At 59.2% G+C, this 57671-nt stretch carries 51 protein-coding genes and 1 tRNA gene (1 of these 52 running past the window's edge); 32 read left to right on the forward strand and 20 right to left on the reverse strand.

The window, feature by feature from the left end:
- Window positions 1-310: the final stretch of a hypothetical protein gene (locus tag HER32_RS16860; RefSeq protein WP_168682716.1), read on the forward strand. 1925 nt of this gene lie to the left of the window's left edge; only the last 310 of its 2235 coding nucleotides appear in the window; the start codon falls outside the window, past its left edge; its stop codon occupies window positions 308-310.
- Between the two features lie 127 nt (window positions 311-437).
- Here the strand turns inward: HER32_RS16860 and HER32_RS16865 are convergent, their stop codons facing one another.
- Window positions 438-785: a hypothetical protein gene (locus HER32_RS16865; protein WP_168682717.1), complete on the reverse strand. Its 348-nt coding sequence runs from the start codon at window positions 783-785 to the stop codon at window positions 438-440.
- 125 nt (window positions 786-910) lie between these two features.
- Complete coding sequence (locus tag HER32_RS16870) at window positions 911-1657, reverse strand: hypothetical protein (protein WP_168682718.1); 747 nt, start codon at window positions 1655-1657, stop codon at window positions 911-913.
- Between the two features lie 162 nt (window positions 1658-1819).
- On the opposite strand from HER32_RS16870, the gene HER32_RS16875 reads away from it, so the two are divergent.
- The 3 genes from HER32_RS16875 (at window position 1820) to HER32_RS16885 (ending at window position 5329) form a co-directional block, all read left to right on the forward strand.
- On the forward strand, window positions 1820-2023 hold the full coding sequence (locus tag HER32_RS16875) for a hypothetical protein (RefSeq protein ID WP_168682719.1): 204 nt from the start codon (window positions 1820-1822) through the stop codon (window positions 2021-2023).
- A gap of 232 nt (window positions 2024-2255) precedes the next feature.
- Window positions 2256-4460, forward strand: coding sequence for a penicillin acylase family protein (locus HER32_RS16880; protein ID WP_168682720.1), 2205 nt, complete (start codon window positions 2256-2258; stop codon window positions 4458-4460).
- Between the two features lie 161 nt (window positions 4461-4621).
- Complete coding sequence (locus HER32_RS16885; RefSeq protein ID WP_168682721.1) at window positions 4622-5329, forward strand: porin family protein; 708 nt, start codon at window positions 4622-4624, stop codon at window positions 5327-5329.
- A gap of 69 nt (window positions 5330-5398) precedes the next feature.
- Here HER32_RS16885 and HER32_RS16890 read toward each other — a convergent pair whose 3' ends face one another.
- From HER32_RS16890 to HER32_RS16910, 5 genes are all read right to left on the reverse strand, one after another.
- Window positions 5399-6721, reverse strand: coding sequence for a site-specific integrase (locus HER32_RS16890; RefSeq protein ID WP_168682722.1), 1323 nt, complete (start codon window positions 6719-6721; stop codon window positions 5399-5401).
- A gap of 174 nt (window positions 6722-6895) precedes the next feature.
- Window positions 6896-6977, reverse strand: a tRNA-Leu gene (locus tag HER32_RS16895).
- Between the two features lie 24 nt (window positions 6978-7001).
- Window positions 7002-7532 (reverse strand): iron-sulfur cluster co-chaperone HscB C-terminal domain-containing protein, encoded by a 531-nt coding sequence (locus HER32_RS16900; RefSeq protein ID WP_168682723.1) that lies wholly within the window; start codon window positions 7530-7532, stop codon window positions 7002-7004.
- A gap of 53 nt (window positions 7533-7585) precedes the next feature.
- The gene (locus HER32_RS16905) at window positions 7586-7903 is read right to left on the reverse strand and encodes an antibiotic biosynthesis monooxygenase family protein (protein ID WP_317169644.1); all 318 of its coding nucleotides are present in this window, start codon (window positions 7901-7903) and stop codon (window positions 7586-7588) included.
- A 41-nt stretch (window positions 7904-7944) separates the two neighbouring features.
- Window positions 7945-8739, reverse strand: a complete 795-nt coding sequence (locus tag HER32_RS16910; RefSeq protein ID WP_168682724.1) for an S-adenosyl-l-methionine hydroxide adenosyltransferase family protein — start codon at window positions 8737-8739, stop codon at window positions 7945-7947.
- A gap of 129 nt (window positions 8740-8868) precedes the next feature.
- Here HER32_RS16910 and HER32_RS16915 point away from each other — a divergent pair, with 129 nt between their 5' ends.
- The 13 genes from HER32_RS16915 to HER32_RS16975 all read left to right on the forward strand — a co-directional run bounded on the left by HER32_RS16915 (window position 8869) and on the right by HER32_RS16975 (window position 23362).
- Window positions 8869-9975 (forward strand): PhoH family protein, encoded by a 1107-nt coding sequence (locus HER32_RS16915; protein ID WP_232066292.1) that lies wholly within the window; start codon window positions 8869-8871, stop codon window positions 9973-9975.
- Window positions 9976-10134: 159 nt separating this feature from the next.
- Entirely contained in the window at window positions 10135-10569 is a 435-nt protein-coding gene (locus tag HER32_RS16920; RefSeq protein ID WP_168682725.1) for a GNAT family N-acetyltransferase, read from the forward strand.
- A 157-nt stretch (window positions 10570-10726) separates the two neighbouring features.
- A complete protein-coding gene (locus tag HER32_RS16925) occupies window positions 10727-12955 on the forward strand; it encodes a ComEC/Rec2 family competence protein (protein ID WP_168682726.1) in 2229 nt (742 codons plus the stop codon).
- A 155-nt stretch (window positions 12956-13110) separates the two neighbouring features.
- Entirely contained in the window at window positions 13111-13923 is an 813-nt protein-coding gene (locus tag HER32_RS16930; RefSeq protein ID WP_168682727.1) for an enoyl-CoA hydratase/isomerase family protein, read from the forward strand.
- Between the two features lie 154 nt (window positions 13924-14077).
- Window positions 14078-14581 (forward strand): sterol desaturase family protein, encoded by a 504-nt coding sequence (locus tag HER32_RS16935; RefSeq protein ID WP_149071803.1) that lies wholly within the window; start codon window positions 14078-14080, stop codon window positions 14579-14581.
- Window positions 14581-15492: a MerR family transcriptional regulator gene (locus HER32_RS16940; RefSeq protein ID WP_149071804.1), complete on the forward strand. Its 912-nt coding sequence runs from the start codon at window positions 14581-14583 to the stop codon at window positions 15490-15492. Before HER32_RS16935 ends, HER32_RS16940 begins: the two co-directional genes overlap by 1 nt.
- A 253-nt stretch (window positions 15493-15745) precedes the next feature.
- The gene (locus HER32_RS16945) at window positions 15746-16261 is read left to right on the forward strand and encodes a sigma-70 family RNA polymerase sigma factor (RefSeq protein WP_149071805.1); all 516 of its coding nucleotides are present in this window, start codon (window positions 15746-15748) and stop codon (window positions 16259-16261) included.
- Between the two features lie 226 nt (window positions 16262-16487).
- Window positions 16488-17957, forward strand: a complete 1470-nt coding sequence (locus tag HER32_RS16950) for a phytoene desaturase family protein (protein ID WP_168682728.1) — start codon at window positions 16488-16490, stop codon at window positions 17955-17957.
- Window positions 17958-18056: 99 nt separating this feature from the next.
- Entirely contained in the window at window positions 18057-18899 is an 843-nt protein-coding gene (locus HER32_RS16955) for a phytoene/squalene synthase family protein (protein ID WP_149071807.1), read from the forward strand.
- A gap of 19 nt (window positions 18900-18918) precedes the next feature.
- Window positions 18919-19446, forward strand: a complete 528-nt coding sequence (locus HER32_RS16960) for a hypothetical protein (protein ID WP_168682729.1) — start codon at window positions 18919-18921, stop codon at window positions 19444-19446.
- Between the two features lie 180 nt (window positions 19447-19626).
- Window positions 19627-20475: a 4-hydroxy-3-methylbut-2-enyl diphosphate reductase gene (locus tag HER32_RS16965; protein WP_149071809.1), complete on the forward strand. Its 849-nt coding sequence runs from the start codon at window positions 19627-19629 to the stop codon at window positions 20473-20475.
- A gap of 10 nt (window positions 20476-20485) precedes the next feature.
- Complete coding sequence (locus tag HER32_RS16970; protein ID WP_168682730.1) at window positions 20486-21235, forward strand: fatty acid desaturase; 750 nt, start codon at window positions 20486-20488, stop codon at window positions 21233-21235.
- 96 nt (window positions 21236-21331) lie between these two features.
- Window positions 21332-23362: a tetratricopeptide repeat protein gene (locus tag HER32_RS16975; RefSeq protein ID WP_168682731.1), complete on the forward strand. Its 2031-nt coding sequence runs from the start codon at window positions 21332-21334 to the stop codon at window positions 23360-23362.
- Here the strand turns inward: HER32_RS16975 and HER32_RS16980 are convergent.
- The 4 genes from HER32_RS16980 to HER32_RS16995 all read right to left on the reverse strand — a co-directional run bounded on the left by HER32_RS16980 (window position 23343) and on the right by HER32_RS16995 (window position 27598).
- Window positions 23343-24077: a LytR/AlgR family response regulator transcription factor gene (locus HER32_RS16980; RefSeq protein WP_168682732.1), complete on the reverse strand. Its 735-nt coding sequence runs from the start codon at window positions 24075-24077 to the stop codon at window positions 23343-23345. The two genes, HER32_RS16975 and HER32_RS16980, sit on opposite strands and share 20 nt — an antisense overlap.
- A gap of 253 nt (window positions 24078-24330) precedes the next feature.
- The gene (locus HER32_RS16985) at window positions 24331-24711 is read right to left on the reverse strand and encodes a heavy-metal-associated domain-containing protein (RefSeq protein WP_168682733.1); all 381 of its coding nucleotides are present in this window, start codon (window positions 24709-24711) and stop codon (window positions 24331-24333) included.
- Between the two features lie 38 nt (window positions 24712-24749).
- Entirely contained in the window at window positions 24750-27053 is a 2304-nt protein-coding gene (locus tag HER32_RS16990) for a TonB-dependent receptor domain-containing protein (protein ID WP_168682734.1), read from the reverse strand.
- A 98-nt stretch (window positions 27054-27151) separates the two neighbouring features.
- A complete protein-coding gene (locus tag HER32_RS16995; RefSeq protein WP_168682735.1) occupies window positions 27152-27598 on the reverse strand; it encodes an HYC_CC_PP family protein in 447 nt (148 codons plus the stop codon).
- 283 nt (window positions 27599-27881) lie between these two features.
- Here HER32_RS16995 and mraZ point away from each other — a divergent pair, with 283 nt between their 5' ends.
- The 13 genes from mraZ (at window position 27882) to ftsZ (ending at window position 44347) form a co-directional block, all read left to right on the forward strand.
- Entirely contained in the window at window positions 27882-28352 is a 471-nt protein-coding gene (gene mraZ / locus HER32_RS17000; RefSeq protein WP_149071816.1) for a division/cell wall cluster transcriptional repressor MraZ, read from the forward strand.
- Window positions 28349-29281 carry a 16S rRNA (cytosine(1402)-N(4))-methyltransferase RsmH gene (rsmH, locus tag HER32_RS17005; protein ID WP_168682736.1) on the forward strand — a complete coding sequence of 311 codons (933 nt, stop codon included), beginning with the start codon at window positions 28349-28351 and terminating at the stop codon, window positions 29279-29281. Before mraZ ends, rsmH begins: the two co-directional genes overlap by 4 nt.
- Before the next feature lie 9 nt (window positions 29282-29290).
- Window positions 29291-30019 carry an FtsL-like putative cell division protein gene (locus HER32_RS20260; RefSeq protein WP_232066293.1) on the forward strand — a complete coding sequence of 243 codons (729 nt, stop codon included), beginning with the start codon at window positions 29291-29293 and terminating at the stop codon, window positions 30017-30019.
- On the forward strand, window positions 30003-32327 hold the full coding sequence (locus HER32_RS17015) for a penicillin-binding protein (protein ID WP_168682737.1): 2325 nt from the start codon (window positions 30003-30005) through the stop codon (window positions 32325-32327). Before HER32_RS20260 ends, HER32_RS17015 begins: the two co-directional genes overlap by 17 nt.
- A 43-nt stretch (window positions 32328-32370) precedes the next feature.
- A complete protein-coding gene (locus tag HER32_RS17020) occupies window positions 32371-33858 on the forward strand; it encodes a UDP-N-acetylmuramoyl-L-alanyl-D-glutamate--2,6-diaminopimelate ligase (protein WP_168682738.1) in 1488 nt (495 codons plus the stop codon).
- 119 nt (window positions 33859-33977) lie between these two features.
- Window positions 33978-35198: a phospho-N-acetylmuramoyl-pentapeptide-transferase gene (mraY, locus tag HER32_RS17025; RefSeq protein ID WP_149071820.1), complete on the forward strand. Its 1221-nt coding sequence runs from the start codon at window positions 33978-33980 to the stop codon at window positions 35196-35198.
- A gap of 86 nt (window positions 35199-35284) precedes the next feature.
- Window positions 35285-36676 carry a UDP-N-acetylmuramoyl-L-alanine--D-glutamate ligase gene (gene murD, locus HER32_RS17030; protein ID WP_168682739.1) on the forward strand — a complete coding sequence of 464 codons (1392 nt, stop codon included), beginning with the start codon at window positions 35285-35287 and terminating at the stop codon, window positions 36674-36676.
- Between the two features lie 65 nt (window positions 36677-36741).
- Entirely contained in the window at window positions 36742-37920 is a 1179-nt protein-coding gene (locus HER32_RS17035) for an FtsW/RodA/SpoVE family cell cycle protein (RefSeq protein ID WP_168682740.1), read from the forward strand.
- Window positions 37921-37961: 41 nt separating this feature from the next.
- Window positions 37962-39092, forward strand: coding sequence for an undecaprenyldiphospho-muramoylpentapeptide beta-N-acetylglucosaminyltransferase (gene murG / locus HER32_RS17040; protein ID WP_168682741.1), 1131 nt, complete (start codon window positions 37962-37964; stop codon window positions 39090-39092).
- The gene (murC, locus tag HER32_RS17045) at window positions 39089-40519 is read left to right on the forward strand and encodes a UDP-N-acetylmuramate--L-alanine ligase (RefSeq protein WP_168682742.1); all 1431 of its coding nucleotides are present in this window, start codon (window positions 39089-39091) and stop codon (window positions 40517-40519) included. Before murG ends, murC begins: the two co-directional genes overlap by 4 nt.
- The gene (locus tag HER32_RS17050) at window positions 40503-41267 is read left to right on the forward strand and encodes a cell division protein FtsQ/DivIB (RefSeq protein WP_168682743.1); all 765 of its coding nucleotides are present in this window, start codon (window positions 40503-40505) and stop codon (window positions 41265-41267) included. Before murC ends, HER32_RS17050 begins: the two co-directional genes overlap by 17 nt.
- An 86-nt stretch (window positions 41268-41353) precedes the next feature.
- Window positions 41354-42715 (forward strand): cell division protein FtsA, encoded by a 1362-nt coding sequence (ftsA, locus tag HER32_RS17055; protein WP_168682744.1) that lies wholly within the window; start codon window positions 41354-41356, stop codon window positions 42713-42715.
- A gap of 126 nt (window positions 42716-42841) precedes the next feature.
- Window positions 42842-44347 (forward strand): cell division protein FtsZ, encoded by a 1506-nt coding sequence (gene ftsZ, locus HER32_RS17060; RefSeq protein ID WP_168682745.1) that lies wholly within the window; start codon window positions 42842-42844, stop codon window positions 44345-44347.
- Between the two features lie 338 nt (window positions 44348-44685).
- Here ftsZ and HER32_RS17065 read toward each other — a convergent pair whose 3' ends face one another.
- The 9 genes from HER32_RS17065 to HER32_RS17105 all read right to left on the reverse strand — a co-directional run bounded on the left by HER32_RS17065 (window position 44686) and on the right by HER32_RS17105 (window position 53480).
- Window positions 44686-45801: a cytochrome-c peroxidase gene (locus HER32_RS17065; protein ID WP_168682746.1), complete on the reverse strand. Its 1116-nt coding sequence runs from the start codon at window positions 45799-45801 to the stop codon at window positions 44686-44688.
- 139 nt (window positions 45802-45940) lie between these two features.
- Window positions 45941-46927 carry a hypothetical protein gene (locus HER32_RS17070; protein WP_168682747.1) on the reverse strand — a complete coding sequence of 329 codons (987 nt, stop codon included), beginning with the start codon at window positions 46925-46927 and terminating at the stop codon, window positions 45941-45943.
- 37 nt (window positions 46928-46964) lie between these two features.
- Window positions 46965-48026 (reverse strand): cytochrome-c peroxidase, encoded by a 1062-nt coding sequence (locus HER32_RS17075; RefSeq protein ID WP_168682748.1) that lies wholly within the window; start codon window positions 48024-48026, stop codon window positions 46965-46967.
- Between the two features lie 3 nt (window positions 48027-48029).
- A complete protein-coding gene (locus tag HER32_RS17080) occupies window positions 48030-48803 on the reverse strand; it encodes an MbnP family protein (protein ID WP_168682749.1) in 774 nt (257 codons plus the stop codon).
- A 103-nt stretch (window positions 48804-48906) separates the two neighbouring features.
- A complete protein-coding gene (locus tag HER32_RS17085; RefSeq protein WP_149071831.1) occupies window positions 48907-49287 on the reverse strand; it encodes a hypothetical protein in 381 nt (126 codons plus the stop codon).
- Between the two features lie 67 nt (window positions 49288-49354).
- Window positions 49355-49882 (reverse strand): NADPH-dependent FMN reductase, encoded by a 528-nt coding sequence (locus HER32_RS17090; protein ID WP_149071832.1) that lies wholly within the window; start codon window positions 49880-49882, stop codon window positions 49355-49357.
- Between the two features lie 87 nt (window positions 49883-49969).
- Window positions 49970-50725, reverse strand: coding sequence for a succinate dehydrogenase/fumarate reductase iron-sulfur subunit (locus HER32_RS17095; protein ID WP_149071833.1), 756 nt, complete (start codon window positions 50723-50725; stop codon window positions 49970-49972).
- Window positions 50726-50857: 132 nt separating this feature from the next.
- Window positions 50858-52792: a fumarate reductase/succinate dehydrogenase flavoprotein subunit gene (locus tag HER32_RS17100; RefSeq protein WP_168682750.1), complete on the reverse strand. Its 1935-nt coding sequence runs from the start codon at window positions 52790-52792 to the stop codon at window positions 50858-50860.
- Window positions 52793-52805: 13 nt separating this feature from the next.
- Window positions 52806-53480 (reverse strand): succinate dehydrogenase cytochrome b subunit, encoded by a 675-nt coding sequence (locus HER32_RS17105; protein ID WP_168682751.1) that lies wholly within the window; start codon window positions 53478-53480, stop codon window positions 52806-52808.
- A gap of 223 nt (window positions 53481-53703) precedes the next feature.
- On the opposite strand from HER32_RS17105, the gene HER32_RS17110 reads away from it, so the two are divergent.
- Both HER32_RS17110 and fabD read left to right on the forward strand, forming a co-directional pair.
- Window positions 53704-56613, forward strand: coding sequence for a gliding motility-associated C-terminal domain-containing protein (locus tag HER32_RS17110; protein ID WP_168682752.1), 2910 nt, complete (start codon window positions 53704-53706; stop codon window positions 56611-56613).
- Between the two features lie 115 nt (window positions 56614-56728).
- On the forward strand, window positions 56729-57616 hold the full coding sequence (gene fabD, locus HER32_RS17115; RefSeq protein ID WP_149071837.1) for an ACP S-malonyltransferase: 888 nt from the start codon (window positions 56729-56731) through the stop codon (window positions 57614-57616).
- Window positions 57617-57671 lie beyond the last annotated feature (55 nt).

A 57671-nucleotide genomic window follows, 5' to 3' on the forward strand; every position in this document is an offset into this window, starting at 1 on the left:
CGTGCAGCACCAGGTGCGGGTAACCAAAAGCCTGTCCAAGGGCCTCGTTTTTGGGGTGTTGGATGTAGCCCAGCGCGAGATTGTGTGGTTAGAAATGTCGTTCCAGGGTCAGTTGGTGCAAAATCTCAACGTGCGCGGGGTGCAGACCTTGCTGCGAAAGCTGGAGAGCAAGTTGAGCATCGGCCAGCTGCTGGCAATCAAGGCCCGGGCCCAGAACCTGCAGATGGTGGAAACCGCCGAGGCGGATGAAGTGTACTCCACCACTTGGGCGATGAACACGGCGGCCGTCACCCAATTGCTGGTCGATTAAGCAGCCGGTAGCTCGTCAGCTTTCCAACTACCGGCATCAACAACTCCGGTCAGGGTAACTGACAGGCATAAAAAAACCAGCTGGACTCGCACGGAGACCAGCTGGTTTTCCAGCCCCTGCCCGGTTTCTACTCTCCAAACAGCGGATTTGCCGGCAGCGCCTGCCCACCGTTGCCATTCGGTATCGGGTTAAACAACACGACCTCTTCTCCGGGAGCACTCTGCGCCAGGTGGTCAAGCAGTACTTCCTGCCCGCTGTCCGCGTGCAGCGCCTGGGTCAGCAGCGTATAGCGACTCACATCCACGTTATAGAGCTGGTTGAGCTCATTCATCTGGGTGGCTGCGTCCTCAGCCGCCCCAATGGCGTCAGCGAGCAGCTGGGTATAGCGTCGAGCTTTTCTGTCAGCGGAGGCCCGCTGCCGGATAGCGCGCTTCATGCGGCGCCTAAACTGCGCCTGGTAAGGAGTGAGAGCCATGGTATGTAAGTGAGAAGTCAGATAGTAGAAATAAGACAGGAGGAAGCCGATAAACAGAGAGGTGAGGAGTGGAGCAAGGCCGTTGAACGGCACTTACTTCTAACTTCTCACCTCTCAGTTCTACCTTAAGCCACGTACTCAATAGCCAGCGGGTTGGTGCTGTTGTTATTGAGGGCGTAGTACTTATTGCTGACCTGCTGGTAGAAGTTAATGCCGACCACACCCACTACCAGATCAGCTGCCGCCGGAACGGCCGCGAAGGAAGCCACCATCGTCTGGTTGGTCAGCGCCGCGCTGTTCAGGGGCAAAATGCCCAGGGGAGAGGCTACCTCCGCATTCCGGAAAGTCAAGGCCTCCATATCCAGCGCCGACGCGGCAAAGACCACTTCGAAGTGGGTGGCGCCCTGCGGAGCGGCAATGTCGCTGCCCGGGTTCAGGCTGGGAATGCTCAAAGTCACGTTCGCCCCGTTGCCCGTCACCTCGAAGGGGAAGTACATGGTCTGCCCAATGCCGGCCGCGGCGTTGAAGTTGAAGCCCAGCAGCGGCGCGGCGTTGGACTGATCAAACACGCGCTGGCCCCGTTCATTCGTTTCGTCCAGGCCAATGACTTCGCGCATCACCTTGGTCAGGCGCGAGGCAACCCGACTGTCGCTGGCGGCCGAAATGGCTACCCGCAACGAGTCGCGCAGCACCTTGCTGTACTTGGCGGCCAGGCCAAACTCAGCGGCATTTTCGCGGGTACGAGCCAGGCCAGGAGCGCTGGCGAATGCGGCCTTGTTGCTGGCCGGCTTTTGCGAAACGGAGCCATCCTTGCGGAAGACGAGTCCGCCCACCGTGCCCTGCAGGCCCAAGATTCCAGTTTGTTGTGCCATAATGAAAAGTTAGTTGAATAGAACGCGCCCGTTTTGCCACTATTGGCTGACGCACAGCCTGCGTTCAAGGCTAATGCGCTGTTGCTGGGCTGAAATACTTCAACTAAATTTGACAATACTAGGCCCGTGCCCCACTAAACCCGCTTTAGCCCACCTTACTCCATGTTGCGCATTTGCCTTTACCCCAAAGACGTAGCCGCCCTCACTGGCCGCAGCTACGATGCGGCCAAGCGCCTCGTGCGGCGGGCCCGTCTCGCCGCCGGCAAGCCCGCCGGCTCCCTCGTTACCGTGCAGGACTTCTGCCGCTTCACCGGCCTCGATGCCGCCGAAGTAAGCGCCGCCATAAACGGTTCCGCTTCCCGCTAGTTCGCCCCGTACTCCAAGGCACCTCGAAGCGTACTTGAAGCCACCTTAGAGCAGGTAATGCTAGCTGAAGATAGAAACCGGTGGGCCAATAGACTAATGGTTCATCACCTTGTGGCACCATTGGCATCAGAGCCAAACCCTAATATTTGATTTTAACGATACATTTTACGCGGCGAAATGCTACGTTTGAATGGCCCGGCCCGGGCTGTTGACTTACTTTTTTCGACCCGCAATGAAGCCTTTCTACTTGTTGGCGCTGTTGCCCTGGATGGCGGCCGCACAACCCGCGCCGCCCACCGCCGAAACCGCCGCCTGGAAAAAGCAGGCCCAGGCCGTGACCATCATCCGCGACGAGTGGGGCGTGCCCCACATCTATGGGAAGACGGACGCCGACGCGGCCTTTGGCCTCCTGTACGCCCAGGCCGAGGACAACTACTGGCAACTAGAGGAAAGCACTGTGCGCAAGCTGGGCCGGCTGGCCGAGCTCTATGGGGAGAAAGAGCTGGGCAGCGACGCCGCCATGGCCCTGCACCAAACCGCCGCCCAAGCCCGGCAGGCGTATCGCCAGGGCCCAGCCAAACTGCGCCAGCTCTGCGAGGCGGCCGCCGCCGGCCTGAACTACTACCTGCTCACCCACCCCCAAGTCGAACGCCGCCTGCTCACCCACTACGAGCCCTGGCACCTGCTGCTGTTTGCCGGCCCCGATGGCGCCAGCCACGGCATCACCCTGGCCGAGCGCCGGCGGCTGGGGCTGGGCGGGATGGGTGGCGCGGGGGAAGGAGCCGAAGGCTGGGAGCTCCAGCAGGCAAGCGGCTCGAACGCCATGGCCATTGCCCCGGCCAAGTCGGCCTCGGGCCACAGTCTGCTGCTCATCAACCCGCACGTAGCCTTCTTCGGCGACAACCAGCGCTACGAGGCCCACCTGGTCAGCGAGCAGGGTCTCAACGCCTCGGGTTTTGCCATGCTGGGGCAGTTCTGGATTTGGTCGGGCTTCACCGCTACTACCGCCTGGGCCCACACCAACACGGCCTCCGACTTCGACGACGTGTACCTGGAAACCTTCGACCATCCCACCGACTCCACCCTGTACCGCTACGGCCCGGGCTACCGCGCCGCCACGCTCTGGACCGACACGCTGCGCTACCGCACGCCCGCGGGCCTGCAAAGCAAGGTCTACCGCTTTCGGCGCACCCACCACGGACCCGTGCTGGCCCGCCGCGGGCCCAACGGCTGGCTGGCCGTCCGCTTGGCCACCCAGGATTTTGGCGGCTACGCCTGGCAGGCCTGGTGCATGAGCAAAGCCCCCACCCGGGCCCGCTTCGAGGCCGCGCTGCGCCAGCGCCAGCTGCTCACCAACACCATGTATGCCGACGCGCGCGGCAACATCGCCTACTGGCACGGCAATGCTGTACCCCGCCGCAACCCGGCCTTCAACTGGATGATCCCCGTCGACGGCAGCAACCCGCAAACCGAGTGGCAAGGCCTGCACAAGCTCGACGAATTAGTTTACGCCGTAAACCCATCCAGTGGCTGGCTGCAGAACTGCAACTCGACGCCCTACCAGGCGGCCGGCGCCGCCAGCCCGTCGGCGGCACGCTACCCGGCATACCTGGCCTACGATCCGCAGACCTTCCGGGGCGTAGAGGCCGTTCAGCAGCTTTCCGCGGCGGGCCCGCTCACGCCGGCCGGCCTCTGGCAAATCGCCCGCAGCACGCACTTGCCGATGTTCGCCGCTTGGCTGCCGCCCGTGCTGGCCGCCTACGACCGCCAGGCCGCCCAGGATCCTGTCCTGCGGGCAGAACTGCAGGCCGTAGCCGACACGCTGCGCGCCTGGAACCACGCCGCCGCCGTCGGCAGCCGGGCCACCACGTTGGCTTACGCCTGGGGCCAGCAATTCAGCGCGCTGGTAAACAAGCAATTCCCGCCCAGTGTGCCCTACTATGCCCCGACCATCGCGCCCTACTTGCACGGCTTGCAGCTGCCAGTGCCCGACAGCGCGGCGGTGGCCATGCTGCGCGCCGGCACTTCCGACCTGACCCGGCGCTACGGCACGCCCTGGGTTCCCTGGGGCGAAATCAACCGCTTGCAGCGCGTGCACAGCAGCGGCACGCAGGAAAAGTTTGCCGATGCGCGGCCCAGCCTGCCGGTGGGCGCATTCTCCAGCGGGGCCGGATCCTTGTTTGCCTTCCGCACGCGCCCAGAAAACGGGCAGAAACGCCTATACGGCTTCGGGGGCAATACCTACGTGGCCATCGTGGAACTGGGCCCGCGGGTCAAGGCGCAGTCCGTCGTCAACTTCGGCCAAAGCGCCGACCCGGCTTCCCCGCACTACTTCGACCAAGCCCCGCTATACGCCTCTTCCCGCCTCAAAGACGCCTGGTTTTATCCCGAAGACGTGAAGGCCCACGCCCGGCACACCTACCACCCGGGCGAGTAACCCAAGCCCTGAATGGCAGTCAGGCGTAGCACATAATGGAAAATTGGCAATAAGTAGCCTAGCCCTTGTGTCTAGTGACATCGGAGGTTCGGTTGTGTACTTTTTATGGTGCCGGATACGTATAGATAACTTTGCCTGCACTTTCTTCTACCTTCGTTTCTATGAAATATATTCTACTACTAGGATTGGTTATTGCTAGCCTAAGTGTGTCGTATGGGCAAGTATCCGTTAGCGTGGGGCCCCGCGTGGGCCTGAATGCAGCTACTGGCAAGTATACCAATAACTGGCAGTACGCGACTGAATACCTCTTGCGAGGAGAAGCTGGAGTAACCGCCAATGTTGGGTGGCAACACTGGGCGCTGCAAGCCTCCGTGTTATATGCGCAAAAAGGTTACCGTATCAATGATGACCATACCTTCTCTGATGGCCGCCAGTGGATTACGCAACACACTTCTCAGCTCAACTACCTGACCTTACCGATGAATGTGGCCTTTTCCCTGAAACCTGATGGCCAAGGTCTACAGGTATTTGCCGGCGGATATGTCGGGAAATTAGTGAACGGTCATTCGTCCTATGATGTCCGGCTGGAATTAGATCAAGAAGTCTTTGAGGCGCACGGCGAAAAAGATATCGAGCCAGGGGATGCCTACAAGCTTGGGCCAAAAAACCAATCGAAGGGCTTGGATGCAGGCCTGCAGGCTGGTGTAGGCTACCGGTACAACAACTTGTTGGTACAGGCAGGTTATAGTGTTGGCCTGGTAGACCTGGAGCCTTCTTCCAAGCTCATTGTCCCCTACGATATAGTTAAGGCCACTTACTACAACCGCGTAGGCCAGGTGTCGATAGCGTACTTCTTAAAGCTGAAATAGCTCACCCTTTTCCTGTCCTTTGCTGCCGGTAATTGCCACCGGAATTTCGGGGTATTGATCCTAGCTGAACTAAGCCGCGGTCATCACCGAGCAGACAACCCCATCTGGTGCGGCTTCACCGGGCGGAGTAATCGGCCCATCCCAGGCAGCCCGCATTGCCTGGTGCTGCAGCTCCTCCACCACCTGCGCATAGCGCATGGTATTCTGAATCTTGGCGTGGCCCATCACCCGCTGCAATACCGTTACGGGCATTCCCCGCAACAGGCTTTGCACCGCGAAGGTGTGCCGGGCTGTGTGCATGGTCACCAGCTCATATAAGGGCACGGCCGTTTTCACTACCTGTCCGCCAGCCGTGCTTACCACTTCCACCGGGCGCGACAGCCCTGCCAGCTGCGTAATCTTCTTTAGGTACCGGTTCATCGGCTGGTTGGCCAGCACCGGAAGAAGGCGGGCCCCATCAAACTGGCGCTCCGGGGTCGCATACTTATCCAGTATCTCCGCCGCCAGCCGGCTCAGGTAGATGCTCACGGTCGCCCGCGTCTTGGTCTGGATCAGCCGCAGCACCCGGTCTCCGTTGCCATCGGCTCCTAGGGTATGCAGATTGCCGGCGTGCAAGGCCGCCACGTCGGAATAACGCAGGCCTGTGTAGCAGCAGAACAGAAATACGTCCCGCGCCGGCTCTAAATTCTTCGGCAGCTTCACTGCCACCAGCGCCGCCAGGTCGGCGCCGTTCAGGTACGTTTTGGCCTGATCGGTGTACTTTACTTCCAGCCGCTTGAGTTCCAGCCCCAGCGTGAGGCCTCGCTCATCCTGCGCATGCCGCAAAAAGGTTTTCAAGTCCTTGAGTAGGGTGTACACCCCGTTGGCCGATAAGCCGCAGCCCGTCCGCAGGTAGCTCACGTACGCATCATGCACCGCCGAAGTATAACCGGCCAGCACTAGCCCCTTGCGCCGGGTCTTTCCCAGAAAGGTCTCCAGGTGGTTGCACGCCGTTTTGTAGTGGCGCAGCGTGTGAAAGGCATACCCCCGCCCGGCCAGCACGTCCCGGAACTCCTTAAAGCGGGCCACCAGCGTAGGTTCTTCCTTCACCACCTCGGCTGCCGGGTTCACCGCTTCGCGCATCAGCGCCAGGGTCGGCGCGATATTCGCTGCCCGCAGCTCCCGGTACTTGTCTTCCAGCCGCCGCACCAGGGCGGCTAGCCCCAGGTTGGCCGAAGTGTAGCCCGGGAAGGAGCGCCGGAACTCCTGTTCCTTCTCATTCCACTGACGTGGCTCGCATCGCTCCTTGGTCGAGCAGCGCAGCCGTAGCCCGTCGAAGTAAGCCGATACGTAGACGGGCACCGTGCCCGCCTTATCCTGTTTATCATGCCGCAGCTCAAACACAACTTTCATAAGACTTAGAAAAAGAGGTGGCGTAGGAGGTGGCGTAAAGGCATCAGTAAGTCTGGGTAAACCCATAAATAAATCCTGATTGGCCTAAACGCAAAAAAGCCTCAAAAACTGCATCTGTTGCCAGATTTACAGCTTTTGAGGCTTTATTTTGGTCGTGCGATTTGCACTAGTCAGTACCCGGAGCCGGAGTCGAACCGGCACATCTTTCGATATCGGTGTTTGAGACCGACGCGTCTACCGGTTCCGCCATCCGGGCGTTAAATCCGTGCCTGTCGGTAGCTCAGGAACGGGGTGCAAACTTAGCCAGACTTTCGCGAATGCGCAACAAATAGCGCTTTTTAAGATAATAGGTGCGAACCTGCTTGAGGGCTTGCGGCTGTTTATCAACCGGAAGCGTTTCATAGCCAGCAAGTACCGGCTCAATGCCAGCGTCCAAGGCTTCAGTAAGGGTGTTTACTTCCGCTTCAACACGACGCAGAGTTGCGCCATCTGGCGCAAATTCCAGCTCCATCAGCTGCTCGTTCAACTCCATCATTTCCATGAGGAAATCGGACGGAAGGTCCTGCTTTCCCTCTTCCAGCAACCCATGACTTTGCAGGATATATGCCATGCGTGAGTCAGGGTCAGAAAGGGTACGGTAGGCATCAGTGTTAAGGGTGGCTAGCCGGAGAATCTCGGCCTGGTGTTCAGCCGGAGCATTCGCGTGGAAATCGGGGTGGTATTCCCGGCTGTAAGCGTAATACTGCCGCTTTAAAGCCGCTGTATCGGGGAGAAATGATTCGGGTAGCTTATAAAAGTCAAAATAGTTCATGGGCAGAGGAGAAGGCAGCAGGGGGCTGACAGCATAAGTTGTGGTTGTAGAGACTAGTAACCATTGGGAGTTACCTCATTTACGGAAAAAGCCTGGGCCGGAGCCGAAAATAGGCGCTTTGTAGCAGGCCATACTCGCCCAAACAACGCAGAGTGGCGGTAGTTCTCCAGCGCAGCTGGCGTTTCCCAGTGACTGTAGGTGCAGAATACGTGTGGATCATCGGCATCTTGCCAAAGCGCTAAGTGCCGACAACCAGGCTGTGCACGAATCAACGGCTCATACTCTTGAAAGAGCACAAGAAAGTCGGCAACCTGTTCGGGCCTAAAGGTCATACGAACAATCCGGATTAACATCTTAGCAGCTTGAGTCATAAAAAGTTATATGGTTAACATAATAAATAAACAAAAGATAACTAACTAATTGTAAAGACATTGAGATAGGGGAGGGGGAAGCGCACATCGACCTGGGAATCGAAGCTGAGGCCTAGTAACTCGGCGGCATTACCTTGATTGATGCCAATGCAAAGCCGGTCCTGGCTGTTGAAAATGCAGACAGCCTCGCCCGGGTCCGACGCCTGGAAATGGGGCAGGATGTCGCGCACCGTTTCCCGGCCGAAGTGAACGGTGCACGAGCGGCCATGACCTACGGCTTCAATTGCAGTGCGCGTGATATCCGTAATCAAATTACCGTAGTGGTCCACGTGAATCACGTGACCCGTAATGCGGTGGTCCTGCAGGCGTAGCTGCCGGTTGAGCAGCTGATACTGCGTAGCCGCCGGGCGGCCCAAATCAGCGAGGTTGCCTCCCCGGGCCAGGTGCACCGCGGCTGGTGCCAGCACATCGCGCGTGGGCGAAGCCGTGGGGCCCAGCGAAGAAAGCTCTACCAACTCATCGGCCTGCCCATCGGTAAGCAATGGCAGCAAGCCGTTGTCGGCCACGACGAAATAATGCCCCTGGTAGCGGGCAGCCCGCCAGCCGCCCGAGCCACGGCCCCAGTCGCTGACGCCGATAAGATGAACCGAACCGGCCGGAAAATCATTATATACTGCCCCGAGAACGTGAACGGCGTGCGCGATGTTGAAGGGTTCAACAGCATGGGTAATGTCAAACACCGCTTGTTGTGGGGCCAGTTGCAGAATCCGCGCTTTCACCGCCGCCACATAATGGTCGCGGTAGCCGAAATCTGACAGAAACGTAATCAGCCCCATGCCTAAAATGCTGCGTTCTTCGTACTATTGTTTACCCTGGTGAAGGCGGCAAAAGTAGGCGTTTTGACGCGAACCAACGCATTCTGCCGGGCTTCTTCTTTTTTTATACACTGCTAAAAACACCCTGATTTGGTCGAGAAAATCATCACGCTCGAAAACGTGTCCCTGGTTGATTTCCTGGGGGCTGATAACCAGAACATTCGGCAGTTGGCGGCTGCTTTCCCCGGGAGTAAGATTATCTCGCGGGGCAATGAAATCAAAATCCAGGGCCAGACGGCCGTCATCCAGCGCATCAACGATATTTTGTCGGCCCTGATTGAGCACTACCATGAGTACGGGCAGGTAACCGACAAGACCGTGAACCAATACATTGGCGCTTCCGACGAGGAGCGGGAAGAGGCGCGCCTGGCGGCCTCGCCTGATGTTATTCTGTTTGGGGCCAAGGGCGGCGTCATCAAAGCCCGGACGGCCAATCAGCAGCGCCTGGTGGATGCTGTCATGAAAAACGACCTGGTATTTGCGCTGGGGCCGGCCGGCACGGGCAAAACGTACATTTCCGTGGCCTTGGCGGTGCGGGCGCTCAAAAACAAGGAGGTCAAAAAAATTATCATTTCCCGCCCCGTGGTGGAAGCCGGGGAAAGCCTCGGCTTTTTGCCCGGCGACATGAAGGAAAAGGTGGACCCCTACCTACGCCCGATCTACGACGCGCTGGAAGATATGCTGCCCCCCGAGAAGTTTAAGTTCTACCTCGAGAACAAGACCATTGAAATAGCCCCGCTGGCCTACATGCGCGGCCGCACGCTCAACAATGCTTTTGTACTGCTCGACGAGGCTCAGAATACCACCCCTTCGCAGCTCAAGATGTTTTTGACGCGGATGGGCCCCTCGGCGAAGGTGATGGTGAATGGTGACCGTAGCCAGATTGACTTGCCCACCAAGCAAAAATCCGGGCTAAACCAGGCCTTGGATATTCTGCGCGGGGTGAACGGCATCGGGTTCGTGGAAATGAATTCGGAAGACGTGGTGCGTCACCGCTTGGTAAAGCAGATTGTGCAGGCCTACGACCGGTTTGATACGGAGCAGCAGAAGGAGCAGGCCAACCGGCCACCCCGCGAGCATATCCCGTATCGGCGGCCGGGCGGCCCGGCTCAACCTACCGACCCGGCTAAGCACCCGGATGCTCGCCGGGAAGACGATGGCATGCAGCAACTGCCCGTCAACCACGAGCAAGCCTAGTCTGGTCTAGCACACGCTGACGAACAAAAACAACTACCTGCTTCCGCGGGCAGTTGTTTTTGCTACCGATTACTTACGGTCCCTTAGCTGCGGGTATTTGCCGCCAGCTAGCGGAGTAGTCGCCAAATTCCTCCTTTATTCAGTACTCCTTAGTTTCCCATGCAAGCTTACCGCATCACTTTGCCTGCCGAACTCCAGGAGGCTTTTGCTATTCGCACGGCCGTTTTCGTGGACGAACAACAGGTCCCGCGCGAAGCCGAAACCGATGAACACGACCATACTGACGCCATCCACTACCTAGCCCGGACCGACGATGGCACTCCTTGCGGGGCGGCGCGCTGGCGGCCCACCAGCCAGGGCGTGAAGCTGGAACGCTTCGCCGTGCTGGCCCCCTACCGAAGCCAGGCCGCCGGAGCAGCCCTGGTAACCCAGGTACTCCAGGATGTAGCTACCGCTTACCCGAATGCTACCGTGTATCTGCACGCGCAGCTGCCAGCCGTGCGCTTCTACGAGCGGCATGGCTTTGTGAAGGACGGCCCCCAGTTTACGGAGTGCGATATTGAGCACTATAAGATGCGGTGGCAGCGCCCGTAAAGCCGGTACAGAAACTTGAATAAAAAGCCCCGGGCAAAGCTGTCCGGGGCTTTTTGTTTCCCTGGGCTTGGCGCGCCGTGACTTGACTTGCTCGGTATTTTTCTACAGATTATTCCTCAGATAGTTAGCTATGGTTACAGCATAATCTTTGAACAATATGATACAATGGGCCCCGTACGCCTTTGTGCGCCTGACGCTGGCACTGGCGGCTGGCATTCTTACCTATTTGTATTACGGGACCAGCCTGCCCCCGCTTACCGGCCTGGTTATCGGGCTGAGTATCCTATATGCTGGTTTGCAGCTGTGGGCGGGCCGCAAGGCTTCACCCGCCCTACTCGATGGGCTGGGCTTGTTGGCGCTGGGAGTGGTCTATCTGGTTGGCCTGACCCTCACGCAGCAAGCCACCGAAAGCCGGGCCCCCAATCATTTGCTACGATTCGGCAACCGCATCGAGTTTTACCGCGCGGTGGTTGATGATTATACCGTAATCCGCCCGGCCACATACGCCTCCACCGTGCGGGTTTCGGCGGTGCGCGTAGCCGGGAAGTGGCAAGCGGCCGTTGGCAGTATTCGCGTGTCCATTCCCCGGGACTCAGGCAGTACGGTGCCCCAATACGGTGATGTATGGCTGGTGCGCGGGGCGCCTGCGCCCAGCAAGGCTCCGCTTAACCCCGGCGAGTTTGACTACCGCCGCTACCTGCAGTATCACCAGGTCTATCACCAGCAGTTCATTCACCCCGATCAATACCTGAAGCTCGGGGTAGATGTGCCCAGCCAATGGACGGCGCTGGGAATGCGCGCTGCCCGGGTTCTGGATGGCGTATTTCGGCAGTATGTGCACGCCAAGCGGGAATACGCGCTGGCCTCGGCGCTGGTGCTGGGTATCAAAGACGACGTAGACCAGGAAACCCGGCAGGCCTATGCTAATACCGGTACTACCCACATCATGGCGGTATCGGGGCTGCAGGTGGGGCTGTTGTTTGCGGCCGTTACCTGGCTGCTGAGCTTGTTGCCCGGGCGCCGCGGCCCGCTGTTTCGGTTTGGTACCGCGGGGCTGGGTTTAGCCGTTATCTGGAGCTATGCCCTGTTGACGGGCCTCTCGGCTTCGGTGCTGCGGGCAGCCGTGATGTTTACGTTCATTATTGTGGGGCGGGCTTCCGGCAGGCAGAGCAACATCTTCAACACCCTGGCCTTGGCCGCCTTTGCGCTGCTGTGCTACAACCCGTTCCTGTTAGTAGATGTTGGGTTTCAGCTGTCCTTCCTGGCCGTGCTCAGCATTGTGTACCTGCAGCCGCGCATTGTGGCCAGGCTGAGGGTAAGAGAGTTCTTCCTGGACCAGCAGCGCCCTTGGCAGCCAAAGGCCGTGCAAAAATTCTGGAAAGCCAGCAGCTGGTTTTGGGATATGGTCTGGCAGGCTACGGCCCTCTCACTCGCGGCGCAGGTAGCTACGTTGCCATTGAGCCTGCACTACTTTCACCAGTTTCCCCTGAGCTTTCTGGCCTCCAACCTGATTGCGGTGCCTATTTCCAGCGCGGCCGTGTATGTGGGGCTGGCTTTGCTGGTTGTGAAGGGCTTGGTAGCCGTTGTGGCCCTGGCGTTGCCAGCGGTGGGGGCGTGGTTGAACTGGCTGCCGCAAGCCATAGGCTTCGTGTTTGAGTGGATGATCTGGTTCTTCAACGAGTATATCTTCTGGGTGGGGCAGGCCTTGCCCGGGGCCCTACTCAAGGAAATTCACCTGTCGGCGTCGCAAACCTGGCTGCTGTTTGCCGGCATCATGGCCCTGCTGATTTTCTTCGAGGTCCGGCACTTGGCTTGGCTGGGGGTAGTGTGCGCCCTGGCCGGCGTACTGGCCGGCAGCAAAGTGTGGGCTGCCCGCCAGCTGGCCGACGACCGAAAGCTGGTAGTATACAGCATTCCGCGCCGCTCGGTGCTGGGTTTCTGGCAGGGTCCCGCTGGGGATATCGTCATGGCCGATTCGCTGCCTCTCTCCGAGACGGAACGCACCTACCGCATTGTGCCCGGCAGTATTCAGCGGGAAGCACGACGGGTGCTGTACTTCCAGGGCTGGCCCCAGGCTCCTGTTCCCGCCCGGCGCCTGGGGCAGACGACTTTGCTGGTGTGGCATGGCCTGCGCGTTCTGCTCATCGACGGTAGACTAGCGGCGGCCCGCCAGCCTAGCCGGGCAGATGTCATTATTTTGCGGCGCAACGCGCGGGTGTGGCCCGAGCAGCTGGCGGCGGCTTTTGGTACGGCTGCGCCCGTCGTGTTCGACTCTTCCTGTAAATCCTGGTACGTAGCGCGGCAGGACTCAATCCTGCGGGCGGCTGGTTTCCGTACGTATGACGTCACGATGCGCGGGGCGTTCATCGTGGCGCCCCGGCGGTAGAGCGGCTCCTCAAACCTCTTAACCGAAAACTAGCGTACAAAGCGCCAGCGGGGTATTCAGACATAGCATCATTTTTGTTACGTTTGATTTGGCTGTGGTGCCTGCACCCGGCTTCTGCGTCGCTTCCCCTTACTTGCACGCCAGCAACAACGACCATGGACAATCTGCCTACTCAAGAGCTGGAGGCCCTGCGCTTCATCCAGTACGAATGCCGGGACGCCATCGGCTACATCACCCTCAACCGCCCCGAAAAGCGTAATGCCCTGAGTGCGGAAATGGTAACTGAGCTGAAGCTCGCTTTTACAGCCGCCGAAGAAGACGAGCACTGCAAAGTGGTGGTACTACGCGCCAACGGGGCTGCTTTCTGCGCCGGCGCCGATCTGAGTTATATTCAGGAGTTGCAGGGCTTTGGCTACACCGATAACCTGGCCGACAGCACCCACCTCATGCAGCTCTTCCACCAGATCTATACCCTCAAAAAGGTGGTGATAGGGGAAGTGCAGGGGCACGCCTTGGCGGGCGGCTGCGGCCTGGCGGCTATCTGCGACTTCGCCTTCACCGTGCCCGAAGCCAAGTTTGGCTACACGGAGGTGAAAATCGGATTCCTGCCGGCTATTGTCAGCGTATTCCTGCTGCGTAAAATCGGGGAGGCCCGCACCAAGCAGTTGCTGCTGACGGGTGAAATCATCGGCGCCCAGAAAGCCGCCGATTATGGGCTGGTAAATTTTGTGGTAGGGCGCGATGAGCTGGCCGAGCAGGTATACGCCTTTGCGCGCCGGCTCTGCACCGAAAATTCCGGCCAGAGCATGGAGGCTACCAAGGAAATGCTGGCCCGTCTCCCCGAAATGGCCCTGGAAGACGGTCTGCGCTATGCGGCGCAGATGAATGCCGAGGCCCGCGGTTCCGTGGACTGCCGCCGGGGTATAGCCGCCTTTTTGAACAAAGAAAAAATCAGCTGGGACCAGTAACCGCCCCAGACCTGCCCCAGGTACCGGCCCGATTTCACTTCGTAGGAGTGGAGTCGGGCCGGTATTTTTCTAACTTGCCCTACCAAAGGAGCGTTTTGTCGAGCTGAGTGGCGCCATTTTCATAACTTTTTAACCTCTGGCTGGTTACCAACTCATGACAATTCTGGCAGCCGTAGCCGTTACCGCGGCTACCTTTTTAGCAATGGAAGGCGTGGCCTGGGGCATGCACAAATTTGTGCTGCACGGCCCGTTGTGGTTTTTGCACCGCTCGCACCACGTGCGTCATCCGCACCGCTTTGAGCGCAACGACTTCTTTTTTCTATTCTACGGCACGGTTTCTATGCTGTGCATTCTGGCGGGTTCGGCTACGAAAGATTGGCCTTTCTGGGTTGGCATCGGTATTGCGCTCTACGGGTCGGTCTATTTCTTCGTGCATGATGTGCTGATTCATGGTCGCCTGCGCTTCTGGCGCAAGTCGCGCAATGCCTACCTGCGGGCCCTGAACATGGCGCACAAAATGCACCATAAGACTACCGGCCGCGACGGGTCGGAGGAGTTTGGGATGCTATGGGTATCACCAAAGTACTACACTCTGGCGTGGCGGCGGCCGGCTCCTGAGCGCCGAGTGACGAGTACCAAGCAGCAAAAGCAAGCCTAGTGGGACGGTTTTCGATCAGCGACCTGGAGCAGCTTTCCGGCATTAAGGCGCATACCATCCGCATGTGGGAGCAGCGCTACGGTATCTTACAGCCGGTACGCACGGCTACCAACATACGCACGTACTGCGACGAAGACCTGCGGCGCCTACTGAACGTAGCAACACTCTGCGCGCGCGGCCAACGCATCTCGCGTATTGCTCAGCTGGCCCCGGAGGAACTTAGCCGGGCCGTAATTTCCTGCTGCGACGACGCGCACGACTACTTCCAACAGGTAAACTCGCTGTTGGCAGCCATGCTGGCTATGGATGAGCGCCGCCTATGCTGCCTTCTCGACACGGCCATCCAGGAGCTGGGCTTCGAGGAAGCCATTATGCGGGTAGCCTATCCGTTCCTGCAGCGCATTGGTGTAATGTGGCAGGCCGGCTCCGTCAACCCTGCCCAGGAGCACTTGGTAACTAACCTGTTGCGCCAGAAGATGATGGCCGGCATTGATGCGCTGCCCCCTGTGCAGCCCCAAGAGGCCCGGCGGTGGGTGCTTTTCCTGCCGGAGGGAGAAATGCATGAGCTGGCTCTGCTATTTATGAGCTATGTATTGCGGGCCCGTAAACAGCACGTGCTGTACCTGGGCCAGAACCTGCCTACCACGGAGCTCGGGCCGGTGTGCGAAACCTACCAGCCGCATGCCGTGTGTACCGTGATGACGGCCATGCCCGAGCGTGACCGGGTGCAGGCGTTTGTAGAACAAGTGCATCACCTGTGTCCGGGCGTGATGGTGTACCTCTATGGTCCACTGGCCCAGCAGGAGGGGCTGCGGCTGCCTGCCAATACGGTGCGGGTGCGCCTGATGACGGATTTCCTGGCGTTGGCCAGCAGTTTGTGCACCTGTCCGGAGGCTGCCTCCGTGGCTTAGCCCGCTTTCGGGCGCTTTGCAACACTAGGTTCTGCCGCCTCATTTACTTCCGAAGCAGATTTCTGCCGGCTGCCAAGCCGGGAGCGGAATTTTGTACGCTCAAAATTACCTCTATAAATCAAGCGGTTACAGAATTAGGCGGCATTAAAATGCTCTAATACTCGGTTGTGGAAAATTTTCTTTTGTACAACCATGCGAGTTTCAATTCCTCTCGTATATTTGTTTAACTTTTTGCCACGAAAAGCTAAACAGTATGACCTCTTTGGAATTCACCAATCAAGTACAGAAGATTTCTTACTCGCTAAAGCCCGTGGCGATGAACCTGACTCGCGACGCTGACGATGCTAAGGATCTGGTCCAGGAAACCTTGCTGAAGGCACTGCTGAACAAGGACAAGTTCAAAGCGGGCACCAACCTGAAGGCATGGCTGTACACCATCATGCGCAACACGTTTATCAACAACTACAATAAGATAACGAAGCGCAACAGCAACATCGACAGCACGGAGTACTTCCAGTACTTCAACACGGATGAAAGCTACATCACCCACAACGGCGCTACCAGCGACTTTGTGGTCACCGACATCAACGAGGCCATTGCCGGTCTGTCGGCCGATTATCGTACGCCTTTTATGATGTACTACATCGGCTACAAGTACCTGGAAATAGCCGAGAAGCTGCAAATTCCGATCGGGACCGTAAAAAATCGGATTCACATTGCCCGAAAAGAGCTGAAAGACGTATTAAAGGTATACGCCCCCGGCGTGTAGGGAATAGGGAGAGAGTACAACCGCCCCGGGCGTATCACGGGCCGCGGGTGACGGAAGCGCAAGCTTCGTTGCTCGCGGCCCGGTTTGTTTCCGGCCGGCTCCCTGGTCAGCCGCTGCCGACCCCACCTTTTTCCTGACGTACTTGCCCAACGGTTCGGCTTGAACGTGCATCTTCGTGCTTTGGTCCGCGCGGTATTATTGCCTGATTTCTCTTTTCACTGCTTTTGTGAGTAAACACGTCATTGTTATCGGAGCTGGCTTTGCGGGGCTGTCCGCGGCCACTTCGCTGGCCCAGCAGGGGTACCAGGTTACGGTTCTGGAAAAAAATGAAGGCCCGGGCGGGCGGGCCCGGGTGTTCCGGGCTGCCGGCTACACCTTCGATATGGGCCCGAGCTGGTACTGGATGCCGGATGTATTTGAACAGTACTTCGCCCGTTTTGGCAAAAGCGTAGCCGACTATTACGACCTGGTGCGGCTGGACCCCTCGTACCAGGTGATTTTCAAAGGCCCGGAGGCGGTAGATATTCCGGCCCGGATGACGGAGCTCCGGGCGTTGTTTGAGCGGTTTGAGCCGGGCAGCGCTGTGCAGCTGGATGAGTTTCTGCGCCAGGCAGCCTACAAGTACGAGGCCGGCATCAACAAATTCGTGCACATGCCCGGACGCTCGCTGCTGGAATTTGCTGACCCCCGCTTGTTGGTAGATGCCGTGCGCCTGGACTTGCTGCAGAGCATGCACAAGCACGTGCGCAAGTTCTTCAAAGACCCCCGGCTGCTGGAGCTCGTCGAGTTTCCCATTCTTTTCCTGGGCGCTACTTCGGAGAATACCCCCGCGCTCTATTCCCTGATGAACTACGCCGACCTGGCCCTGGGGACCTGGTATCCGATGGGCGGCATGCACAAGATTGTGGAAGGCATGGCCCAACTGGCCCAGGAGCGTGGTGTGCGCCTGGAGTATAACACGCCTATCACGCAGATTGTGGTGGAGAAAGGCCGCGCCACGGGCGTGCAAACCACCAAGGGGTTTCGGGCGGCCGATGTAGTGGTGGCTGGCGCCGACTACCACCACGCCGAGCAGCAGCTGCTGGCTCCGGAGTGGCGCACCTACGACGAAAACTACTGGCAGAAGCGCACCATGGCGCCCTCCTCGCTCTTGTTTTACCTGGGTGTAAACAAGCGCCTGCCCAAGCTGCGCCACCATAATCTGTTCTTTGACGAGGACTTCAGCCTGCACGCCCATGAGATTTACGAGGAGCCGCAGTGGCCCAGCCGCCCGCTGTTCTACGCCTGCGCTCCTTCCCAAACCGACCCCAGCGTGGCGCCTGAAGGCTGCGAAAACCTCTTCCTGCTGGTACCGGTAGCCCCCGACCTAGCCGACCCTGAGGAAACCCGGGAGCGGTACTACCACCTGCTGATGGACCGCCTGGAAAGCCACTGCGGCACCAGCATCCGGGATGCGGTAGTCTACAAGCGCAGCTACGCGCACCAGGAGTTTGGGCAGGACTACAACAGCTACAAGGGCAATGCCTACGGTTTGGCAAATACCCTGCGCCAAACGGCCATTCTCAAACCTTCTCTCAAGAGTAAGAAGGTAAGTAATCTGTATTTTACGGGTCAGCTGACGGTGCCGGGCCCCGGCGTGCCGCCGTCGCTCATCTCCGGCCAGGTAGTAGCCCGGGAAGTGCAAAAGGAGAATTAGTAATGGATAATTAAGAATTAAGAATTGGTAAAGCCGAAGCGACTTGTGGCGACACGAGTCCATTCTTCATGGCTAATTCTTCCTTATTAATTCAAGAAGATGGACCACATTGCGCTCTTTACGGAAACCAGCCGCGCCTGTAGCAAGCTCATCACCCAGCGCTACAGCACCTCCTTCACGCTCGGAATTCGGACCCTGGACTCCCGGTTTCACCTGGCCGTCTACTCCGTGTATGGCTTCGTGCGCTGGGCTGACGAAATTGTGGACACTTTCCACGGGCACGATAAAGCCGCGCTCTTTGCCGACTTTCGGCGTCAGACCTACGAGGCGCTGGAAATCGGCCTTAGTCTGAACCCGGTGCTGCATGCTTTCCAGGACGTGGTGCGGCGCTACGGCATCGACCGGGAATTTATCGAGGCCTTCCTGTTCAGCATGGAAATGGACCTCGACGACCGGAGCTACAATCAGTCCCTCTACGAACAATACATCTATGGCTCGGCCGAAGTGGTGGGGTTGATGTGCCTGCGCATTTTCTGCGAAGGAGATGCGGCGCTGTTTGAGCGGCTGCGCGAGCCGGCCCGGCGGCTGGGCTCAGCTTTCCAGAAAGTGAATTTCCTGCGCGACATTCGTTCCGACTATGAGGAGCGGGGCCGCGTGTATTTTCCCGGGGTACAATACGAGCGGTTCACGGACGAAGTAAAGCGCACGATTGAGGCCGATATCCGCGCCGATTTTGAGGCGGGCTACGCGGGCATCGTGCAGCTGCCGCGGGCCGCCCGACTGGGCGTGTACCTCGCCTATGTGTATTATTTAAAGCTTTTTCACAAAATCCGCCAGCTTTCCTCGGCCAGTATTTTGGGCGAGCGGGTGCGGGTGCCGGATAATACCAAGCTATTGTTGCTGCTGGGTTCGTATTTTCGCTACCGCCTCCGGGCTATCTAGCCACGAACCTTGTCTGCCGGTGACGTTTCCCCGCTTTCTTTTTCTTATCCTGCTCCTCACTTTTTCCACCCCCGTGTCCCTCGAAGCCAACCCTTACGACGTAGCCCAGCTACGCCGCCATTACCAGCAGGCGGCGGCCAGCAAAGAAGCCGGCGAGAAATTTCACAAGCTCATGGCCTCCTATACCCAGCAGGATGCAGTGGTGCTAGCCTACAAAGCAGCCGCGGAAGCCATTCGGGCCCGGGATGCGTCGATGTTCAACAAGCTGACCTACGTGCAGAACGCCAGCAAGCAGTTTGAACAGGCCGTAAAGCTGGACCGTGACAATGCCGAAATCCGGTTTCTGCGGCTGAGCGTGGAAAGCAACCTGCCCGGCTTTCTGGGCCTGAGCCAGCACGTGGACGAAGACCGCGCCTTTCTGGTGAGTACGCTTCTAAAGCACCCCAACTCCGGCCTCGATGCGGAGTCCTTTGGGCTGGTACGCAACTTCCTCGTCGACCGGGGGCACGTCTCAGGTCCCGAGGCCGAAAAACTAGCTCGCTTGTAAGTGCTCGGCGGGGAGTTCGTGAAATTATCTGAAAACGGCCCAACTATTCGCTGGCGGTGTTGTTAGCATAGGAAAGGACCTATTGTCGAGCTGCTGCCCGGAAAGAAGCCGACGAAAAATTCCTATCTTAAGCAAACCAGGTCTATTTCCCTGTTCGTACAGACAGTTCCCCTGTCAGCTATGCCGTACCACCTGAGCGTCCGTATCGACCCCAACTCCGGCTTTTGCTTTGGCGTCATCTATGCCATTCAAATGGCCGAAGACCTGCTGGATGAGCAAGGGTACTTGTATTGCCTGGGCGACATCGTGCACAACGATGAGGAAGTGGAGCGCCTGGAGCAGCGCGGGCTGCGCATCATCAACTATGAGGAGCTGGCCGCCCTGCGCGACGAGGCGGTGCTGATTCGGGCGCACGGGGAGCCGCCCAGCACCTACCAGATGGCCCTGGAAAACAACCTGACGCTGATTGACGCTTCCTGCCCGGTGGTGCTCAAGCTACAGAACCGCATCAAAACCAGTTTCGACCGTAAGGACCGGATTTACATCTACGGAAAGCACGGTCATGCCGAAGTGCGCGGCCTGTTGGGGCAGACCGGGGGCGAGGCCGTCGTGTTTGAAAACCTGGACGAACTACTCGGCCACGAGCTGCCCAGCAACCTCACCCTGTACAGCCAGACCACCAAAAGCACCGATTCCTTCTACCGCATCAAAAACGAGCTGGAGCAGCGTGGTTACCAGGTGAATGCCAACGACACCATTTGCCGGCAGGTAAGCAACCGCGACAAAGACCTGCGGCGCTTCGCGGCTCAGTTTGACCAGATTGTGTTTGTTTCCGGCACGAAAAGCTCCAACGGGAAAGTTCTGTTTCAGGTGTGCAAGGACACCAACCCGGCAACTCACTTCATTTCCAAAACCGATGAGCTGCGCGCCGAGTGGTTCCGGCCGGGGCAGTCGGTGGGTATTTGCGGGGCTACCAGCACGCCCATGTGGCTGATGGAGCAGGTACGGGATGCCCTGCTGGCCCTTTAGCCCGCCTTCTATGCCAGTTCCTGTTGCCAGTTCCCCGGCGCTGCCCACCTCGCCCGCGCGGCGCCTCCGTCCGGAAGCGCTGGGGTACAAGGGAGTGGTAGCTGCCAGCCTGATTATCGGGGCCTGGGCGAGCTTGCTGGTCTTCCTGTTGGTGTTTTATCGGCCGGACTGGCAAACGCCTTGGCCTTATCTGTTGGTACTGGCGCAAACCCACCTGTACACCGGCCTCTTTATCACGGCGCACGATGCCATGCACGGCGTGGTAAGCCCCCACCGACGGCTGAACGACGCCCTGGGTCTGCTCACGGCCGGACTTTTTGCCTTCAACTGGTTTCCCCGGATGCTGCCCAAGCACCATGCCCACCACCGGCACGTGGCCACCCCCGACGACCCCGACTACCACGACGCACGGCATCCGGGTTTTGTACCGTGGTTTATTCGTTTTGCCTGGAACTACGTGACGGTGTGGCAAGTGCTGCTGATGGCCGCCACCTACAATGTTCTCAAGCTGTTCTTTCCCGCAGAGCAGGTAATAGCCTTCTGGATGATACCCGCTGTGCTGGCTACCTTGCAATTATTCTACTTTGGTACGTATCTTCCTCACCGGGGAGAGCATGCCCCGGATAATCCGCACAAATCCCGCAGCCAGCTGCGGCAGCACGTATGGGCCTTTGTGAGCTGCTACTTCTTCGGCTACCACTACGAGCACCACGACCAGCCGTTTTTACCTTGGTGGCGGCTGTGGCAAGCCAAGCGGTAGCAACACCAGTTGAGCACAGGTTAAGTAGTGATTATATAGTAAAAATACTATATTTATAGGGCCGGCTTAGTGCGTGGTCTATGATACCGCTGCTTTATGTTTTGTACACTTCGCGCCTGCCTGCTGCTGTTGATGATGCCTTGGCTCTGCGCGAATGGCGGGTGGGCTTATGCTGCGTGGCAGCAACCGCCGTTTCAGGGCCGACTCGTGCGAGTTACGCCCGAAGAACAGCAGGCTACGCCCCAGCCTTTACCCTCTCCTGATCCGGCCGAGTCGTTGCGGGTAGCCCGCCGCCAGTTGGAACTGCCCATGCAGGCCCCGCTGCGGCCCCAGGCGCACATGCGCATGGCCAGCGCCCTACTGGATCTGCGGCGCTACCACGAAGCGCTAGAACATGCCTTGCTGGCTTTGCGCCACAGCCAAGCCGGCAACGATGCCCGCAACACGGCGCACACCTACGATCTGCTTGGGCGTGTACAGGCCGCCCGCGGCGACAGTGGTCGGGCTCACCAGTGGTACCAGCGGGCTTTGCAGACGTTTACGCAGCTAGATGACCCCTGGAACCAGGGCGTAGTGCACGAGCATCTGGGTGATTTATATGCCAGCCAGCACGCCTGGCTGCAGGCAGCAGAAAGCTACCGCCAGGCCAGTGCCATCTGGCAGCAACTTGCGCAGCATTCGCGGGCATCCATTGGCTTGCACGCCGTGGGGCGTATGTACTTAGCGCAAGGAGCCTATAATCGGGCGCTGCACTATTTGCAGCAAAGTGCCCGGGGTGGACGGCAACTGCACGACAGCGTAGCGGTGGGTTATGTATTGCACTCTATGGGACAGGTATACGCCGCCGCAGGCAACAGCACGGCCGCCCGGCAGCAGTATTTGCAGGCGCTGGCCATGGTACCCCGGCGCCAGCCCCCTATGCTGCTGGCCATGCTTTACGAAGCGCTGGCCGATATCAACGACTCAACGGGGAACCTGGCCGGAGCCCGGCAGAACGTGGAGCAGGCCGTTTCGTTAGCCCTGCAAAGTGACGATAAACGGCGCCTGAGCAACCTGTATCTGCGGTTATCGGAGCTGCACCGGCGCCAGGGCCAGTACCGGGCCGCCTTCACCTACCTGACGCGGCATATCCAGCTAGCCGACAGCGTAGCGGCCGAGCAGCGCCAGGCCGAGGTGGCCGAAATCCGGATGCGGTACGAAACCGAAAAAAAGGAGCAGGAAATCATTGCCCTGCAAAAGCAGCGGCGACGGCAGGAAGCCAACCTGCGGCGGCAGATGTGGTGGCGTAACGGGCTGGGTTTGGGGGCCGTGGTATTGCTGGTGCTGGCCGGCGCCCTGTTTCTGGCCCGACGACGGCAGGCGAGCATCAACCGCCTGCTCACGCGCCAGAACCAGGCTATCCAAAGTCAGAAAGAAGAACTCAACCGGCTCAATCGTAGCAAGGATCTGCTGTTCTCAGTGATTTCGCACGACCTGCGCGCCCCGCTCAGTTCCCTCTACACTCTATTGACGCTGCTTAATATGGGCGGGGTGCCCCCCGAACGCCTGACAACGCACATGGAGCGCCTCACCCGTACGCTCAATAGCACGCTGGGTCTACTGGATAACCTGTTGAACTGGGCCATGGCGCAGATGCGTGATGAGGGCGCCCAACTTAAAATTTTGGCGTTGGAAAGCATTGCCGCAGAGTGCGTGAGCCTGCTGGCCCTGGATGCCGAGCGCAAGCAGGTCCAGGTTCAGAACACACTGCCCGCCTGCCTGGTGAAAGCCGATGAGAATATGTGCCGCCTGATTTTGCGTAACCTGCTGAGTAATGCCATTAAATTTACGTCTGAAGGAGGAATTATCACCCTCTCGGGACGGCGGCGGGCGGATACATGGGAGATTTCGGTAGCGGATACGGGTGTCGGTATTGCTGCCGCCGATCAGGAAAAGCTGCGCCAGGCTACCATTGGCTATACCACACCCGGCACGGACCGCGAAGAGGGTACGGGGCTGGGACTGCGACTGTGCCGGGAATTTGCCGAGCTCAACGGCGGACAGCTCACGTTTGAGAGCGTAGTTGGGCAGGGCTCGGTATTTCGCTTTACGCTGCCAGCAGCGGAGGCTAGTGCTGGCGCCGGATAAGCGCCCGGTGCACGATGCGCGCCGTTACTTGGTCGCGGTAGGTATGGCCCAGCGGGAGGGCATGGGCGCCCACGCGCACTTCTTGGTTGTTGACGGAGTCGATGAGGGCTGCGTTTACCAGGTACGAGCGGTGCGTACGTACAAATAGCCCCGTAGGCAGCTGCTCTTCCAGGTTTTTGAGGTTCACCAGCGTAAGATGGGTGCGCCCATCGGCCGTGTTGATCTTGGTGAAATCCTTTAAGGCTTCCATGTATAGGACGTCGCAGTAATGGAGCCGCACAAACTGGGCATCGGTACGAATAAAGAATGAGCCCAACTCGGGCAGACTGTCGCCGGGGGCGCTACTCGGTGAGGTAGTGCGCAACAAGCTGGTTACTTTGTTTACAGCCCGCAGAAAGCGGTCCAGGGTAATAGGCTTAAGCAGAAAATCCACCGCATCGAGGTTAAAGCCTTCCATGGCGTATTGCGGATGAGCCGTCATGAGCACCACCATGGGCGGATGCTGTAAGGACCGTACCAGATCAAGGCCGCTCAGGTGCGGCATCGTTACGTCGGAAAAAAGTACCTGTACCTTGTGGTGAAGGAGGTAGGCGTGAGCCGCTACGGGGTCGTTGAAAGCGGCTTTTACGTCCAGGACATCCGTAAGGGCAGCGTAGGCCTGCAGCAGGTCCAACACCAGCGGGTCGTCATCGAGTAAGGCGCAGGATATTTTCATGGCGGCGAAAAACGACGAGACGAGTAGAAGGTAATAGCGCGGTAGTATAAGCAAATGGTGCTATTAAATATAAAAATAAAGCTAGAATATACAGCAGCTTAGCAGTCAGAAAGTGGCCGCTGGCAGAGGAAAATGGCCCCGCGCAGCCTGCTGCCTGAAAACAACAGCCGGTTGGCCCACAAAATCAAAAGCCTGCACGTAGGGCGCCTAAGCTGCCCTGCATGCAGGCCTTCGGTGGTAGGGAGAAGCAGAACTACTCAGCGCCGTGCACGGCATTGGTTTTCTTGCAGCACTCCGGCAGGCGGGTGTAGGCCCGTTCGTCAGCGGGGGCCGCGTCGGCATCGTAACCGGTTTGCTGCACAGCGGCGCGGAGCTTTTCAGCGGAGGTTTTATCGGCCCGGTAGGTTACCGTAAGCACCTGCGAGGGCACATCCAGCACCGCCGACTGCACCCCTTTTTCGTAGGCCAGTGCCTTTTCCAGGCGGGCTTTGCACATATCACACACGGCCGAGGTCTTGATTTTAAGCGACTCAGCGGAGTTTTTGGCTTTCGCGGCGGGCGTTGTCTGGGCCTGGGAGAACTGCGCGCTCAGGAGCAGGGCCAGCGTGCACAGCAAGGTTGGGAAGAATTTCATAGAAAGTCAGGAAAAGGTAAAGGCAGAGAAACAGAAACTTACTGAAGCTGGAACCGCAGCCCGGCGTAGGTAACCCGGCCCACAGCGGGCCCCCAGACCATGGCGGCATCAAAGTTCGGGCCGAAGGGGTCAGATGCTCCAATAATAGGATTGGCCTGCCGATAGTTCAACAGGTTTTCGGCGCCGGCATACACTTCCCAGCGCTTGAAAGCCCGCGTCACCTGGGTGTTAAACAGCACGTAGCGCGAAGTAAACCGCAGATCGGCGGCCGTCGGGGCCGCGGGGGCGGGGTCGTGCAGCGGGTCGTAGCCGTGGCCGGGGCCAGTGGCCAGGGGCCGGCGCCCAAACCACTGACCGGTCAGATCGAAGCGCCATTTATCGAAGGCCGTAGCGTAGCTCAGGTTGGCAAACAGCCGGTGCCGGGGCGTCAGGAACTTGGGCAGCAGGTTGTCGGCGTAGCTGGTTTGCACGTCCAGGAATTTGTAGGCTGCTTTAGCCTGTAGGCCTTTCACCGGCTCAACCTGTACTTCCGTCTGCAGGCTCCGTGAGAAAGAGCGGCCATAGAGGTTCAGCAGCACGAGCTGGTTGGGAGAGGAGTACATATCCGCCACCACCTGGTTCTGAAATTCGGTGTGGTAGTAGTCGGCTACAAAGGTGGCGGGGCGGCTAGCTACGGTAAAGTACTGCGTGAAGGAGCCGCCCAGGTTCCAGGCTTTTTCCGGCTCCAGGTTCTGACCGATGATGAACTCCCGCGAAGAAACCAGCATGCCCGTGTTTTCGGCCAGTGGGTTGGCTACGCGCGTGCCGCGTCCGGCCGCCAGGCGCAGAATGGTGCTGGCCGTGGCGTCGTACTTCACGTTGAGGCGCGGGGTCAGAAACCAGCCGTACAGGTTGTGCCGGTCCACCCGCAGGCCCCCCACCAGCGTCAGGTTCTTCGCGTTCTGGTAGGTGTACTCGGCAAAAGCCCCCGGTACCCGTTCCCGCCGAAAACGGTTTTCGCGGGCGTACCGCTGCTCGGGTGTTTCGGGAAGCGTGGTAAGGCCCGTCCGGTAGACTTCGTGGTAATTGTCGTGCAGGTAGCTGAGCCCCAGCCGGTAGGTGTGGGCAGTAGTGCCCAGAATGCTCTGGAAAAGCAGCGTGGCCTGCCCCGTATTCTGCGTGCCGTCGTAGGTGCGGCGGCCGTACTGCGAATCAAAGCGGTAGGCTGTGCCGTTCAGCAGCAGGCCCAGGCTTTGGTAGGGGCGGGAGGGCCAGGTGTAGGAGGTTTTGTTGAAGCCCGTATACCGCGTGGCCATCATGGTGGTGCCGTAGTAGCGACCGGGTGCGTCCGGGCGGTAGTCTACCTGCCCGCCCTGCCGGGTTTCGCGCAGGGCCCCCACGCCCAGCTCCGCCACCAGGCCTTTCTCCGACTTGTATTTCCATTTGTTCAGGACGTTGTACTGGGTAGCCAGCGGCAGGTCCAGAAACTGGTCCCCATTGCGGTCTACGCAGCGGCCCAGGTGGTCGGAGTGCAGTAGCAGAACGGTGCTGCCACGCTTGCCCACGGAACTCGACACGTTCAGGTTCAGGTCGAATTTGCCCAGGTCGTTGCCGTAGGCGTTGAACAGGAGCCGGTCGGTTTTGTCGGGCTCCTTCAGGCGCACATTCACCTGGCCGGAAATTGACTCGTAGCCATTCACCACCGAGCCCATGCCCTTGATGATGTCGATGCTCTCAATCCAGGTGCCCGACAAATACCCCAGCCGGTAGGGCGTGGCCAGGCCGCGCAAAGCGGGCTGGTTGTCCACGGTAAGCAGGGAATAAGCGCCATCCAGCCCCAGGAGCTGAATTTGCTTGGCCCCCGAAACGGCATCGGTGGTCGAAACCTCCACGGCCGCGTTGGTTTCAAAGCTCTCGGCCAAGTTGCAGCACGCCGATTTGGTCAGGTCCCGGCTGGTAATCACCTGGGAGTTGGTGGGCGTCAGGGCCGAATAGGCTTGCGTCCGGCCTTCCACTTTCACTTCCGCCAGCTCGGTTGCGTGCCGCAGCGCTACGCGTAGAAAAGGTGCCCCTTCCGCCCCAACTACCAGCGTATCGGCCCGGTAGCCTAAGAAATTTACAATTAGTCGGCCCGTGCCGGCCTGGGCTGGGCGCACCAGAGAGAAGAGGCCTTGCTCATCGGCTGAAGTGGCCTCAGTAGTGCCCAGCCAGCGTACGATGGCCCCGGGTAGGGGAGAGGCTGAAGCGGCATCCGTTATCTGGCCCCGCACGGGCGCTAATGCGGCCGTTTGCGCCAGCCCCTGCGGAATAGCAAAGAAGAGGGCTGCGGCCCAAAGCCCGCAATACCCGAAAAAACGATTCATAGTCTGGGAAGAGCATAACAGGTTTCTACCTGACGCCTCCGGGCAGGAAGCGCCTGAGCGGGCCGGGCATAGGGCCGCGGCCGCCAGCAGAACCACTGCTAGACTACCAGAAGACAAAAAAAGGTGAGCAGCTGCCGTCCTGCGGGCCGGGGAGGCGAAGCATCCGCCGCGTGCCAGATAGCTGCCTGCGCCAACACCGACGGAGCCAGCGGGGCTTGGGTCCACGCGCTGGCGGGCTGCCAGTCGAGGAGGGCCGGGGGCACGAGCTTTAAGACGTTTATACCCGCTGTGGGCAGGTCCACCTTGTGGTGCTGGGCGCTGAACTCGCAGCAGGTTTTCTGCAGCTTGGTCTTCGGGTGCTTCCCCGATTCTGCAACCGGCATGGCCGGGGGGCAACCGTGCTGCGCCGTGCTGAAGACGACGTGCGCCGTATGCTTCCCGCTCACCCGGCACGTATGCTGCTGCACGGCCAGGCCCACCGAGGAGGTGAGCACCAGCAGGGCAAGCCAGACGCTAAAAAGCCGATGAGCAAGCGGGCGTTTCATGCAGGCAAAGATACGGCAACTTCGGCAGGGTTGCGTGCAAAACGCCAAAGCCAACGTGGCAAATTCGGGCCTGGACCGCCAGCTTTCCGGAGCCTGACATTCTGACAAATCGGGGCAAAGGCTTGATTGGGCCTTTTGTAGATTAACCGTTTTTTAGGAAAAAAAGCGCGAATAGAGGGTAAAAATGCGGTTTTAGAGAAGTGGTAGAAAATGGTAAATGGTGGTTGCCTTTTGCTTGGGGTTACGTACTTTTGCTAATACCCTCCCCGTGGCCTGGCTTTCTATGAATCTTCTCTCTGGCGAATACGAGTGCAAGCTGGACCCGAAAGGGCGTCTGGTGCTGCCCGCCAAGGTGAAGGCCAGCCTGCCCGAATCGTCGGGCAACCAGCTGGTGTTGGTGCGCGGTTTCGAGCCCTGTCTGGTGCTGTACCCGCGGGCCGCCTGGCGCGTGATTCACGAGAAAGTAATGGCGCTGGACGAGTTCAACGAGGAGTACCGGCAGTTCCAGCGCAACTTTTTTCGGGGCATGACGGAGGTGGAACTCGATACCATTGGCCGCTTCGGCCTGCCGCGTACCATGCTGCGCTACGCCGGCATCGAGAAAGAGGCCATTATCGTGGGCATGGGCAACCGCTGCGAAATCTGGGACCCCACCCGCTACGACGACTTCCTCATCAAAGACCAGCAGAGCTTCTCTAAGCTCGCCCAGAAATTCCTGACCACTGAAACCGGGCCAAGCCCCTTGGCCGCATGAGCACTCCCGAAACTTACCTGAACGATGCCGCTTACCACCGCCCGGTGATGCTGCGCGAGTGCCTGGAGGCGCTGGATCTGCGCCCAGAGGGCCGCTACGTTGACGTCACGTTTGGGGGTGGGGGCCACTCGGCCCGCATGCTGGAGCACCTCAGCACCGGCCACCTCTACAGCTTCGACCAGGATGCCGATGCCGAGGCCGAAGCCGCCCAACTGGCGCGCCCGCAGTTCACCTTTATTCGCAGCAACTTTCGTCACCTGCACCAGGAGCTGGCCCGCCACGGAGCCTTGCCCGTTGATGGCCTGCTGGCCGACTTGGGCGTTTCCTCGCACCAGTTCGATACGCCTGAGCGCGGTTTCAGCACTCGCTTCGATGGGCCGTTGGACATGCGCATGAACGCCGAGGATGGCCCCAGCGCTGCCGACGTGCTCAACGAATACAGCGAGGCCGACCTGCACCGCATTTTTGGGATGTACGGGGAAGTAACCAACGCCCGCACCCTGGCCAGTACCGTGGTGAGCAGCCGGCGCGGCGCGGGCATCCAAACCATTGGGGAACTGAAGAAGGCCATTGCCAGCTGCACGCCCCGGGGCAAGGAAAATAAGTACCTGGCCCAGGTTTTTCAGGCCCTGCGCATCGAAGTAAACGACGAAATGACGGCCCTGCAGGAAATGCTCCAGCAGACGGCCGAGGTGCTGCGCCCCGGGGGGCGGCTGGTGGTGATGAGCTACCACTCCCTGGAAGACCGGCTAGTGAAGAATTTCCTGGCCAAGGGGAAGTTCTTCGGCGAGGTTGAAAAAGATTTGTTTGGCCGCACCAACACCCCTTTTGAAGTTCTGACCCGCAAGCCCTTGGAGGCTTCCGAGGAAGAGGTGGCCCTGAACAGCCGGGCCCGCAGTGCTAAATTGCGCGTTGGAATTAAGAAGTAAGATTGTCCCATGGCCGTAAATACTGTTCGTCCATCCGCTAAGCCCGTCCGGAGCAATGCCCCGCGCGAAGTGGTGCCCGCCCCGGAGCCCGTGCGCCTGCCCGAGCCCGCGCAGCCTGAGCCCGAACCGGAGGTGCGCGAGCAGCCCCGGCGGGAAGAAGGCCCGCGCAGCACCTGGAGCGTGTTCTCGCTGCTGGACCGGGTTTCCAGCATGGATGGCTTGTTTCGGGACGGGTTGCCGGTGCGGTATCTACCGCACGTGCTGTTCGTGATGTTCCTGACGCTGGTGTACATCGGCAATACGCACTACGCCCTGCGCATGAACCGCAGCATCCAGAAGCTGAAGCTGGAAACCGAGGACCTGCGCGCCGACTACACCACCCTAAAGTCGGACTACATGGAAGCCAGCAAGCAAAGCGAAGTGGCCCGCAAAGTAGCCGCCTATGGTCTGGTAGAAAGCTCTTCGCCGCCCTTCCGCATTACGGTGCCCGCCGGCCGCCTCGACGAAGCGGAGCTGGAGCGGGTGCCCCTGGTTTCGGCCGACTCGGTAGCGGCCCAGGCCATTGCCGACTCCGCTGCCCGGGCCCAGCAGGCCGCTGGCCCCCTCAACGGTACCGCCGACGATGAGCTGGTAGGGGCTCCGCCCGCGCCGGTAGGCGTGCCCACCACCGAGGCTGGCACCGCACCGGCTATTTCTTCCCCTCGTTCTGCCCCGCGTAGCAATGAAAGGAAACGTTAAAAAGTCGATAGTCACCCGGGTTCGGCTGGCCTTCCTGGGCGTGGCCCTGTTTTCCATGGCCATTGTGGTGAAGGTGTGGCAAATCCAATTCAAGGAAGGGGAGCGGTGGCGCGCCCTGGAGCAGGAGCGGCGCATTGTGTACCAGCCGGTGTTTGCTACCCGCGGCAACATCTACTCCGACAATGAAAGCATCATGGCGACCTCGCTGCCTTTCTATCGGGTGGCCTGGGACCCTTCGGTGGTCAGCAAGGAGACCTTTGAGAAGGATATCGACTCGCTGGCGCTCAACCTGTCGCAGTTCTTCGGCGACAAATCGAAGAACGAGTACTACCGCAAGCTTACCAATGCCTACAAAGCCAAGCCTCAGGTGCGCTACCTCCGGCTGAACTCGCGGCAGATCAACTTCCAGCAAAAAAAGTTGCTGGCTACCTGGCCTATCTTCCGGGCAGGCAAAAACCGAGGCGGGGCCATTTTCGAGAAAGTAGACAAGCGTTTTCGGCCCTTTGGCGGCCTGGCTCAGCGCACCATTGGCTTCGTGAATGAAGACAAAAACGGCGCAGGGCTTGAGTACACATTCAATCAGCATTTGGCCGGCAAAGACGGGGAAGCCCTGTTTGAGCGCCTGCCCGGCGGCAACAAGCCCATCTACGACGGCACCGAGGTGAAGCCCGTGCCCGGCTACGACGTGAAGACGACGCTCGACATCAACCTGCAGGACGTGGCCGAAAATGCCCTGTACAAGTCCCTGGTTGATAATAACGCGCAGTACGGCACCGTCATTCTGATGGAGGTGAAGACCGGCGAAATCAAGGCTGTAGCCAACCTGGGCAAAGTGGCCGAGGGCGTGTACCGCGAAGACTACAACTACGCCATTGCCGACCAGGGCCGTACCGAGCCAGGCTCGACCTTCAAGTTGGCTTCCATGATGGCCATTTTCGAGGAAAACCCCGAACTCTCCCTGGAGGACATGGTGGATACCGGCAACGGCCGCATGTACGTGGGCGGAGCCGTGAAAACCGACTCCCACGGCTACGGTAAAATCACGGTGAAGCAGGTGTTTGAGAAGTCCTCCAACATTGGCGTGGCCTGGCTGGCCGATCATACCTTCAGCAAAGACCCCAGCAAGTACACCGACTACCTCAAGCGCTTCGGCCTGGACAAGCCCCTGGGCTTCCAGATGGCAGGCGAGGCCCGGCCTTATATCAAAGACCCGCGCGACCGGAGCTGGAGCCGCACCTCGCTCACTACCATGAGCATTGGCTACGAGCTGAAGCTGGCCCCGCTCCAGACGCTGGCGTTTTACAACGCCGTAGCCAACGGGGGAGTGAAAGTGCAGCCCATCATCGTCAAGGAAATCAAGCAGGCCGACAAGGTGCTCGACCACTTCGAAACGAAAGTGCTGAACCCCAAAATCTGCTCCGACGAAACCCTGGCTAAGGTGCGGGCCATGATGGAAGGCGTCGTAACGGAGGGAACCGCCCGCGGCATCCGCTCCGAGGACTTCACCATGGCGGGCAAAACCGGCACGGCCTGGAAGTTCAAGAACGGCGCGTATACCAAGGTGTACTCCACCAGCTTCTGCGGCTATTTTCCCGCCGATAAGCCCAAGTACTCGTGCATTGTAGTGGTGGACTCGCCCAAGAAGGGCCGCATCTACGGGGCCGACGTAGCCGCGCCGGTTTTCCGCGAAGTGGCCGATAAAGCCATGGCCCGCGACGCGGCCAGCCAGCGCCCCCTGCTGGCCCGGGCTCCGCAGAAAAAACAGCGCGTGCCCACCATCGGGGTAGGCATGCAGGATGAGCTGCAACTCGTGACCCAGCACATGGGACTCCCGTCGCAGGCGGCGGCCAGCGCGGAGGATTGGGTGCGCGCCGATACCGGGCAGGGCGCCAAGTCATTAGCCTGGCAGGAGCACCCCGTGAAGCGCGGCCGCGTACCCAGCGTGGTAGGCATGAGCCTGCGCGACGCCCTGTTCCTGCTGGAAAACCGCGGCCTACGGGTGCGCCTGAATGGTAGTGGTCGGGTGCGGGCCCAGTCTATTGCGGCCGGCACGCCCCTGCAGCGCGGCACTACCGTAACGCTCACCCTGCAGCCCATTGGGCAAACGTCGGCGCCGGCGGCCCCGGTGGCGGCCCCCGAAATGCCTGACCTAGCCGAAAACAAGCTGATTACCCCCGCCGAGCCCGACCCAGCCAAGGTGAAAGCCGCTTTGCTGGAGCGGCAGCGCAAGCTGCGCCAGCAGCTGAACGGGGGCACCGAGCAAGCCCAGGCCCGCACGGCCGAGCCCACCAAATCCAACCGAAAATAACGCTTACCTCCGGCCGGCGCGCAGCCGCCGGCTTGTTTTGCTCATGCCTGATCTGACTTCACCCGCTCATTCGCTTTCTTCTTTGCTGGCCGGCTTGCCGGTGCTGGCCCAGCACGGCTCCGCCGACGTGGCGGTGCACGGCCTTACGCTCGACTCGCGGCAGGCAGCACCCGGTACGGTGTTCTTCGCCCTGCGCGGGGCTACCGTCGATGGGCATCAGTTTGTGAACAAAGCCGTGGAGCTGGGAGCTAGTGCCGTGGTGGTGGAAGAGCTGCCGGCTGAACTGAATCCCGCTACCACCTACGTGCAGGTAGCCGACAGCGCCGCTACCATGGCCCGCGTGGCAGCGGCCTTCTATGGGCACCCCTCACGCCAACTAAAGCTGGTAGGCGTGACGGGTACCAACGGCAAAACCACCTGCGCTACGGTGCTGCACAAGCTGTTTCGGGAGCTGGGCTACCACGTGGGCTTGCTGAGCACGGTGCAGAACCAGATTGACGAGGAGGTAATTCCGGCTACGCATACCACGCCCGACGCTATTCGCCTGAATGCCTTGCTCTCCCGCATGCTGCAGGCGGGCTGCACGCACGTGTTCATGGAAGTCAGCTCGCACGCGGTGGTGCAACACCGCGTGACGGGGCTACATTTCACGGGCGGCGTGTTTACCAACATCACTCACGACCACCTCGACTATCACGGCACGTTTGACAACTACCTGAAAGCCAAAAAAGGCTTTTTCGATGCCTTGCCCAAGTCGGCCTTTGCCCTCACCAACGCCGACGACAAGCGCGGCCCGGTGATGCTGCAAAACGTGGCCGGCCGCCGCGAAACCTACTCCCTGCGCGGGCCCGCTACGTTTCGGGCCCGGCTCATCGAAAATGCCGTGCACGGCCTGCACCTCGAACTCGACGGGCGGGAAGCGCAGTTTCGGCTGATTGGGGTGTTCAACGCCTACAACCTGCTGGCCGTGTACGGGGCGGCGGTGCTGCTGGGCGAAGACCCCACGGAAGTTCTCACGGTGTTGTCGGGGCTGACCTCGGCCCCGGGGCGCTTCGAGCCCGTGGTATCGGCCAGGACGCGTGTAACCGGTATTGTAGACTACGCTCACACGCCCGATGCGCTGGAAAACGTGCTGCAGACCATTGCCGACATTCGGCAGCCCAGCCAACAGATTATCACGGTGGTCGGCTGTGGGGGCAACCGCGACGGGGCCAAGCGGCCCATTATGGCCAACCTCGCCTGCCAAGGGTCGAGCCGTGTGGTTTTGACCTCCGACAACCCCCGCTTTGAAGACCCCAACGATATTTTAACCCAGATGCAGGCCGGCGTGAAGCCCCAGGACCTGGGCAAGGTGCTCACCATTGCCGACCGGCGCGAGGCTATCAAAACGGCCTGTGCGCTGGCCGGCCCCGGCGACATTGTGCTGGTAGCGGGCAAAGGCCACGAGTCGTATCAGGAAATCAAAGGCGTAAAAACTGATTTTGACGACAAACGCGTGCTGCTGGAAATGTTTGAGCTGCTGGGCAAATAAGCTGCCCGCCGTAACTGAATAATCCCAAATCAGCAGAAATACAACCTTGAACCACTCACCAAAAAGCGGAACCTTTGTAGTCCGGCTTTTCCTCTCCCTGACCTGCTGACCTCGACTACATGCTTTATTACCTCTTCACCTACCTCTACAAAACTTACCATATCCCCGGCACCGGCGTGTTCCAATACACCACGTTCCGGGCCGCTATGGCGGTAGTCACGTCGCTGATCATTGCCCAGTACTTTGGTAAGCCGCTGATCAAGGCCTTACAGCGCCGCCAGATTGGGGAAGGCATCCGCGACCTGGGGTTGCAGGGGCAAATGGAGAAGAAAGGTACCCCTACCATGGGCGGGCTCATCATTCTGTTGGCCATTCTGGTGCCGGTGCTGCTGTTTGCCAAGCTCGACAACATCTACATCGTGCTGATGATTCTGAGCACCGTGTGGCTGGGGCTCATCGGGTTTATTGATGATTACATCAAGGTAGTTAAGAAGGATAAGGAAGGTCTGGCCGGGCGCTTTAAGGTGCTGGGGCAGATCGGGTTGGGCCTGACGGTGGGTTGGGTGCTGTTTTTCAGCAACGAGGTAACCGTGCGCCAGTACCTGCTGCCCAACGGCGACCTGTCGGCGGTGGATGCCAGCACCGTGTACCAGGACGTGAAGCTGATGATTACCACCATCCCCTTCGCCAAGAATAACGAGCTGAACTACGGCAACCTGTTCAGCTACGCCGGGCCCTACTTCAACGGGCTCTACAGCCTCCTCTATATTCCCATCGTCATCCTGATTATTACGGCCGTGAGCAACGGGGCCAACATCACCGACGGCCTCGATGGGCTGGCGGCCGGCACGTCGGCCATCATCGGTATTACGCTGGCTATTTTCTGCTTTGTGAGCGGCAATGCCCTGCTGGCCGATTACCTAGATATCATGTACATCCCGAACTCCGGGGAGCTGGTCATTTTCTGTACGGCCTTCGTGGGGGCGTGCGTGGGGTTTCTCTGGTACAACAGCTACCCCGCCCAGGTATTCATGGGCGACACCGGTTCCCTGGCCATTGGCGGCATCATTGCGGTGCTGGCCCTCATTGTGCGCAAGGAGCTGCTGATTCCGGTGCTCTGTGGTATTTTCCTGGTCGAAAATCTGTCGGTGATGGTGCAGGTGAGCTGGTTTAAGTATACCAAGCGCAAGTACGGGGAAGGCCGCCGCCTGCTGCGCATGTCGCCCCTGCACCACCACTACCAGAAGCTGGGCTACCACGAAAGCAAAATCGTGTCGCGCTTCTGGATTGTGGGTATTATGCTGGCCGTCATCACCTTGGTGACTTTGAAACTGCGCTAAGATTCAGAACGGAGAAAGGCGAGCCTAGAACTTAGGCTCTTGCCTTTCTCGCTGAACGTCTTCTAAGCTCTAAGCTCTGACTTCTCATGTCTAAGAAAATCGTAATCCTTGGTTCGGGCGAAAGTGGAGTAGGGGCGGCGCTGCTGGCGCAGGCCAAAGGCTACGACGTGTTCGTGTCAGACGGCGGCCCGCTGAAGCCGGCTTACCGGGAGAAGCTGGACAAAGCCGGCATCCGCTACGAGGAAGGTCAGCACACCCTGGCTGAAATCCTGCAGGCCACGGAAGTCGTCAAAAGCCCCGGCATTCCGGAGAAGGCACCCGTGGTACAGGCGCTGCGCGAAAAGCAGATTCCTATCATCTCGGAAATTGAGCTGGCCGGGCGCTACACCCGGGCCCGGTGCATCTGCATCACGGGCACCAACGGCAAAACCACGACCACCCTGCTTACTTACCATTTGCTGAAGGAAGCCGGCCTAAGCGTGGGCTTGGCCGGCAACGTGGGCTTCTCCCTGGCCGAGCAGGTGATTGAAGACCCGTTTGACTACTACGTGGTGGAGCTGAGTTCCTTCCAGCTCGACGATACCCACGATTTTCAGCCCTGGGTGTCGGTATTGCTCAACATCACCCCCGACCACCTCGACCGGTACGACTACTCCCTGGAGCTGTACGCGCAGTCCAAGCTGCGCATCATGCGCAACCAGGACAGCGCGGGCTACTTTATCTACAACGCCGACGACGAAAACATCCAGCGCTATTTCCAGGCGGCGCTTCGCCCGGTGCAGCAGCTGCCTTTCAGCCTGCACCGCCGGCCCGACTACCACCTGGCCGGGTACTACACCGAGGAAACCACCGTGTGCGTGGACCTGCAGCCCGGCTATTACAGCAAGACCGAGGAAATCAGCACGGCAGCTTCTCCGCTGATTGGGCAGCACAACCGGCAGAACATGCTGGCTGCGCTGCTCTGTGCTCGTGTTGCGGGCGTAGAGGCTGCCCAGATTGAAGCAGCATTGGCTACTTTCCACAACGCCGACCACCGCCTGCAGCCCGTGGGCCAAATCAACGGGGTGCGCTTCATCAACGACTCCAAAGCCACCAACGTGGAAGCTGCCTGGTATGCCCTGGACGGCATCCGGCAGCCTATTGTGTGGATTGCGGGCGGTACCGATAAAGGCAACGACTACACCACGCTCATTCCTTTGGCTCAGAGCCGGGTGAAAGCACTTATCTGCCTGGGCGTGGATAATGCCAAGCTGGGGGAAGCCTTCGGCGCCGTAGTGCCGCACCTAGAGGAAACCCAAAGCGTGTCGTATGCCGTGCGCCGCGGGCTGGAGCTGGCTCAGCCCGGCGACGTGGTGCTGCTCTCGCCCTGCTGTGCCTCCTTCGACCTGTTCAAAAACTACGAGGACCGCGGCCGGCAATTCACTACTGCCGTGCAGGCCCTTGCCGACGACCAGACTAGGGAAGAAGCCGGCGAGTAGCCTAGCTTGGCTTCTCCCGAATCAGCCTAACTCAGTTATCTACTCAACCACTCACTCACCGCCGGATGGACATTATCAAAAGCTGGCTGCAGCGCAATTTGAAGGGTGACCCAGTGCTGTGGGGAATTGTCATCCTGTTTTCGCTCATTTCCATTGCAGTAGTGTACTCGGCCACGGGCACGCTGGCCTACAAGAAAATGGGCGGCAATACGGAGTACTTTCTGGTGAAGCACACCGGGCTGATTTTCGTGGGGCTGTTCTTTATGTGGCTGGCCCACCGCATCGACTACCGGCACTACTCGCGCCTGTCGTTGTACGCGCTGCTTGTGTCTGTGCCACTGCTGTTGTTCACCTATTTCATGGGGGGCGAAATCAACGGGGCCTCCCGCTGGATGACCATTCCGGTAATCAACCAAACCTTCCAGCCCTCCGACCTGGCCAAGCTGGCCCTGATTTCTCACGTGGCTTCCATGCTCAGCCGTCGCCAGCAGCACGTCGATGATTTCAAAACCACGCTGCTGCCCGTAATGCTGTGGGTAGGGTTGATCTGCGGCATCATCATTCTGAGCAATACCTCCACGGCCCTGCTGCTGTTTGGTACCTGTCTGCTGCTGATGTTCATCGGCCGCGTGCCGCTCAAGCAAATGACCGTGATGGTGGCCATTGGTATTGTGGTGGGGGGCATTGGGCTGGCTTCGGGGCAGCGCTTCCAAACCGTGCAGTCGCGCATTGCCAGCTTTACTGATAAGAGCAAGCCTGTGCCTTTTCAGCTGGAGCACAGCTACATAGCCATTGCCACGGGCGGCGTCACGGGCAAAGGCCCAGGCAAAAGCACGGAGCGTAATATTCTGCCCCACCCATACTCCGACTTCATTTACGCCGTTATCATTGAAGAATACGGTTTGCTGGGCGGAGTTGCCGTGCTGTTTCTCTACCTCGCCTTCCTGTACCGTGGGCTAATTACGGTGATGAACAGCTACGGTGCCTTTGGCGGGCTGCTCTCGGCCGGGCTTACGTTCAGCCTGGTTTTGCAGGCCATGGTGAACATGGGCGTTGCCGTGGGGCTGGGCCCCATTACTGGGTTACCGCTGCCGCTGCTGAGCATGGGGGGCACGTCCCTGATCTTTACCGGTATCAGCATCGGCATCATCCTGGCGGTGAGCCGGGGCGAGCGGGAAGTACGCCCCATGGTAGGGGAACCCGCCGATACGGCCCGCATTCCCAAGAAAACGGCGCTGGCCTAAGTAGTATGCGCCGCGAAAGAAGGCAGAATACCTGAACCTGAATGTCAACATCGACTCCCCATACTTCGTCCTCCCAGCCCTACCGCGTCATCATCAGCGGTGGAGGCACGGGCGGCCATATTTTCCCGGCCGTGGCCATAGCCAACGAGCTGCGCCGCCGCTACCCCGACGTGGAAATCCTCTTCGTGGGGGCCAATGGCCGTATGGAAATGACGCGCGTACCCGAGGCTGGCTACCGCATTGTGGGACTCGATATTATGGGACTGCAGCGGCGGCTCACGCCCAAGAACCTGCTGTTTCCGGTGCGGGTGTTCCGGTCGGTGCGCAAGGCGGGTAAGCTGCTGGAAGAATTTCGCCCTGATGCCGTAGTCGGGGTGGGGGGCTATGCCTCGGCCCCCGTGCTGCTGGCCGCTACCTCGCGCAATATTCCCGCCCTTATTCAGGAGCAAAACTCCTACGCCGGCCTCGTAAACAAACTGCTGGCGCGGCGCGTGAACAAAATATGCGTGGCCTACGGGGGCATGGAAAAGTTCTTTCCGGCTGAAAAGCTGGTACTGACGGGCAACCCCGTGCGGCGCGAAATTGCCTTGGGCGACCGGGCCGAGGCCCTTCGTTTCTTTGGGCTGGACCCCACCCGCCCGGTGTTGCTGGTAGTAGGGGGGAGCCTGGGCGCCCGCACGCTTAACCTGGCCACGGCGGCGGCCCTGCCGCGCCTGCAGGCCGCCGGCGTGCAGCTGCTGTGGCAAACCGGCAAGCTGTATTACCCCACCGCGCAGCAGGATGCCGCCGCTTACCACAGCACGGGGCAGCACGCGCTGGAGTTTGTGCAGCGCATGGACCTGGCCTACGCCGTAGCCGACGTCGTGATTTCGCGGGCCGGGGCCTTATCGGTGTCTGAGCTGTGCCTGACCGGAAAGCCCTGCGTGCTGGTGCCTTCGCCCAACGTGGCCGAAGACCACCAGACCAAAAACGCCCGTGCCCTGGTCGACCAGGACGCCGCCCTCCTCGTGTCGGATGCAGAGGCGCCAGCCCGGCTTTATGAGGCCGCCCTGGCCCTGCTAGGCCAGCCCGACCGCCAACAGCAGCTTAGTGCCAACATCCGCCGGCTGGCGCACCCGGAAGCTACCGGCGCCATTGTCGATGAACTGGAAAAACTGATAACCCGCCGATGAATCCCGTTGCATCCTTTCCGTATGTCTATTTCCTGGGCGTGGGTGGCATTGGCATGTCGGCGCTGGCGCGTTGGTTTGCTGCCAACGGCCACCAGGTAAGCGGCTATGATAAAACGTCTACGCCGCTTACGCAGGCCCTGGAAGCCGAGGGCATTGCCATTCACTACGACGACGCGGTAACGAGCATTCCGGCCGTGGTGCGCGAAAACCGCGAGCAGACGCTCGTCGTGCTTACGCCGGCTATTCCCAAAAATCATCAGGAGTGGGCCTGGCTGCAAGCCGAAGGCTATGACATCCGCAAGCGCAGCCAGGTGCTGGGCGTACTCACCCAGGGCCGCCGTACCATTGCCGTAGCAGGTACGCACGGCAAAACAACTACCAGCAGCATGGTAGCGCACCTCCTGCACCACAGCGGCGTGAATTGTGCGGCTTTCCTGGGCGGAATTTCCGTGAACCTGGGCTCCAACCTGCTACTGCCCACGCCCGGCCCGGATGCCGATAAGGCCCCGGTGGTGGTGGAGGCAGACGAGTACGACCGTTCTTTCCTGACGCTGCGGCCCACCATGGCTATTGTAACCAGCACCGATGCCGACCACCTCGACATCTACGGCGACAAAGAGGCTCTGGTAGAATCGTTTCGGCAGTTTGTGCGGCAGATAGAGCCCGGTGGTACGCTCATCATCAACCACACGGCCGATGAAAGCGTAGCGGCAGCGGCCCCGGCCGGCGTCACGGTGGTACGCTACGGCCTTTCGGCCAGCCAAGGGCCGGAGCTGTACGCGGCTAACATTACCGCGCAGGGCCACCAGTTTCATTTCGACCTGCACAGTGCCCAGGCTGTGGTGAGCGAGCTGGAACTGGCAGTGCCGGGCTACCACAACGTGGAAAATATGCTGGCGGCCGCCTACGTGGCGCTGCTGCTCGGGGTAGAACCAGCTATACTGCAGGAAGCCGTGGCCGCTTACCGAGGCGTGAAGCGGCGGTTTGAGTTTGTCGTGACCACCAAGCAGAATATCTACGTGGACGACTATGCGCATCACCCGCGGGAAATAGAGGCTTTCCTGCGCTCTTTACGGGCGCTCTATCCGCAAAAACGGTTGCGCGTAATTTTTCAGCCGCATTTATTTTCTCGTACCCGGGATTTTGCTGCGGGTTTTGCCGAAAGTTTAAGTATTGCCGATGAAGTGCGCTTGCTGGATATTTATCCAGCGCGGGAATTACCTATTGATGGAGTTTCTTCCGAAATAATTTTCCACGATATTACTTCGCCATCTAAACTCCTGCAAACCAAGGAAGAAGTAGTGCGCGACGCGCAAACAGATACATCTTTCGACGTGCTGGCAACCGTTGGTGCCGGTGACATTGATCAGTTGGTGCCGCGCTTAAAAAATATTTTACAAAACCGTTGGAATGGACCTGAAGCGTAAGGCCAATAATTTACTTTTCGCTACCGGCTGTCTGGTACTGTTTGCCGCGCTGGCGGTATTTGCCGGCGTGCGGCAAATGCAGCGCCCGGTAGGGCAGGTTGTGGTTTCCATTGGCAACGAATTCAATAATTATTTCATCAGTGAGCGGGAAGTAACGAGCCTGCTCACCCACAACGGGCGGCAACGCCTGGAAGGAGCCGAGCCCGAAGAGCTAAACTTAAAAGCCCTCGAAACGCGCCTGAAAGCCCATAGCTTCGTAAAGGACGCCCAAGTATACCGCGACCTGGCGGGCAACCTGCACGCCGATGTGCGCCAGAACCGGCCCATAGCCCGCCTGGTACACGCCAATACCCGTCTCGACAGCTATATCGATGCAGATGGGCAACACCTGCCGCTTTCCTCCCTGTTCACGGCGCGGGTAGTGCCCATTACGCGCCAAGGCAATCAACCCTTGCAACCTGCATTTTTTCAGGATTCCACGGGGCGCCGGTATTTGGATTTCCTCCGGTACGTGGATGAGCATCCGTTCTGGCGGGCGCAGGTGGCGGAAGTATTTATTGGGCCAAATGGAAAATTATCCTTCACGCAACAGGTTGGTGACCAGCGTGTAGAATTTGGCTTTCCCGAGAATATTTCAGAAAAATTTGCGAAACTAATGGTATTTTACCGGCAGATACCGCCTGTATTGGGCTGGAATACGTACCACCGCGTCAACGTCGAATTCAAAGATCAAATTATTTGTGAGTAAGCTTCTGCTTGCTTCTACGCCTCAAATAGGCGTTTTTTGCAAAACATCCTCCCCCCGAACCCTCCAACTTCACTCGCCTCCGTCTCATGCAACACGATAAGATTGTAGTCGGCCTCGACATTGGTACTACCAAAATATGCGCGCTGGTAGGGCGCAAAAACGAGTTCGGCAAGCTTGAGATTTTGGGCATGGGCAAAGCCGTGTCCGAAGGCGTAGTGCGCGGCATTGTGTCGAACATCGACAAAACCGTAGACGCCATCAAGAAAGCCATTCGTCAGGCCGAAGAGCAATCCGGTATCAATATTGGCGTGGTGAACGTGGGTATTGCCGGTCAGCACATCAAGAGCCTCCAGCACAACGGCAGCATCACCCGCGCTTCGCAGGACAGCGAAATCACGCAGGACGACGTGAACCGCCTCACCAACGATATGTACCGGCTGGTAACCCCGCCCGGCTCCGAAATCATTCACGTAATGCCCCAGGACTACAAGGTGGATTACGAGGAGGGCATCATGGACCCGGTGGGCATGTCGGGCGTGCGGCTGGAAGGCAACTTCCACATCATCACGGCGCAGAGCACGGCCATCAACAACATCAACAAGTGCGTGACCAAGGCGGGCCTGGAAATCGATAACCTGATTCTGGAGCCCCTGGCGTCGAGCATGTCGGTGCTGAGCGAGGAGGAAAAAGAAGCCGGCGTGGCCCTGATTGACATTGGCGGCGGCACTACCGACCTGGCCATCTTCAAAGACGGCATTATCCGCCACGCGGCGGTACTGCCCTTCGGCGGTAACATCGTGACAAGCGACATTAAGCAGGGCTGCCTGGTGATGCAGAACCAAGCCGAGCAACTCAAGGTGAAGTTCGGTAAGGCCATTGCCGAGGAAGCTTCCGAGTACGAAATCGTGAGCATCCCGGGCCTGCGCGACCGGGCCCCCAAGGAAATTTCCCTTAAGAACCTGGCCTACATCATTGAGGCCCGGATGGAGGAAATTATCGAGCTGGTGTACGCCGAAATTCAGCGCACGGGCCACGGCGACAAACTCGCCGCCGGCATTGTGCTGACGGGCGGCGGCTCGCAGCTGCAGAACCTGGTGCAGCTAACCGAGTACGTAACCGGCTTGGATACTCGCATTGGCTACCCCAACGAGCACCTAGGCAAAAGCAAGATTGAAGCGGTAAAGTCGCCGATGTATGCTACTACCGTGGGCTTGGTGCTATCCGGCTACCGTTCCCTCGACGAGCGGCAGAACCGGAACAGCTACGAGGAGGAAGTTTACCGTGCCGCCCCGGAAGTACGGCCGGTGGCCAGCCAGCCCATTGCTCCGGCAACGCCGCCGGCGCCTGCCGAGCCGAAAAAGCCTTCGGGCGCTGGTAAGTTCTTCCAAGACATCATCAGCCGCACGAAAGGGTTACTCATCAACGATTTCGACGACCAACAGTACTAAAGTCAGTTAATGGTTAAGAATTAATAATTAAGAATTGAGTTGGCGGAGCGCTGCTGATATGTTGGGGTGCCAGCTCTCAATTCTGATTCTTGGTTCTTAATTATTAATTATTAATTGACACTCGTCATGGATTTCAAATTCGATATTCCTTCCCAATCTAAGTCCATCATTAAGGTGATTGGCGTGGGCGGTGGTGGCTCCAATGCCGTAAACCACATGTTCAGCCAAGGCATTAAGGACGTAGAGTTTATTATCTGCAACACCGACAAGCAGGCCCTGGCTTCCTCGACGGTGCCCAACCGCCTGCAGATCGGCATGGACCTGACCGAAGGGCTGGGTGCCGGGGCCAACCCAGAGCGTGGTAAGCAAGCCGCTATCGAAAGCCGGGAGCAGATCCGCGAGTTGCTGAGCAACGGCACCAAAATGGTGTTCATTACGGCGGGTATGGGCGGGGGTACTGGTACCGGCGCAGCCCCTGTTATTGCCAAAGTGGCCAAGGAACTGGGTATTCTGACGGTAGGTATCGTAACGGCGCCTTTCATGTTTGAAGGCAAGAAAAAGCGCCAGCAAGCCGAAATGGGCATCCGGGACCTGAGCGACAACTGCGACACGGTGCTGGTGATTCTCAACGATAAGCTGCGCGAGATTTACGGCAACCTGCCCATCCGTGCGGCCTTCGCCAAGGCCGATAACGTGCTGAGCACCGCCGCCAAATCCATTGCGGAAATCATTACCGTAACGGCCGACGTGAACGTAGACTTTGAAGACGTGAAAACCGTCATGAAAGACTCGGGAGCAGCCGTAATGGGCAGCAGCATCACGGAAGGGGAGAACCGGGCCCGCCGCTCGGCCGAAGAAGCCCTGGCCTCGCCGCTGCTCAACAACACCGACATCCACGGGGCGCAGAAGATTCTGCTCTCCATCATGTCGGGCGACCAAGCCGAACTGGAAATGGATGAGCTGACCGAAATCACGGAGTACATCCAGGACAAGGCCGGCCAGAACGCTGAAGTTATCTTCGGCCACGGCATCGACCCAACCCTGGGCCAGAGCATCCGGGTTACGGTTATTGCTACCGGCTTTGCCCGTGATGCGCACAACATCACGCAGGTAGCCTCGTCTTCCGCTTCGTCGGAAACCCTTCCTGCGCCCGACCCGCAGATCAATATCTTCGATAAAGACCGGCAGGATGCTCCGGCGCCTACAACGGTAATTCCTTCTTTCGGAATGCCGGTGCCAGTAGCTTCGGTGCCCGCAGCTCCGGAGCCGCCGAAAGTAACCTTTGATCTGGAAACGTCGCCATATACGTACGAGCCGCCGGTAGCGGCTCCGTCTACCCCGGCGCCTGAGCCCATTGTGTTTCAGCACCCGGTACCCGCTGCGCAGCCCTTAGCTTCCCGCCCGGCGCTGGATGCCCGGGCCGAGGAGCGGCGGCGGCGCTTGCAGGAGCTTAGCAACGGCTTGTCGAACGAAGCAATCAAGGACCAGTTGGATACGCCTGCCTATCTGCGCCGCCAAGTAAAGCTAGAGAATGTAGTGCCTTCCAGTGAGCGGAATATTTCGCGCTTCAACTTGTCCGACGACAACGAGCTGCTGGGCGACAACCGGTTCCTGCACGATAATGTGGATTAGGTTCTCTGGAACCACACCTTCTTAAAAAGAAAACCCCGCTGGAATATCCCAGCGGGGTTTTCTTTTTAAGAAGGTGTGAGTTTAAGGCTTGACGGGCTCAACCAGGAGGGTACTTGCAATGGTATCGGTGGTTGCCACAAGCCTAGTTGGTTCAGCTATTTCGCGGTCCACAGAAAGCGGGTGCGTAACGGCATGGCTACACGCTCCGAATAACGGAGAAAGCAGCAACAAAAGGTAGAAGATGCGTTTCATTATGCGCCTGATACGAAAGGTTAATCAGGGAGTTACTAGCCAGTAAAAATATAACGCATTTAAGTAACTATATAGTTCCGTGAAGATTAGAGTTGAAACGGATTACTAAAACGTGGGTCTTTGATAAAAGCAGAATCGGTGAGAGTGCGCAGAAAGGCTATTAGCTGCTGCTTCTCCTTGGCCGTCAGATCCAGCTTGGTTCCATTGGGGGTATTGGAAAGTAGGAGGTTGGGGTCGAGGAAGGGACTGGCGCGCTCCACGTGTTCGTTATAATGGTCTACCACGTCTTCCAGGGTCTGGAAACGGCCATCGTGCATGTAGGGAGCCGTAAGTGCAATGTTGCGCAGGGATGGTGCCCGGAACTTGCCCTGATCTGCCACTTGGCCAGTAATGCCTCCACGGCCGGTGTCAGCAAATGCGGCGTCCAGGCCATTGTTGAAGAACTCTGGGGAGCTGAAAAGGCCGGTGGTTTCGAGGTGGCAATGGTGACAAGCCGCACCCCGCACAAAAATGCCGCCTACTTCACCCGGATGACTTCGAAAAAGCAGCGCCCCCATCTGTTCGTCGCGCGTCAGGTCGGCTTCACGGCGGAGGTAACGGTCGTAGCGCGAGTTGGCCGAAAGTAAGGTGCGCTCAAATTGGGCCAGAGCTTTCAGCAGGTTGGCTTCGGTGATAAGTCGGCTGCCAAACGCCTTTTCAAACAGGGGTGGGTATAGGTCTGTCTGCTGGAGCTTGCGCACACCTTCGCCCAGCGTTTGGTGCATTTCCACGGGATTTTCGAGGGGCAGCCGCGCCTGATCTTCGAGGCTTCGGGCCGCGCCGTCCCAGTTAAGGCTAAACTCCCACAACACGTTGGCCAGCGACATGGTGGAGCGCTGGTGCTGCTGGCCATCTACACCCAGCGCCCGGGCCCGGCCATCGGTAAAAGCCTTGCTTTGCTGGTGGCAGCTACCGCAGGAAAGAGTGTTGTTGCGGGAAAGCCGCGGCTCGTAGAATAGCATGCGCCCCAGGGCTACGCCTTCTACAGTGAGCAGGTTATCCGCCGGTATTGCCGGCCTGGCTGGCAACCCTCCCGGAATCTGCAGGTCGTAAGGCGTAGCGCTGAAGGGCGTGGGGGACGGCGGATCCGGCTCGCACCCACTGAGTAGGGCTGATACCGCGGCAACCACCAGCCAGCAGCGCCAAAAAGAAGAGAAGCCCATACGCGGCGCCGTGCTTGGTTGAGGCAAAGAAAGATAGTTTTAAAGCTGAACACTGGGGTGCGCCTGCCTCGTTCACCGCGACGGGAGCGAAGCCACTCCGAAGCTGGACAGCCTGGTTGGCAACTAAACGCTTGGGGTGCTAAAACAAGTACTTGGTTTGCTTAAAGCTATAGCCCAGGGCCAAGACCAGCCGGCCGGCGCTGGCGGGGTGGTCAGTAGTAGCGGTATATACCGGAAACTGTGCACTGGCATTCAGCGAAACGTTCTGGTAGTACACATCAATGCCAGGGCCCAGCAGCGCATTGTTCATGGCATGCTCCCCGGTGAGGTGACCCTCAAAGGTTTCTCCTTTGGTTTTCTCGTAGAAAAACTGCGCCGAGGGATACACCTGCCAGTTGCCCTTGAGCGGGAGGCGGTAAAACAGATTGGCAAAGGTGCTGGAACTGGGGGCGGTGCTTTCTTGGAAGGCATTGCGGGTGGCCCGGCGGTAGCTGGTATTCAAACTAATGCCGACGTTCCGGTAGCTGCCGATGTAATTGGCGTAAACAAAGCCGTCGGTGGTGCCGGTCCCCGGCTGGGTAAGCGTAGGGTAGCGTCGTCCTTCCGCGTTGCGCCGGCGAAAGTCCCCGGTGGGCAGCTTGGTCCCGCCTCCCACAATCAGGCGGCTTTGCATTCCCGCTGTTTCAATGGCGCGCAGCAGATGGTAGCCGGCAAACAACGTCACGTCGCCCAGGCCCGACTGGGTTAGCTCCCGGCCATTGGCGTAGGACGTATTCATGGCAAAAGGCACAAAGGCGTTCAGCTCCACACGCTGGGCCAGAAAGTACTTAGCGCGCAGCTCGGCTACCCGGAATACCTCGTAATCGTGCGCATCGCCTTTGTGGGCGTGGCGGTAATTGTCGTCACGGTTCAGAGCAGCCGGAAAAAAGGGCCGCACGCCCGCGGGAAAAAAGCGGTGCTGTTGCCCTAGCTGCTGGTAGCCACTGAAGGCCCGGTAGCGGTGCATCAGGGATACGCTGCTTTGGTTGTCGTAGGGAGTGATGCCCATAAAGCAGCCGCAGATGTCACAGGCCCGGCCCCAGAGGGGCAACAGGCCGGCTAAAACAAAAAGAAACTGTCGTTTCATGGCAGAAAATGCAGAAGGAGGTTGCGTAGAGCGGCTCTCAGCGGGGTTTTTCGCTCAGGCGTGGGTCGTGTAAGAATTGCTCATCGGTGAGCGTCGCCAGGAAAGCCAGCAGATCGGCTTGCTCCGCGGAAGTAAGCGGAATACCCAGCCGGCCATCGGGCTGGCGCAACAGCGGGTCAAGCGTGGCCGATTCGGTGACTCCGTGGTCGTAGTGGGCCAGCACCTGTGTCAGGGTTTCAAAGCGCCCATCGTGCATGTAAGGGGCCGTGCGCGCCACGTTCCGCAACGAGGGTACCTTAAAGCGTCCTCGGTCCCTGGCTTGCCTTGTGATATGAGCGCGCCCCGAGTCCAGGGCAAAACCACCAGCGAGTCCATTGTTGCGGTAGGACTCGTCGGTGAATAGATCAGTGCCATGACAGGCGCTACACTTTTGCCGCAGGAGCGTCAGGCCGCGTACCTCAGCCGCCGAAAGGGTGCCACCGGCCTCGCCGCGGGCATAGTGGTCGTAGCGCGAGTTGCTGGACGTGAGAGCCGCCGTGAACTGAGCCAGCGCCTTCAGGAACTGCTGCGAGTCAATGGGCTTTTTTCCGTATACCTGGGCAAACTGCTGCACGTACTTGGCGTCGGCATTAAGCGTGCGGAGCACGTTTTCCAGGGTCTCATCCATCTCCACGGGATTGGTGAGCGGGGCCAGTGGCATGGTTTCGAGGTGTTTGGCTCCACCATCCCAGAGCAAGTCCCGGCGCCAGCGCAGGTTCTGCAACGGAGGCGCATTGCGCGTACCCAGGCGGTTGTCTACCCCGTGGCTGACGCGGTGGTCGGCGTGGGCGAAGGCCGCAAACTGCTGATGGCAGCTGCCGCAGGACACGTCCTTAGTGCGCGACAGTTGCGGGTCATAAAACAGGGCGCGGCCCAACTCGAAGGCGGGGAGCGTGGGCGGGTTTGCTTCGGCGGCGTAAACGGGAGCCGGAAAGTTGCCCGGCACAGTTACGCCGGGCACTTCCGCTACGGGAGTTGCCGTTTCTGCCTGCCCACAAGCGGCCAGCCACAGATTGCCCGCCAGCGCTAAGGCTGTCAGCTGGAAAAGTCGTGGCCACATACCTTAGTTGGTATGCACATGGTCGACGGTGAAGAAACCGGCCCGCTGGTTGTCGGCGATTTTAACTGCATCGGCCCCACCCATCACGTTCGGAGTCGTTGCAAAGCGAATCGTGTTGGGCCCGGTAAATAACCGTAACACATCTGCCTTGAGATGTACGGCTGGGTTACGGTCCTTACGGATGGGGATGGTGACGCCCCGTAGCGTAGGCGAAACCGAGCGAATCGTGTTGTTGGGCTTTTTAAAGCCTCCAATGTGAAATACCAGAGCCTGATTAGGGGCCTGCGGCGAGGTGCCTTCCAGCTTGGTGAAAATATAGCCGGAGTCCCAAGTCCAGAACATATTGTTGATCGGGTCGAGGGCCCCGGTTTGCGCGCCCGATACGTTACGCGTGCTGTCCACGCCAATGGTGAATGATAGGGAGGTATAGTCGCCGGAGGGAATATCCGCCAGCGTAAAGAACTTGGATTCCGGGTCGGCTTCGTCTACCAGAAAGTAACTTTCAGGCACCAGGTAGCTTGAGCCGTCGGTCTTGCCCAAGGTGAAGTTGGACAGGTAATACTTGAACCTAGACACGGTAAACTTGTCGCCGGCCGCCGTGGTGTAGGTGGTATTGAAGGCTAGAGGCTCGGTGCCCGCTACGTGGTCAATTTCGACATCGAGCGTACCAGGCTGGGAGGGAGCGGGGTTTAAGTTGGTATCGGTATCGTCGGTGCAGGCGGTAAAGAAGCTGGCAAATGCCAACAGGCATAGCAGAGGAAAGCTGCGAAGGAACATACAAAAAACGTTAGGCGGAAAACTGGAAATGCAGCCGGTAGCGCCTTTTCAGAAAAGGGCGCACCTGCGAGGCAAGAGCCCATTAAGCTCTTGCTGACGAGTTTCAGGCGCGTAACGTGGGTGGGTGAAAAATGGCCTGTACCAAAGCCAAGGCATAGCCATTGGCCGGCAGCGGGGCAAAGAGCACGGGCCGCGGGTACGTGGGTAGGGGAGAGGGTAGGAAGCGGGCCAGTGGTGGCAGCACTTCATATTTGAGCTTGGCCACACCTGCCTGCGGACCTTTACGCTCGGTATCAGAGGCCTTGCGCAGCTGCTTGGCCAGGTGGCAGCGCCCGTTGCACCGCATGCGGGGCTTGTCCTTGTTCACGCAAAACAAGCGCGTAATCTGGTCCTTCTGCAACTGGTAATTCACTACCAGCAACTCCCGATTAAACGTCTGGAGCAACAGCAGGAAGCACAGAAAATAAGCCAGAAAGCGCGTCAAGAAAGCAACCGGATAAGACCTAAGGTGCGCAAAGGTAGGAACGCGGGTGTAATACTCACGCCCGCGGCTACCAGCTCACCAGGGCCGCCGCCTGCTCCCGCAGTAGTTGCAGAAACAGCGGGTGCGGGAGCTCCCCGGTTTTGGTGAGGTGAGCGTCGATGCCGGGGAGGCGTACGCGCGCGGGCAATACGGTAGTGCCCAAGTACATCAGGATATCGGTGAGGTGGTTGAGCGCCAGGATGCCACCCTGCTGCCCGGCGGAGAGGCCCACCAAAGCTGCCTTTTTGCCGCGGATGCCGCCGGGGTAGGGCAGGCCGTCGATAAACGTCTTCAGTACCCCCGGGAAGGAGCAGTTGTACTCCGGCACCACAAATACCAGCTTATCTGCCTGCTCGGCCAAGTGCACGAGGCGGTTGAATCCCGCGTGGCGCCCGGCGTTGTGGTACAGGGCCTCCGTCATAAAATCGGTAGGCAGTTCGGCCAAGTCCAGCAGCTGATGGGGGGTCTGTAGCTCGTCCAGCAGAGAGGTATATAAGCTGGCTACTTGTCGGGCCCGGGAGTTCGGGCGGTTGGTGCCGGATATAACGGTTATCATTTACGAAGCCTGATGCGTGCAAAAAGAAAAGGCGAAACGGGTTACCGTTTCGCCTTTTCGGAAATCCTGGTATGTAACCGGCAAGGGCTACACAAGGTTATTGGATGTAGCCTTGGCGGCCAGGAACTCCCGGTTCAGAATAGCAATATTCTCCAGGGAGATGCCCACCGGGCACTCGGCGGCGCAGGAGCCAATGTTGGTACAGGCACCAAAGCCTTCTTTGTCCATCTGCGCTACCATGTTCTCTACGCGGGCTTTGCGCTCTACGTTGCCCTGGGGTAGCAAGGCCAGCTGGCTTACTTTAGCCGAAACAAACAACATCGCCGAAGCATTTTTGCACGAAGCTACGCAGGCCCCGCACCCAATGCAGGTAGCGGCCTCAAATGCGCGGTCCGCAATTTCCTTGGGAATCGGAATCTCGTTGCCGTCGGGGGCTCCCCCTGTATTGACGCTCACGTAGCCACCAGCCTGAATGATGCGGTCAAAAGCGGAGCGGTCTACGCTCAGATCTTTGTTAACGGGGAAGGCATTGGCACGCCAGGGCTCGATGGTGATGGTGTCGCCATCCGAGAACTTGCGCATGTGGAGCTGGCAGGTAGTAGTGCCTTTCTCCGGGCCGTGGGCGCGGCCATTGATAAACAGGTTGCACGAACCACAGATACCCTCGCGGCAGTCGTGGTCGAAGGCTACTGGCTCGTCGCCTTTGCGCAGCAGGTCTTCGTTGAGTACGTCCAGCATTTCCAGGAAGGACATATCCGGGGATATATCCTTTACTTTATATTCCACGATGCCACCTTTGGCAGCGCGGTTTTTTTGCCGCCACACCTTCAGGGTGAGATTCATCGGTTTGGCGTTGGGGTTACTTCCGGCCATATGGTTGGCTATTAGCTATGGGCTGTTAGCTGTTAGTTTCTCGTTCTGTCACCCCGTCGGACAATGCCAACGGCCAACAGCCAATAGCTAACAGCTTAAAAATTACTTGTAGCTGCGTTGGGTGAGCTTCACGTTTTCGAAATGTAACTGCTCCTTGTGCAATACTTCGGGCTGGTTGTCGCCCATGTACTGCCAAGCCGCCACGTAGGCATACTCATCATCGTTGCGCTGGGCCTCGCCTTCTTCTGTGGCATATTCCTCGCGGAAGTGGCCACCGCAGCTTTCGTTGCGGTCGTAGGCGTCGTCTATCATCAGCTCGCCCAACTCCAGGAAGTCGGCTACGCGGCCGGCTTTTTCCAAGGTCTGGTTAAGCTCCTCGTTCAGGCCGGTAATTTTCAGGTCACTCCAGAACTCGCGACGCAGCTTCTGAATTTCCGCTTTGGCAAATTCCAGGCCTTTGGCATTACGGGCCATGCCGCAGTATTCCCACATAATATGGCCCAGTGCCTTGTGGAAGTCGTCGGGCGTGCGGGTGCCATTGATGCTCATCAGCTTCTCGATGCGGGTCCGCACGGCCGCCTCGGCTTCCTGGAAGGCAGGATGCTGGGTGGTTACCGGCTTCGGGGCCGTTTTAGCCAGGTAGTCGCCAATGGTATAGGGAATCACGAAGTAGCCATCGGCCAAGCCCTGCATCAGCGCCGAAGCCCCCAGGCGGTTGGCGCCGTGGTCGGAGAAGTTGCACTCTCCCGTAGCGTACAGGCCCGGAATGGTGGTTTGCAGGTTGTAATCCACCCACAGGCCGCCCATGGTGTAGTGCACGGCCGGGTAAATGCGCATGGGCTGCTCGTAGGGGTTTTCGCCGGTGATTTTGGCGTACATATCGAACAGGTTGCCGTACTTCTGCGCTACCCAGTCGGCACCGTTGCGCTTGATGGCATCGGCAAAGTCGAGATACACGGCCAGGCCCGAACCACCCACACCGCGTCCTTCGTCGCACATCTGCTTGGCGTTACGCGAGGCCACGTCGCGGGGCACGAGGTTACCGAAAGCGGGGTATTTGCGCTCCAGGAAGTAGTCACGCTCTTCTTCGGGAATGTCCTGTACCCGAATCTGACCCGCGCGGAGGCGCTCCGCTGTTTCCTTGGTAGCCGGCACCCATACGCGGCCGTCGTTGCGCAACGACTCCGACATCAGCGTCAGCTTGGACTGGTAGTCGCCGGATACGGGAATGCAGGTAGGGTGAATCTGGGTGAAGCAGGGGTTAGCGAACAGGGCGCCCTTCTTGTGTGCACGCCACGGGGCCGTCACGTTGCAATACTTGGCGTTGGTGCTCAAGTAGAACACGTTGCCGTAACCACCGGTGGCCAGCACTACCGCGTGGGCGGCGTGGGTTTCGATTTCGCCGGTAATCAGGTTGCGGGTGATAATGCCCTGGGCTTTGCCATCAACCACTACCAGATCCAGCATTTCCGAGCGGGTGTACAGCTTTACCTTGCCGTAGGCTACCTGACGGCTCAGGGCCGAGTAAGCGCCCAGCAGGAGCTGCTGCCCGGTCTGGCCGCGGGCGTAGAACGTGCGGCTTACCTGTGCACCCCCGAAGGAGCGGTTGGCCAGCAGCCCGCCGTATTCGCGGGCAAAGGGCACGCCCTGGGCCACGCACTGGTCGATGATGTTTACCGACACCTGCGCCAGCCGGTACACGTTGGCTTCGCGGGCACGGTAGTCACCGCCTTTGATGGTATCGTAGAACAGGCGGAAAACAGAGTCGCCGTCGTTCTGGTAGTTTTTAGCGGCGTTGATACCGCCCTGCGCCGCAATGGAGTGAGCCCGGCGGGGCGAATCGTGGTAGGTGAAGGCCTTCACGTTGTAGCCCAGCTCGGCCAGTGAAGCCGCTGCAGAAGCGCCGGCCAAGCCGGTGCCCACCACAATGATGTCGTACTTCCGCTTGTTGGCGGGGTTGACGAGCTTCACGTCGAACTTGTGCTTTTCCCACTTCTCGGCCAGGGGCCCTTCGGGAATTTTGGAATCCAGGATCATCGGGTGGACGAGGTTAGGATTTAAAGAAGAAGAAGTACACGGGCATAGCGGCAAACAAAGCACACACTATGATGGAAAAGCCGAAGCCCAGTGCTTTAATGGCAGGAGTGTACTTGCGGTGGTTGAGGCCCAGCGTCTGGAAGGCGCTTTGGAAGCCGTGCAGCAGGTGGTAGCACAAAGCCACCTGCGCCACCACGTAGAGAACTACATAGAAGGGGTTGCGGAAGGCTTGGACCACCAGACCGTAGGCGTCTTCGTTGCCATTGGCGTCGCGGGGTACATCCATAAACCGCAGGGAACCGAGAAAGTTATACAGGTGTACTACCAAAAAGAACAGCACGATGCTGCCCAGCAAGGCCATGCTGCGGGAGTACCATTTGCTGTTCTGCTCAATGTGGTCGGACACGTAGTTGCTGCCCCGGGCCGCCCGGTTTTTGGCGGCCAGAGCCAGGCCCTGGTAGATATGGAACCCGAAGCCCAGTACCAGCACCCATTCGATGGTGCGGATAATGGGGTTGTGGCCCATGAACTCGGAGTAGGCATTGAAGGCTACGCCGTTGTCGTCTTTAAACAACTGCAGATTGCCGACTAAGTGGACGACCAGAAAAGAGCAGAGAAACAAGCCCGTTACGGACATGATGATCTTGCGGCCGATGCTGCTGGAAAACGTATTACTGATCCAACTCATAGAAACTACTGAAGGGTTTTGGGTAGGGCGGTTGTATCGGTCAAAGGTAGGTGCCAACCATGTACGAAACAATCCGACCGAAACGTTTGCATCTATCCTCGGCCGTTCTCGTAACACGCGCTAGACGGGGAGATAACCGCGCTACGCACAATTTTGTTAGGTTTCCGTCGTAAATACTCCGACCTTCTTTGCTGGCTGCCAGTCAGCTGTATGGCCTTCCTTTATGAATAGACTCTTACTTCCGGAACAGTGGCGTCGGCTATGGGCGGTAGGGCTGGTCCTGCTGGCCGCCCTGGGTGCCCGCCCGGCCCAGGCCACTCACCTACGCGCCGGGGATATCCGAATCATTGCCGATACCACCGCCAACCCCGTTACGGGCCGGTATTTCTTTACTCTGATTACGTACTCCGTAACCAACCAGCCCGCCTCCACTGATGACCGGGAAACCATCTTCTTCGGGGATGGTACAACCAGCGGACTTGATGCTATTGTACGGGAAAGCCAGACGCCGTTAGCCAATAATATCAGCCGGAACGTGTACCGGTTTTCCCATATATACAACGCGCCCGGGGTGTATACTCTGCACTACATCGGCGAAAACCGCAAAACCAATATCCGTAATATCAACGGGGGAGCATCGGTCAACATCAATATGTATCTCTCCGCGACGGTGATTGTGAACCCAGCGCTGAGAGGCAACCGTTCCCCTGTGTTGAGCGCGCCGCCCATCGACCAGGCCGCTATCAGGCAGGTGTTTCTGCACAACCCCGCCGGATCGGATGCCGATGGGGATAGTCTGGCCTATAAGCTGCGCGTGTGCCAGTGGGTACCGGGCGGCGTCGCCAGCGTGCGGAATAATACCCCCGTTCCGCAGGATGTCCCCGTCTACCGCTACCCCAACGACCAGGCGGCTTCCGTTTCGCCTGGTGGGGTGCAGGTGCCGTTCGGGGGGCCGCCGGCCCCGCAGGTTGGGCAGCCCGCTACGTTTACCCAGGACGTGGTGACCGGCCAGATTGTGTGGAACTCCCCCAGTACGGCCGGTGATTATAACATTGCGTTTGTGGTGGAGGAATGGCGCCGGGTGGCGGGTGCCCGCGCCGTGAAGATTGGGGAAATACTGCGGGATATGCAGATTACCGTGGCCCCCACCGATAACCTGCGCCCTATCCTGACGCTGCCACGCGACATCTGCATCATTGCCGGTGACTCAGCCCGGGGCGTGGTGCGCGCCACTGACCCCAATGGCGACCCTATCGACCTGACGGCCTTTGGCGGGCTGCTGGCCCGTACGCCCGTGCTCCAGCCCACAGGCTACGAGCGGTTCAGGGCTACGTTCCGGCAGAAGCAGCGTACGGCCCCTGTAAGCGGGGTCTTCCGCTGGCGCTCTACCTGTGCCGATGTAGCCGAGCAGCCTTATCAAATCGTCTTCCGGGCATCGGATAATCCTGCTGCCAACGAGGTGCCCCTGATTGACCAGGGCGTCTGGCGCATTAAGGTGGTGGGGCCGCCGCCGGAAAACCTAAAAGCTACTCCGCAGGCCCTGGGCATCAACCTGACGTGGGACCTGTATGAGTGCCAGAACGCCAGCCGCATCCGCATTTTCCGGCGCGAAGGCTCCGGCAACTTTGAGCCTGACACCTGTAACCCCGGCATACCGGCTTCGGCTGGCTACGTGGAAATCGGGGACGTAGCTAAGAATACGACCGAGTTCCGCGACGATAATAACGGACGGGGCCTGGAGCGCGGCAAAACGTTCTGCTACCGTATCTACGCCGAGTTTCCGCTGCCGGCCGGGGGCAAGAGTCTGGCCTCGGCAGAGGTGTGCGCCAAGATTGAAGGCCGCCCGATTCTGCTCACCAACGTGACGGTAGAGCGGACCGGCGTTACTGATGGCGCCATCAAAGTAGTGTGGACCAAGCCAGTGCTGGCCTCGGGCGCTTTCTTTACGCCTTCCGGCTACCGGCTGTACCGTAGTGAGGGCATCAATTCCAACCCTACCCAGCAGGTGGGTGCTACCATTCGCAACCTCAACGATACGGTGTATGTGGATGCCAACCTGAACACCCAGGAACTGGCCTATACCTACCGCATTGAGTTCTTCAGCAGCAAAGTGCAGGGTGGAACCGAGGAAATTCTGGAACAACCTCTGCCGGCTTCGTCGGTACGGCTGGAAGGTGCGCCCACAGCTACCAGTGATGGCATCAACCTGACGTGGCAGTACCAGGTACCCTGGGACAACACGGTGCGGCCCACCCGCATCTACCGTCGCGACCCCGGGGCGGCCGCCTACACGCTCCTGACGACGGTGCCGGGTGGTGCCACCGGTGGTACCTACCTCGATAAAGGTACTCTGGATAAACCTCTGAAGAAAAGCCAGGAGTACTGCTACTATGTAGAAACTAACGGGGAGTACAAAACGCCGCCCATTGGCCCCCTGCTGAACAAGAGCCAGGAAAAATGCGTGTTCCTGGCCACGGTGCCCTGCCCGCCCATTCTCACGTTGCGGCCTACTAACTGCGACAGTCTGGCCGCGCTGCCGTACTTCCCCAACCTTTCCAACACGCCCTACAACAACCGCCTCTCGTGGACGCTGGACGAGAACAACCCGGCCGACTGCAGCACCGACATTGCTTACTACCGCATCTACTTTAGCGCCACCCAGTCGCAAAACCTGGCCGATTTCCAGCTAATTGACTCTACCACGGTCAAGAGCTTCGTCGACCGCGACCTGGCTACGCCGGCGGGTTGTTACTACGTGGTATCGGTGGATAAGAACAAGCGGGCCAGTGCGCCCAGCAATATTGTTTGCCAGGATGCCTGTTTGTTCTTTGTGCTGCCCAACATCTTCACGCCCAACGGCGACGGGACCAACGACACCTTCCGGCCCAAGGTGGCCAGTCCCATCATCCGCACCAAGTTCACGGTGTTCAACCGCTGGGGCCGCAAGGTGTACGAAGGAGACAAGAACCCGCTGATTGAGTGGAATGGCACCGACAAAGCCACTACCGAAGGCCTGAGCACGCCCAGCTCCCGGGTGGTGGATGGCATCTACTACTACCTGGCCGAGGTTGAGTTTGCCGACTTTGCCCGCACTAAAAAGACCTACAAAGGCTGGGTTGAAATTGTGCGGTAAGCCAGTTGCCGTCCCAACAAGTCTCCAGCAAAGCCCGCTGCCATCTGGGAGCGGGCTTTTTTGTGTTTCGGCTATCTTGCCGCCCCATCCATCTTTCCCCTTGATTTTTCACTGTATGAAAGCCGTTATTTTCCCCGGTCAGGGCAGCCAGTTCAGCGGCATGGGCCGCGACCTGTACGAGCAGCACCCCGAGGCCCGCAGCCTCATGCTGCAAGCCAATGATATCCTGGGCTTCTCGCTCACCGACGTCATGTTTACGGGTTCTGAGGAGGACCTGCGCCGCACCGACGTGACGCAGCCCGCCATTTTCCTGCACTCGGTGGCTCTGGCGGCGGTAGTGCCTAACCTGCAGCCACAAATGGTAGCCGGGCACTCCCTGGGCGAGTTTTCGGCACTGGTAGCGGCCAAGGTGCTCAAGTTTGAGGATGCCCTGCGCCTAGTAGCCCAGCGGGCCCAGGCCATGCAGGCTGCCTGCCAGGAGCAACCCGGTACAATGGCTGCCATCCTCGGCCTCGACGACGATACTACGGCCCGCATTTGTCAGGAAATTTCCGCTGCCGGCAACGTAGTGGTAGCTGCCAATTACAACTGCCCCGGTCAGCTGGTGGTGTCGGGTTCCCAGCGGGGCATTGAGCTGGCCTGCGAGCAGCTGAAAGCGGCCGGGGCCAAGCGTGCCCTGCCCTTGCCGGTGGGCGGCGCCTTTCACTCCCCGCTGATGCAGTCGGCGGAGGCAGCCCTGGCGGAGGCCATTGCCCGCACCACATTCTCGCCCGGCATCTGTCCGGTGTACCAGAACGTAGACGCCGCTCCCCACACCGACCCCGACGAAATTCGCGAGAACCTGGTGCGCCAGCTCACCGCTCCTGTGCGCTGGACCCAGAGCGTGCAGCGCATGGTGCAAGACGGCGCTACCGAGTTTGTGGAGTGCGGCCCCGGCAAAGTGCTGCAGGGCCTCGTCAAGAAAATTGCCCCGGAGGCAGCTGTGGCCTCAGCAGCCGTGTAGCTTCCTGCTGTCAAAACCCCAAAGCGCCCTGCCGGACAGTTCCAGCAGGGCGCTT

Origin of the sequence: Hymenobacter sp. BT18 (assembly GCF_012273015.1) — a bacterium.
Lineage (GTDB): Bacteria > Bacteroidota > Bacteroidia > Cytophagales > Hymenobacteraceae > Hymenobacter > Hymenobacter lutimineralis.

Bases quoted from the DNA above. Each gene is read 5' to 3' on its own strand.
- HER32_RS16865 (WP_168682717.1), bottom strand. From the start codon at position 785: ATGGCTCTCACTCCTTACCAGGCGCAGTTTAGGCGCCGCATGAAGCGC.
- HER32_RS16870 (WP_168682718.1), bottom strand. From the start codon at position 1,657: ATGGCACAACAAACTGGAATCTTGGGCCTGCAGGGCACGGTGGGCGGA.
- HER32_RS16875 (WP_168682719.1), top strand. From the start codon at position 1,820: ATGTTGCGCATTTGCCTTTACCCCAAAGACGTAGCCGCCCTCACTGGC.
- HER32_RS16880 (WP_168682720.1), top strand. From the start codon at position 2,256: ATGAAGCCTTTCTACTTGTTGGCGCTGTTGCCCTGGATGGCGGCCGCA.
- HER32_RS16885 (WP_168682721.1), top strand. From the start codon at position 4,622: ATGAAATATATTCTACTACTAGGATTGGTTATTGCTAGCCTAAGTGTG.
- HER32_RS16890 (WP_168682722.1), bottom strand. From the start codon at position 6,721: ATGAAAGTTGTGTTTGAGCTGCGGCATGATAAACAGGATAAGGCGGGC.
- HER32_RS16900 (WP_168682723.1), bottom strand. From the start codon at position 7,532: ATGAACTATTTTGACTTTTATAAGCTACCCGAATCATTTCTCCCCGAT.
- HER32_RS16905 (WP_317169644.1), bottom strand. From the start codon at position 7,903: ATGACTCAAGCTGCTAAGATGTTAATCCGGATTGTTCGTATGACCTTT.
- HER32_RS16910 (WP_168682724.1), bottom strand. From the start codon at position 8,739: ATGGGGCTGATTACGTTTCTGTCAGATTTCGGCTACCGCGACCATTAT.
- HER32_RS16920 (WP_168682725.1), top strand. From the start codon at position 10,135: ATGCAAGCTTACCGCATCACTTTGCCTGCCGAACTCCAGGAGGCTTTT.
- HER32_RS16925 (WP_168682726.1), top strand. From the start codon at position 10,727: ATGATACAATGGGCCCCGTACGCCTTTGTGCGCCTGACGCTGGCACTG.
- HER32_RS16930 (WP_168682727.1), top strand. From the start codon at position 13,111: ATGGACAATCTGCCTACTCAAGAGCTGGAGGCCCTGCGCTTCATCCAG.
- HER32_RS16935 (WP_149071803.1), top strand. From the start codon at position 14,078: ATGACAATTCTGGCAGCCGTAGCCGTTACCGCGGCTACCTTTTTAGCA.
- HER32_RS16945 (WP_149071805.1), top strand. From the start codon at position 15,746: ATGACCTCTTTGGAATTCACCAATCAAGTACAGAAGATTTCTTACTCG.
- HER32_RS16955 (WP_149071807.1), top strand. From the start codon at position 18,057: ATGGACCACATTGCGCTCTTTACGGAAACCAGCCGCGCCTGTAGCAAG.
- HER32_RS16965 (WP_149071809.1), top strand. From the start codon at position 19,627: ATGCCGTACCACCTGAGCGTCCGTATCGACCCCAACTCCGGCTTTTGC.
- HER32_RS16970 (WP_168682730.1), top strand. From the start codon at position 20,486: ATGCCAGTTCCTGTTGCCAGTTCCCCGGCGCTGCCCACCTCGCCCGCG.
- HER32_RS16975 (WP_168682731.1), top strand. From the start codon at position 21,332: ATGTTTTGTACACTTCGCGCCTGCCTGCTGCTGTTGATGATGCCTTGG.
- HER32_RS16980 (WP_168682732.1), bottom strand. From the start codon at position 24,077: ATGAAAATATCCTGCGCCTTACTCGATGACGACCCGCTGGTGTTGGAC.
- HER32_RS16985 (WP_168682733.1), bottom strand. From the start codon at position 24,711: ATGAAATTCTTCCCAACCTTGCTGTGCACGCTGGCCCTGCTCCTGAGC.
- HER32_RS16990 (WP_168682734.1), bottom strand. From the start codon at position 27,053: ATGAATCGTTTTTTCGGGTATTGCGGGCTTTGGGCCGCAGCCCTCTTC.
- HER32_RS16995 (WP_168682735.1), bottom strand. From the start codon at position 27,598: ATGAAACGCCCGCTTGCTCATCGGCTTTTTAGCGTCTGGCTTGCCCTG.
- mraZ (WP_149071816.1), top strand. From the start codon at position 27,882: ATGAATCTTCTCTCTGGCGAATACGAGTGCAAGCTGGACCCGAAAGGG.
- rsmH (WP_168682736.1), top strand. From the start codon at position 28,349: ATGAGCACTCCCGAAACTTACCTGAACGATGCCGCTTACCACCGCCCG.
- HER32_RS20260 (WP_232066293.1), top strand. From the start codon at position 29,291: ATGGCCGTAAATACTGTTCGTCCATCCGCTAAGCCCGTCCGGAGCAAT.
- HER32_RS17015 (WP_168682737.1), top strand. From the start codon at position 30,003: ATGAAAGGAAACGTTAAAAAGTCGATAGTCACCCGGGTTCGGCTGGCC.
- HER32_RS17020 (WP_168682738.1), top strand. From the start codon at position 32,371: ATGCCTGATCTGACTTCACCCGCTCATTCGCTTTCTTCTTTGCTGGCC.
- mraY (WP_149071820.1), top strand. From the start codon at position 33,978: ATGCTTTATTACCTCTTCACCTACCTCTACAAAACTTACCATATCCCC.
- murD (WP_168682739.1), top strand. From the start codon at position 35,285: ATGTCTAAGAAAATCGTAATCCTTGGTTCGGGCGAAAGTGGAGTAGGG.
- HER32_RS17035 (WP_168682740.1), top strand. From the start codon at position 36,742: ATGGACATTATCAAAAGCTGGCTGCAGCGCAATTTGAAGGGTGACCCA.
- murG (WP_168682741.1), top strand. From the start codon at position 37,962: ATGTCAACATCGACTCCCCATACTTCGTCCTCCCAGCCCTACCGCGTC.
- murC (WP_168682742.1), top strand. From the start codon at position 39,089: ATGAATCCCGTTGCATCCTTTCCGTATGTCTATTTCCTGGGCGTGGGT.
- HER32_RS17050 (WP_168682743.1), top strand. From the start codon at position 40,503: ATGGACCTGAAGCGTAAGGCCAATAATTTACTTTTCGCTACCGGCTGT.
- ftsA (WP_168682744.1), top strand. From the start codon at position 41,354: ATGCAACACGATAAGATTGTAGTCGGCCTCGACATTGGTACTACCAAA.
- ftsZ (WP_168682745.1), top strand. From the start codon at position 42,842: ATGGATTTCAAATTCGATATTCCTTCCCAATCTAAGTCCATCATTAAG.
- HER32_RS17065 (WP_168682746.1), bottom strand. From the start codon at position 45,801: ATGGGCTTCTCTTCTTTTTGGCGCTGCTGGCTGGTGGTTGCCGCGGTA.
- HER32_RS17070 (WP_168682747.1), bottom strand. From the start codon at position 46,927: ATGAAACGACAGTTTCTTTTTGTTTTAGCCGGCCTGTTGCCCCTCTGG.
- HER32_RS17075 (WP_168682748.1), bottom strand. From the start codon at position 48,026: ATGTGGCCACGACTTTTCCAGCTGACAGCCTTAGCGCTGGCGGGCAAT.
- HER32_RS17080 (WP_168682749.1), bottom strand. From the start codon at position 48,803: ATGTTCCTTCGCAGCTTTCCTCTGCTATGCCTGTTGGCATTTGCCAGC.
- HER32_RS17090 (WP_149071832.1), bottom strand. From the start codon at position 49,882: ATGATAACCGTTATATCCGGCACCAACCGCCCGAACTCCCGGGCCCGA.
- HER32_RS17095 (WP_149071833.1), bottom strand. From the start codon at position 50,725: ATGAATCTCACCCTGAAGGTGTGGCGGCAAAAAAACCGCGCTGCCAAA.
- HER32_RS17100 (WP_168682750.1), bottom strand. From the start codon at position 52,792: ATGATCCTGGATTCCAAAATTCCCGAAGGGCCCCTGGCCGAGAAGTGG.
- HER32_RS17105 (WP_168682751.1), bottom strand. From the start codon at position 53,480: ATGAGTTGGATCAGTAATACGTTTTCCAGCAGCATCGGCCGCAAGATC.
- HER32_RS17110 (WP_168682752.1), top strand. From the start codon at position 53,704: ATGAATAGACTCTTACTTCCGGAACAGTGGCGTCGGCTATGGGCGGTA.
- fabD (WP_149071837.1), top strand. From the start codon at position 56,729: ATGAAAGCCGTTATTTTCCCCGGTCAGGGCAGCCAGTTCAGCGGCATG.